At 71.3% G+C, this 40,642-nt stretch carries 36 protein-coding genes; 10 read left to right on the forward strand and 26 right to left on the reverse strand.

Annotated features, from left to right (window positions below; translation table 11 throughout):
* Nucleotides 1-197: 197 nt before the first annotated feature.
* From fxsA to ACZ5XZ_RS34480, 5 genes are all read right to left on the reverse strand, one after another.
* Nucleotides 198-812 (reverse strand): FxsA family membrane protein, encoded by a 615-nt coding sequence (fxsA, locus tag ACZ5XZ_RS34460; protein WP_468985469.1) that lies wholly within the window; start codon nucleotides 810-812, stop codon nucleotides 198-200.
* A gap of 83 nt (nucleotides 813-895) precedes the next feature.
* A complete protein-coding gene (locus ACZ5XZ_RS34465) occupies nucleotides 896-1,651 on the reverse strand; it encodes a polyprenol monophosphomannose synthase (RefSeq protein ID WP_468985479.1) in 756 nt (251 codons plus the stop codon).
* Nucleotides 1,648-3,318, reverse strand: a complete 1,671-nt coding sequence (gene lnt / locus ACZ5XZ_RS34470; protein ID WP_468985480.1) for an apolipoprotein N-acyltransferase — start codon at nucleotides 3,316-3,318, stop codon at nucleotides 1,648-1,650. The genes ACZ5XZ_RS34465 and lnt overlap by 4 nt, the downstream gene beginning before the upstream one ends.
* Nucleotides 3,319-3,836: 518 nt before the next feature.
* Complete coding sequence (locus ACZ5XZ_RS34475; protein WP_468985482.1) at nucleotides 3,837-5,474, reverse strand: amidohydrolase; 1,638 nt, start codon at nucleotides 5,472-5,474, stop codon at nucleotides 3,837-3,839.
* A 56-nt stretch (nucleotides 5,475-5,530) separates the two neighbouring features.
* On the reverse strand, nucleotides 5,531-5,971 hold the full coding sequence (locus tag ACZ5XZ_RS34480; RefSeq protein WP_077194248.1) for an Lrp/AsnC family transcriptional regulator: 441 nt from the start codon (nucleotides 5,969-5,971) through the stop codon (nucleotides 5,531-5,533).
* Between the two features lie 209 nt (nucleotides 5,972-6,180).
* Here ACZ5XZ_RS34480 and ACZ5XZ_RS34485 point away from each other — a divergent pair, with 209 nt between their 5' ends.
* Nucleotides 6,181-6,606: a hypothetical protein gene (locus ACZ5XZ_RS34485; protein ID WP_468985487.1), complete on the forward strand. Its 426-nt coding sequence runs from the start codon at nucleotides 6,181-6,183 to the stop codon at nucleotides 6,604-6,606.
* A 37-nt stretch (nucleotides 6,607-6,643) separates the two neighbouring features.
* Here the strand turns inward: ACZ5XZ_RS34485 and ACZ5XZ_RS34490 are convergent, their stop codons facing one another.
* From ACZ5XZ_RS34490 to ACZ5XZ_RS34500, 3 genes are all read right to left on the reverse strand, one after another.
* Nucleotides 6,644-7,813, reverse strand: coding sequence for a phosphotransferase family protein (locus ACZ5XZ_RS34490; RefSeq protein ID WP_468985489.1), 1,170 nt, complete (start codon nucleotides 7,811-7,813; stop codon nucleotides 6,644-6,646).
* Nucleotides 7,810-8,943 (reverse strand): Rv3169 family protein, encoded by a 1,134-nt coding sequence (locus tag ACZ5XZ_RS34495; RefSeq protein WP_468985492.1) that lies wholly within the window; start codon nucleotides 8,941-8,943, stop codon nucleotides 7,810-7,812. The genes ACZ5XZ_RS34490 and ACZ5XZ_RS34495 overlap by 4 nt, the downstream gene beginning before the upstream one ends.
* Nucleotides 8,944-9,139: 196 nt before the next feature.
* Complete coding sequence (locus ACZ5XZ_RS34500; RefSeq protein ID WP_468985494.1) at nucleotides 9,140-10,315, reverse strand: acyl-CoA dehydrogenase family protein; 1,176 nt, start codon at nucleotides 10,313-10,315, stop codon at nucleotides 9,140-9,142.
* A 368-nt stretch (nucleotides 10,316-10,683) separates the two neighbouring features.
* Here ACZ5XZ_RS34500 and ACZ5XZ_RS34505 point away from each other — a divergent pair, with 368 nt between their 5' ends.
* On the forward strand, nucleotides 10,684-11,973 hold the full coding sequence (locus ACZ5XZ_RS34505) for a glycoside hydrolase family 18 protein (RefSeq protein WP_468985497.1): 1,290 nt from the start codon (nucleotides 10,684-10,686) through the stop codon (nucleotides 11,971-11,973).
* A gap of 80 nt (nucleotides 11,974-12,053) precedes the next feature.
* On the opposite strand, the gene ACZ5XZ_RS34510 is transcribed toward ACZ5XZ_RS34505, so the two are convergent.
* Nucleotides 12,054-12,710 (reverse strand): TetR/AcrR family transcriptional regulator, encoded by a 657-nt coding sequence (locus tag ACZ5XZ_RS34510; RefSeq protein WP_468985499.1) that lies wholly within the window; start codon nucleotides 12,708-12,710, stop codon nucleotides 12,054-12,056.
* Nucleotides 12,711-12,951: 241 nt separating this feature from the next.
* Here ACZ5XZ_RS34510 and ACZ5XZ_RS34515 point away from each other — a divergent pair, with 241 nt between their 5' ends.
* From ACZ5XZ_RS34515 to exaC, 4 genes are all read left to right on the forward strand, one after another.
* On the forward strand, nucleotides 12,952-13,461 hold the full coding sequence (locus tag ACZ5XZ_RS34515) for a DUF6230 family protein (RefSeq protein WP_468985569.1): 510 nt from the start codon (nucleotides 12,952-12,954) through the stop codon (nucleotides 13,459-13,461).
* Nucleotides 13,452-14,465 (forward strand): DUF6114 domain-containing protein, encoded by a 1,014-nt coding sequence (locus ACZ5XZ_RS34520; protein WP_468985502.1) that lies wholly within the window; start codon nucleotides 13,452-13,454, stop codon nucleotides 14,463-14,465. The genes ACZ5XZ_RS34515 and ACZ5XZ_RS34520 overlap by 10 nt, the downstream gene beginning before the upstream one ends.
* 91 nt (nucleotides 14,466-14,556) lie before the next feature.
* Entirely contained in the window at nucleotides 14,557-15,870 is a 1,314-nt protein-coding gene (locus ACZ5XZ_RS34525; protein WP_468985505.1) for a GAF domain-containing protein, read from the forward strand.
* Nucleotides 15,871-15,936: 66 nt separating this feature from the next.
* Nucleotides 15,937-17,460: an acetaldehyde dehydrogenase ExaC gene (gene exaC, locus ACZ5XZ_RS34530; RefSeq protein ID WP_468985508.1), complete on the forward strand. Its 1,524-nt coding sequence runs from the start codon at nucleotides 15,937-15,939 to the stop codon at nucleotides 17,458-17,460.
* 331 nt (nucleotides 17,461-17,791) lie between these two features.
* Here exaC and ACZ5XZ_RS34535 read toward each other — a convergent pair whose 3' ends face one another.
* Both ACZ5XZ_RS34535 and ACZ5XZ_RS34540 read right to left on the reverse strand, forming a co-directional pair.
* Entirely contained in the window at nucleotides 17,792-18,268 is a 477-nt protein-coding gene (locus tag ACZ5XZ_RS34535) for an OsmC family protein (RefSeq protein ID WP_468985511.1), read from the reverse strand.
* Between the two features lie 307 nt (nucleotides 18,269-18,575).
* Complete coding sequence (locus tag ACZ5XZ_RS34540; protein ID WP_468985513.1) at nucleotides 18,576-19,235, reverse strand: TetR/AcrR family transcriptional regulator; 660 nt, start codon at nucleotides 19,233-19,235, stop codon at nucleotides 18,576-18,578.
* A 185-nt stretch (nucleotides 19,236-19,420) separates the two neighbouring features.
* Between ACZ5XZ_RS34540 and ACZ5XZ_RS34545 the strand changes: the two genes are divergently transcribed.
* From ACZ5XZ_RS34545 to ACZ5XZ_RS34555, 3 genes are all read left to right on the forward strand, one after another.
* Nucleotides 19,421-20,539: a serine hydrolase domain-containing protein gene (locus ACZ5XZ_RS34545; RefSeq protein ID WP_468985515.1), complete on the forward strand. Its 1,119-nt coding sequence runs from the start codon at nucleotides 19,421-19,423 to the stop codon at nucleotides 20,537-20,539.
* A 378-nt stretch (nucleotides 20,540-20,917) separates the two neighbouring features.
* Nucleotides 20,918-21,619 carry a hypothetical protein gene (locus ACZ5XZ_RS34550; RefSeq protein ID WP_468985518.1) on the forward strand — a complete coding sequence of 234 codons (702 nt, stop codon included), beginning with the start codon at nucleotides 20,918-20,920 and terminating at the stop codon, nucleotides 21,617-21,619.
* A 730-nt stretch (nucleotides 21,620-22,349) separates the two neighbouring features.
* Nucleotides 22,350-22,559: a hypothetical protein gene (locus ACZ5XZ_RS34555; RefSeq protein WP_468985520.1), complete on the forward strand. Its 210-nt coding sequence runs from the start codon at nucleotides 22,350-22,352 to the stop codon at nucleotides 22,557-22,559.
* A 521-nt stretch (nucleotides 22,560-23,080) separates the two neighbouring features.
* Here the strand turns inward: ACZ5XZ_RS34555 and ACZ5XZ_RS34560 are convergent.
* The 4 genes from ACZ5XZ_RS34560 to ACZ5XZ_RS34575 form a co-directional block, all read right to left on the reverse strand.
* Entirely contained in the window at nucleotides 23,081-23,773 is a 693-nt protein-coding gene (locus ACZ5XZ_RS34560; RefSeq protein WP_468985523.1) for a zinc metalloprotease, read from the reverse strand.
* A gap of 128 nt (nucleotides 23,774-23,901) precedes the next feature.
* Entirely contained in the window at nucleotides 23,902-24,036 is a 135-nt protein-coding gene (locus ACZ5XZ_RS34565) for a hypothetical protein (RefSeq protein ID WP_468985525.1), read from the reverse strand.
* Between the two features lie 82 nt (nucleotides 24,037-24,118).
* Nucleotides 24,119-24,295 (reverse strand): hypothetical protein, encoded by a 177-nt coding sequence (locus ACZ5XZ_RS34570; RefSeq protein ID WP_468985528.1) that lies wholly within the window; start codon nucleotides 24,293-24,295, stop codon nucleotides 24,119-24,121.
* Nucleotides 24,296-24,540: 245 nt separating this feature from the next.
* Nucleotides 24,541-24,921 (reverse strand): hypothetical protein, encoded by a 381-nt coding sequence (locus ACZ5XZ_RS34575; protein ID WP_468985531.1) that lies wholly within the window; start codon nucleotides 24,919-24,921, stop codon nucleotides 24,541-24,543.
* 461 nt (nucleotides 24,922-25,382) lie between these two features.
* Here ACZ5XZ_RS34575 and ACZ5XZ_RS34580 point away from each other — a divergent pair, with 461 nt between their 5' ends.
* Complete coding sequence (locus ACZ5XZ_RS34580; protein ID WP_468985535.1) at nucleotides 25,383-26,126, forward strand: VOC family protein; 744 nt, start codon at nucleotides 25,383-25,385, stop codon at nucleotides 26,124-26,126.
* Between the two features lie 581 nt (nucleotides 26,127-26,707).
* On the opposite strand, the gene ACZ5XZ_RS34585 is transcribed toward ACZ5XZ_RS34580, so the two are convergent.
* From ACZ5XZ_RS34585 to ACZ5XZ_RS34635, 11 genes are all read right to left on the reverse strand, one after another.
* Nucleotides 26,708-28,438, reverse strand: coding sequence for a mycolysin (locus tag ACZ5XZ_RS34585; protein WP_468985538.1), 1,731 nt, complete (start codon nucleotides 28,436-28,438; stop codon nucleotides 26,708-26,710).
* Nucleotides 28,439-28,848: 410 nt separating this feature from the next.
* Nucleotides 28,849-29,871 carry a hypothetical protein gene (locus ACZ5XZ_RS34590; RefSeq protein WP_468985540.1) on the reverse strand — a complete coding sequence of 341 codons (1,023 nt, stop codon included), beginning with the start codon at nucleotides 29,869-29,871 and terminating at the stop codon, nucleotides 28,849-28,851.
* A gap of 207 nt (nucleotides 29,872-30,078) precedes the next feature.
* A complete protein-coding gene (locus tag ACZ5XZ_RS34595; RefSeq protein ID WP_468985543.1) occupies nucleotides 30,079-31,434 on the reverse strand; it encodes a M6 family metalloprotease domain-containing protein in 1,356 nt (451 codons plus the stop codon).
* Between the two features lie 52 nt (nucleotides 31,435-31,486).
* Nucleotides 31,487-32,752 (reverse strand): alpha/beta fold hydrolase, encoded by a 1,266-nt coding sequence (locus ACZ5XZ_RS34600; protein WP_468985546.1) that lies wholly within the window; start codon nucleotides 32,750-32,752, stop codon nucleotides 31,487-31,489.
* A gap of 176 nt (nucleotides 32,753-32,928) precedes the next feature.
* Nucleotides 32,929-33,651 (reverse strand): GntR family transcriptional regulator, encoded by a 723-nt coding sequence (locus tag ACZ5XZ_RS34605; RefSeq protein WP_468985548.1) that lies wholly within the window; start codon nucleotides 33,649-33,651, stop codon nucleotides 32,929-32,931.
* A 47-nt stretch (nucleotides 33,652-33,698) separates the two neighbouring features.
* A complete protein-coding gene (locus tag ACZ5XZ_RS34610; RefSeq protein WP_468985550.1) occupies nucleotides 33,699-35,081 on the reverse strand; it encodes an aldehyde dehydrogenase family protein in 1,383 nt (460 codons plus the stop codon).
* A complete protein-coding gene (locus ACZ5XZ_RS34615) occupies nucleotides 35,078-36,082 on the reverse strand; it encodes a proline racemase family protein (RefSeq protein ID WP_468985552.1) in 1,005 nt (334 codons plus the stop codon). The genes ACZ5XZ_RS34610 and ACZ5XZ_RS34615 overlap by 4 nt, the downstream gene beginning before the upstream one ends.
* Before the next feature lie 30 nt (nucleotides 36,083-36,112).
* A complete protein-coding gene (locus ACZ5XZ_RS34620; RefSeq protein ID WP_468985555.1) occupies nucleotides 36,113-37,021 on the reverse strand; it encodes a dihydrodipicolinate synthase family protein in 909 nt (302 codons plus the stop codon).
* Nucleotides 37,022-37,093: 72 nt separating this feature from the next.
* Entirely contained in the window at nucleotides 37,094-38,602 is a 1,509-nt protein-coding gene (locus ACZ5XZ_RS34625) for an FAD/NAD(P)-dependent oxidoreductase (protein WP_468985558.1), read from the reverse strand.
* Nucleotides 38,583-38,897, reverse strand: a complete 315-nt coding sequence (locus tag ACZ5XZ_RS34630) for a (2Fe-2S)-binding protein (protein ID WP_468985560.1) — start codon at nucleotides 38,895-38,897, stop codon at nucleotides 38,583-38,585. Before ACZ5XZ_RS34630 ends, ACZ5XZ_RS34625 begins: the two co-directional genes overlap by 20 nt.
* Before the next feature lie 54 nt (nucleotides 38,898-38,951).
* Complete coding sequence (locus tag ACZ5XZ_RS34635) at nucleotides 38,952-40,100, reverse strand: NAD(P)/FAD-dependent oxidoreductase (protein ID WP_468985562.1); 1,149 nt, start codon at nucleotides 40,098-40,100, stop codon at nucleotides 38,952-38,954.
* Nucleotides 40,101-40,642: the final 542 nt, after the last annotated feature.

A 40,642-nucleotide genomic window follows, 5' to 3' on the forward strand; every position in this document is an offset into this window, starting at 1 on the left:
TCCCTCCGGAAAAACGAACCTCTCCCCCCCCTCGAACGAAAACACCCACCCTCCCGCCAAACCACGCACCCACGACGAACACCACCCCCCCCCCCCCCCCCCCCCCCTCCCCCTCCCCCCCGGCCCTTGCGTATGCGTCCGCGGCCATGCGGCCCGGAACCTGCCGTGAACAGCCGGTGAGCGGCGGGTCGCCGTGATCAGCCGGTCAGCGGCGGGTCCTGGCGCTGCGGGGTGCCTGGGTGGCGCTCCGGCCCCTCGGGCCGTGCGGCGTCGTCCTCCCGGATGACCTCGCCCTGGACGACCTTGCCGTCCGGCCGGTGCATCCGGGCCTGCTGGAAGGCGTCACCGAACGAGCCCGGCGCGTAGGCCGCCCGACGGTCCAGCAGCTTCTGCACCCGGCGCTGGATCGGCTTCGCGGTCGGCGGGAAGAGGCAGAGCAGCCCCAGCGCGTCCGACACCAGCCCCGGCACCATCAGCAGCAGTCCCCCGGCCATCGGGAGCGTGCTGCCGGTGCCGGACCGGGTGCTGCCGGCCGCGGCGGGCTTCGGGGGCGCCGCCGGGTCTCCGGGCTGAAGGCTCTCGGTGAGGTTCTTCCAGGCGCGTCGGCCGGCCCGCTTGATCACATAGCCGCCGACGAGCACGCCCGCGACCAGCAGCAGAAAGACGGTCAGGCCGTTGGTGGCCCCGGCGACCACGGTCAGCAGCCAGATCTCCAGCACCATGAAGGCGGCGATGCCCAACGGCACGAACCGGCGGGCGCGCGAGCGCCGGGGCGGGCGGGGACCGGTCGATGCGGTGGCTCCGAACGTCATGCCTCAAGTGTGCCTGGCGCCTCCCCCGGCACCCCCCGGGGGTTACGCGAGGAACCACGTACGGCAGGCGCGGGCCCGGCTTCTCAGCGGCCGCGGAGCTTGTCCACCCGGGAGCCGACCCCCCAGGCCGTGACCCGCCACAGCGCCTCCACGACGATGTCGCGGCTCATCTTGCTGTCGCCGTGCTCCCGCTCGACGAAGGTGATCGGGACCTCGACGACATGGAAGCCGGCCTGCACGGCGCGGCGGGCGAGGTCGACCTGGAAGCAGTAGCCCTGGGAGGCCACCTCCTCCAGCCCCAGGCCCTGCAGGGTCTCCGCGCGAAAGGCCCGGTAGCCGCCGGTGATGTCGCGCAGCGGCAGGTCCAGCACCAGCCGGGAGTAGGTACTGCCGCCGCGGGAGATGAACTGGCGGTACTTGGGCCAGTTCACGGTGCGCCCGCCGGGCACCCATCGCGAGCCGAGCACCAGGTCGGCCCCCTTGAGGGCGGTGAGCAGCCGCGGCAGCTCCTCGGGCTGGTGCGAACCGTCGGCGTCCATCTCGACGAGCACGCCGTAGCCGTTGTCGATGCCCCACCGGAAGCCGGCGAGGTAGGCGGCGCCGAGGCCCTCCTTGCCCTTGCGGTGCAGGACATGGACCTGTTCGTCGTCGGCGGCCAGCTCGTCGGCGAGCTTGCCGGTGCCGTCGGGGCTGTTGTCGTCCGCGACGAGAACATGTGCGTCGGGGACGGCGGACCGCACCCGCGCGACGACCGGCTTGATGTTCTCCGCCTCGTTGTACGTCGGGATGATCACCAACGTGGTACCGAGCGGTCCGTACTGCCGCTGACCATCTGTCACTGCTGCCCCTTCTCGTCCTTCGTACGCCCGCGCCGGCCGACGGCTACCGCGGCGGCACAGGACAGAAGCCCCACGATAGCGATCGCCCACTCAGGCGCCGCACCGACGCGGTCGGCGAGCGTCGTTTCGTCCCGCAGCGGGATGCGCGCGGAGACCACGCCCTGGGTGAACTCCGGAATACGGTGGGTGATGGCGCCGTCCGGGGCGACCACGGCGCTGATCCCGCTAGTGGCCGCGGTGACCACGGCTCGGCCGTGCTCGACGGCGCGCAGCCGGGACATCGCCAGCTGCTGTTCGGGCTGGCCGGTGCGGCCGTAGGTGGCGTTGTTGGTCTGGATGACCAGGGCGCGGGCGCCGGCCTCGACGGTGTCGTGCACGATCTCGTCGTAGGCGACCTCGAAGCAGATGACGTCGCCGAGCCTGGCGGGGCCGACCTTGAGCACGCCGGTGTGGTCGCCGGGGTAGAAGTCGCGGGGCACCCGCTGGAACCGCGTGATGATCTTGCTGAGCTGCTCCCGGAAGGGGACGTACTCGCCGAACGGCACGGGGTGCTGCTTGGTGTACGAGGCCCCCGGCCCCTTCTTCGGGTCCCAGACGATGCCCTCGTTGTAGACGTAGCCCTCCTTGGAGGGGTGGTCGACGAGCGCGCCCACCAGGACGGGCACGCCGACGGCCTTCACGGCCTCGTCGATCCGGTCGTAGGCCTGCGGGTACTGGAACGGATCGAGGTCGGAGGAGTTCTCCGGCCAGATGACCAGGTCGGGCTTCTTCGCCCGGCCGGCCTTGATGTCGGCGGCGAGCTTCTCGGTGGCCGTGGCGTGGTTGTCGAGGATCTTCATCGGGCGGCCCAGGAAGTCCATGCCGGGCTGCTGGACGTTGCCCTGGACGACGGCGATGTCGACGGTGTCGTCGGCCTTCGTGGGGACGGGGACCAGGAGACCGGCCAGGGCCACCGCGCCGGCCAGCCCGAACGCCTCCAGGGCGGGCACCGCCCGGCGCGCCGCGCCCTTGCCGCGCAGCGCCCACAGGCCGGCGGCGCAGGCGGCCAGCAGGGCGCCGGTCAGCGCGACGGCGAAGGTCACCAGCGGGGCCCCGCCGAGCGCGGCGAGCGGGGTGAACGGCGAAGCGGTGTTCGCGAACGCCAGCCGGCCCCAGGGGAAGCCGCCGAACGGCAGCCGGTCGCGGGCCCACTCCTGGGTGACCCACAGACAGGCGGCCCACAGCGGCCAGGCGGGCAGCCGGGACGTCACGGCGAGCGCCGCGCCCAGCAGCGTCATGAAGAGCGCCTCGGCGACCGAGAGGCCCACCACCGCGTCCCAGCCGACGACGTGGAGCCACTTCAGCAGGATCAAGAAGAACGGCAGCCCGAAGACCAGGCCCGTCCAGGCGCCCTGGCGGGCGGTCCGGCCCCGGGTCAGCAAGGAGAGCGCGGCCACCGCCAGCAGCGACAGCGGCCACAGGTCGTACGGCGGGAAGGCGAGGCCGAGCGCGACACCGAAGACCACCGCGAGGCCGGTGCGCGGCGCCTCCCGCCGGGCCAGCGCGGCGCACCGCCGGACCCGTCCGGGGCGCGTGGCCGCGGCGGTGGCGGCCTCGGCGGACGGCACCGGGTCGCCGGGCATGGCGCCGCTGGCGGCTTCTTCGGTGGTATCGGAACCCGATGGCACGGTCGCGGGCCTCCTGCAAGACGGTCGTGCGGTGTGAGCTGACCGTACATCGGGTGGCCGGGTATGCGGATGCGGGGTGCACAAAAGGTGAATGCCGCGCGCAGGGCCGCGGCGGGTGCGGAGCGGGGCCCGGCGCCCTTCGGGCCGACCTGGGACCCGCTGGCTGCGGGTCGACCGAGAGCCGTTGTCTACTGAGCGTCCGGGCCCCATCCGGGTCGCACCTGCCGACCTGCCAAGACTTTCCGTCGCCCCGTGTCGCTGGTCCTGGACCTGGCTCCCAGTGGCGGTGCCGAAGTGGCGCACCGCCCCATGGCCCAGTTGCGTTCGACGACTGCGCGGAGGTCTCCCGGTCGGACGTCCTGAGGTGGACTCGGCCGAACCTACCGGCCGCCGACCGCCTGCTGTCAACAGGTCCTGCGCCTGCGTCGATTTCGCGTCGTCCCAGGTCAGCCGCGAACGCCCCTTGGTGGGGCGGGCAGCGGCAAGCGCGGGCCGCTACGGCACGAGCCCGTGCGATGTCACTCGTTCGGCCGCTCGAAGACCGTTCGGCCGGCGACGACGGTGCGCAGACACACCGGAAGGTCGCCGCCGGGGGTGAGATCGGGCAGGCCGGGGGTGCCGGAGCGGGGGTCGGTGGACCAGCGCTCCACCCGCTCGTCCGGCGCCTGGACGAGCAGCTCGCCGGTGCGCCAGACCGCGTAGTCGGCGGGCGCGCCGGGCACCAGGACTCCGGCGTCGTCCCGGCCGACGGCCCGCCAGCCGCCGCGGGTGTGCGCGGTGAACGCGGCGCGGGCGGAGATGCCGTGGGCGCGGGTGCGGTGGAAGACCGCGGCGCGCACGGTGCCCCAGGGGTCGAGCGGGGTGACCGGGCTGTCGGATCCGAGGGCGAGCGGCACACCGGCCTTGAGCAGCGCGGCGTACGGGTTGAGGGTGCCGGCCCGCTCGGCGCCCAGACGGGCGGCGTACATGCCGTCCGCCCCGCCCCAGGCCGCGTCGAAGGCGGGCTGGACGGACGCGGTCAGGGCCAGGTCGGCGAAGCCGGCGATGGTGGCTTCGGTGAGCATCTCGGCGTGCTCGACGCGGTGCCGGGCGGCTCGGATCCGCGCCGTGCCGACCCGCTCGGCGGCGGCGCGTACTCCCTCGACGACGCTGGTCAGGGCGGCGTCGCCGATGGCGTGGAAGCCGGCCTGCAGCCCGGCCTCGGTGCAGGCGGCGACATGGGCGGCGACCGCGTCCGCGTCGAGCCGGGCGGCGCCGGTGTGGGCGGCGTCGGCGTACGGGGCGTGCAGATGGGCGGTGTGGGAGCCGAGCGAGCCGTCGACGAAGAGGTCGCCGGCGGCGCCGACCGCCCCGAGCTCACGGATCCGCTGGGCGTCCTTTGCAGATGCGACGAGTTCGGCCCAGTAGCCGACGACGCGCGGGCCGCCGCCCTCCCGGGCGAGGGCGAGCAGCGCGCGGAAGTCGTCCTCACCGGAGATGTCCGGGCCCGCGCACTCGTGGACGCTGCCGATGCCGAGCGAGGCGGCGCGGGCCAGCGCCGCGGCCTGGGCCTCGGCGCGCTGGGCCGGGGTGACGGTGGCGTACGCGGCCCGGCGCACCGCGTGGTGCGCGTCGCCGGTCAGCGGGGCGTCGGCGTCGAAGCCGGACTGCCCGCGGACGCCGGGGACCAGGTCGAGCAGCGCCGTCGTCACGACCGCGGAGTGCACATCGACGCGGGTGAGGTAGAGGGGACGGCCGCCGGTGGCCGCGTCCAGCTCCGCGCGGGACGGCGCGCGCCCCTCCGGCCAGGCGCTGGCGTCCCAGCCGTGCCCCAGCAGGATCCGGTCCGCCGGTCGGGCGTCTGCGTACCCGCGGATCCGGTCCAGCGCGTCGGCCAGTGTGCCCGCACCGGCCAGATCGAGTCCGGTGAGCGCGAGCCCGGTCGCCGTGGTGTGCACATGCGCGTCCGTGAACGCCGGGGTGACCAGCGCGCCGTCGAGGTGGACGACCTCGTCCACGCCCTCGGCGAAGGAGTCGGCGGCGCCCTCCTCGCCGACCCAGGCGATGCTGCCGCCCTCCACGACCATGGCGGTGGCGAAGGGGTCCGCGGGGCTGTGCACCTCACCCCCGCGCAGCAGGACGGTACGGGACGGTGCGTCGGGGATGCGCTCGCTCATACCGGACAGTTTGGCCCCTGTCCGCGGCCGCTCCGCGCGCGGGGGGCGATTGCCGGTCAGATGCGCGGCGGGCGGGCCTCGTAGGGGGTCGACAGCACGACCGTGGTGCGGGTCGAGACGCCGGCCAGCGTGCGGATGCGGGTGAGCAGATGCTCCAGTTCCAGCGGAGTGGAGACCCGGACCTTGAGGATGTAGTTCTCGTCGCCGGCCACGCTGTGGCAGGCCTCCAGCTCGGGGACCTCCGCGAGGCGGTCGGAGATGTCGTCCGGCGCGCTGGGGTCGAAGGGTTTGACCGAGATGAAGGCGGTGAGCGGCAGGCCCACGGCTTCGGGGTCCACGATGGCGGCGTAGCCCCGGATGACACCGCGCTGCTCCAGGCGGCGCACCCGCTGGTGCACCGCCGAGGTGGACAGGCCGGTGGCCTTGCCCAGGTCGGTGTAGCTCATCCGCCCGTCCTTGACGAGCAGATCCACGATTTGTCGGTCCAACTCCTCCACCCGTTCAACCTACTGTGCGCGGGTGCGTATGCGCACCGCGCGCCGGATCGTGGACACCTCCGCGCCGGCCTGTGTGACCAATGCCACACGGGTGAACCGGTGTCGACGGGGCGCCGGCGATTATGCGCCCGGCATGAAGGGAATTGCTGCTGGTGGCCAGGACCGCCCGTCACAGGAAGCCGGCGGTCCGATCGGCCCACCCGAGGGGGATGGACATCATGCGACGCCTTAAGCAGGACTCCGCTGCCGCGAGCATCAGCGCCCAGGAGGGCGACAGTCTCGGCTTCTCCGGCGACGACGGCGCGTACGACGCATTCGACACCTTTGAGATCTTCCGCGTGACCTGCCCCGACTGCCTGCAGCCGATCGCGCTGCTGGCGGACGAGGACACCCTTCCCGAGCACGCCCTGTGCCCCACCCCCTGGAACCCGTTCGGCCTGACGGTGTGCCAGGGCTCCGGCCGTCCGGCGTCCGAGGCACCGGAGACCGACGACACCCTCGACGCCCAGGAGCAGGACGCGGCGATGCTGCTGACGCTCCCCGAGGGCCTGGACTGGCGCCGTCAGCCGTTCTCGCACATCGGCGGTCCCGGTACGCAGCCGCTCCGGGTGCCGCGGATGCGCCGCGGCGCCTGAGCGCGCCACCTCACTCGCCCGGCGGCCGCCGCGGCGCTCACCAGTAGCGGCCCTCGACCATCGCCTCCAGGGTGTCCCGGTGGAGGATCAGCGCATCGGCGTCGGCCGGTACCGGAACCTCGCCGAAGTGCACCTGCCGGTAGGCCACCCGCAGCATGACGATGGCGTGCCGCAGGGCCGCGTAGAGGGTGTGGAAGTCCATGTCGCGGGGCGGGTGGCCGGTGAGCCGGGCGTAGCGGCTCTCGACGCGGTCGCGGCGCAGGAAGTCGGGCAGCCCCCGCTGTCCGCTGCCCTCGGTGAGGTCCTGGAAGAAGCGGTGGAGATAGATCATCCACCCCAGGTCGAGTTCGCGCGGGCCGAGGGCCGCCATCTCCCAGTCGAGGATGGCGGTCGGCTCGAAGCCGTCGTAGACGATATTGCCGATCCGGGCGTCGCCCCAGGTCAGGACGGTTTCGCCGGGGTCCTTCGGCCAGTGCCGGGGGTCGGTGAGCCAGTCGAAGGCCCGCTCGATGAGCGGTGAGTGCGGGCGCCCGTCAACCACCCATGCGTAGTAGGCGCGTTGGGCTTCGACGTGCCGGCGCAAGGCGCTGCCCGTCCCCTTGGTGTCGAGGAAGTCGGCGGCGCCCACCGGGACTTGGTCGTGCAGCCGGGCAAGGACCGACACACTCGCGGCCTCCAGCCCGTCGCGTTGCGCGTCGGTGGCGTCATGCAGCCAATTGCCCTCGTACGTATAGGGCATGACGTCCGGCGGGACGCGTCCGTCGGCGCGGGCCATGACGAAGAACGGGGCGCCGAGGTGTGCCGGGTCCTCCTCCAGCCAGAGGGTGCGGGGCACCGGCAGGTCGGTGTGCTCGGCGACCAGGCGCATGGTGCGGTACTGCCGGACCATGTCGTAGCGGGGGAAGACGGTGTAGGCGGCCGGGTCGGCGGCGAGCCGCAGCGCGCAGGAGCGCGGGATCCCGGGCGGGGCCGACGGCCCGGGAGGCGGCGGACCGGGGTGGTCGATGTCGAAGAGCAGCGTCTCACTGGACATGCCGTTGGAGTCGGGGACGGTCGCGGCGGTGGCGCGGGCCCCGGGCAGCCGGGTGCCGAGCCAGGCGGTGAGCCGGCAGGTGAGGTCCTCGGGGTCCCGGGTCGTGGTGCGCGGGCGGCGGTCCGCGGGTACGCCCGCTGCGGGCGGCTCCGGGGGCGACGGGTGGTCGGTCATTCTCCCGCCTCCTGGGCGACGGAGTCATAGCCGGTGAATCCGCTGGGGTCGTGCCGGCCGAAGCTGCCGTGCTCGAAGATGCCGTGGCCGGTGCGGCCGTCGAGGGTGAAGCGGGCCGCGTGGTCGGTGACGCCGTACGCGGCGAGCGGGTGCGCCGAGGGGTCGGACAGGTCGTAGCTGCGGCGGTCGGTCCAGCCGCGGCCGCGCCAGGTGCCGTGCTGCCAGTCGTCGGCGGGCGGGTAGCCGGCGCCGACGGCCAGGGGCGAGGAGGTGAGGATCTCGGCGGTCAGCTCCATCGGCTTGCGGGTGGGGTCGGTGAGGTGGATGACGGCGCGCTCGGGGTGGCGGGTGCCGGGGCGGTAGCCGATGTCGGTGTGGGGCCAGCCGAGCTGGACGTCGGGGCGGCCGTCGCGGACCAACCGGGCCTCGTTCAGCGTGCGATGGCCGTCGGCGTCCTCCTGGACGATGACCATGACGAAGCGGTCGTCGAAGCGCACCGGGCACCAGATCCAGTGGAAGCCCTCGGGCCGCAGCTCCTCTCCCGCCCGGCCGGCGTCCTCCCCGGGGATCGGGCGTACTCCCCAGCTGCGGTCGCGGGTTCCGGTCCACTCCCCCGCCGTGACGGCGAGCTCCTGGCCCGCGACGCGGATGCGGCCGGTGCAGGTGCCCGCCTGGACGAACCGCCGGCCCTCCAGCGTCAGCCGGTCACCGCGGTACTGGGTGTGGTGCGGCTCCCAGGTGGCGGGAAACGCCGCGGTCCAGGTCAGGTCGTACGCCAGGCCGTCGGGGTCGGCGGGGTCCGGGGCGCAGGTCAGCCGCAGGCGGGCGAGCGGTTCCTCGACGGTGATGGTGAGCGGGCCGACGGTGAGCGCCAGCCGGTCGTCGGTGAGCGCGTCGGAGGCCCGTACGGCGTGCAGGCGGTCGCCGAGGCGGAGCGTGGCGTAGGCGTCGATGACGCCGGTGTTGGGGTAGACGCCGAGCCCGGCGATCAGCAGCGCACGTCCGGAGTGGTCCATGACGTGGAAGATGCACCGGTCGTAGGCGTTGCGGTCGCCGGTGGCGACATGCCGCATGGACAGCGGGGCCTGGTGGATCGGGTACTCGTCGAGTGCGATGGGGCGGTCGGGCACGGTCTCCTCCTGGGCGCACGGTCGGCAGGGGGTCGCCCGGTGTGCGGTGCCGCGGCGGGGAGTTGACGGTACGTCAGGTGAGAACGGACGGCCAGCCCCCGGGAGGAGGTACCGCGCCCGACGGCCGCATCCGGCCGTCCACGCGCGGGACGGGGCCGGGGCGGGGAAGGTCGCCCTCCCCCGCCCCGGCCCGGTCTCAGCGGGTCTCGGGTCCCGCCAGATGGCGGGCGATGACCATGCGCTGGATCTGGTTGGTGCCCTCGACGATCTGGAGGACCTTGGCCTCGCGCATATAGCGCTCGGCCGGGAAGTCGAGGGTGTAGCCGTAGCCGCCGAGGAGCTGGACGGCGTCGGTGGTCACCCGCATCGCGGTGTCCGTGCAGAAGAGCTTGGCCATCGCCGCCTCCTTGGAGAACGGCAGTCCGGCGTCGCGCAGCCGGGCGGCCGTGAGGTAGAGGGCGCGGCCGGCCTCGACCTGGGTGGCCATGTCGGCGAGCATGAAGCGCAGGCCCTGGAAGTCGGCGATCGGGCGGCCGAACTGCTGCCGCTCGGCGGTGTAGGCGAGCGCTTCGTCGAGCGCGGCTTGGGCGACGCCGATGGCGCAGGCGGCGATGCCCAGGCGCCCCGAGTCGAGGGCGGACAGGGCGATGGCGAAGCCCTGGCCCTCCTCACCGAGCCGGTGGGAGTCGGGGATGCGGACGCCGTCGAAGTGCAGCTGGGCCGTCGGGGAGCCCTTCATGCCCATCTTGCGCTCGGGCGCCGCTGCGCTGAGGCCCTCGGCGTCGCCGGGGACCAGGAAGGCGGTGATGCCATGGGCCCCGTCGCCGCCGGTGCGGGCCAGGACGGTGTAGAAGTCGGCCACGCCGCCGTGGGTGGTCCAGGCCTTGGTGCCGTTCAGGATCCAGGTTCCCCCGCTCTCGCGCGTGGCGCGCGTGGTCAGGGAGGCGGCGTCGGAGCCCGAGGAGGGCTCGGAGAGGCAGTAGGCGCCCAGCAGACCGCCGCCGAGCATGTCGGGGAGGTGTTCGGCGCGCTGCTCCTTGGTGCCGAAACCGGCCAGGGCGTGGCAGGCGAGGGTGTGCACGCTGACGCCGAGGCCGACGGTCAGTCGCGCGGCCGCGAGCTCCTCCAGGACCTGGAGGTAGACCTCGTAGGGCTGGCCGCCGCCACCGAACTCCTCGTCGTAGGGCAAGGAGAGCAGGCCGGACTCCGACAGCAGGCGGAAGAGCTCGCGGGGGAAGCGGCCGGCGTCCTCCTCCTCGGCGGCCGCGGGCCTGACCTCGCGCTCGGCGAGCTCGCGTACGAGGGTCAACAGATCGCGGGCTTCCTCCGTGGGCAGCCTGCGGTCCACCGGCCGGGGGCCGTACTCGGTCATGGCGGCGCTCTCCTCCCTGTCGGGCGCTGCGGCGACGCGCGCGGGGATGGGCGGCGGCGCCGGTTTCCGTCGTGCCAGGCCGATGATCGCGTTCCGGGTCTCGGAAGGCGATGACCTGCGGCGGTGGCGCTAGGAGTATGCCCGATCGGAGGCCCGGCGTCACGGGTTGATCATCACCGGCTGCGCGGACCCGGCAGGCCGCCTCCCACCGTCGGCCGGAGAAGTCTTTACCCGCTGGTCATGAGATTGGTCCGAACCATTGACGCAGTGGTCTAGTCCTTCTAACTTTTCCTCCAACGTTCAACGCGTTCATGCCAATTCGGAACGCAGGTCAGGCTCCACCCCTCGCCCCCCTCCGAGGAGACGACATGCTCAGACCGCACCGGATACGATCACCGCGCGCGGTGATCGCCGCCGCCACCGCGCTGTGTACGGCGGCGCTGGCCGGCACCCTGCTCGCCGGACCGGCCTCGGCCCACCCCTCCGGCACCCCCGCCGCACAGGGCCGATCCGCGGCCCACCCGGCCGGCACGACGGCGACGCCGGCCGCAGCGGGCGACAAGGTCGTCGGATACTTCACCAACTGGGGTGTCTACGACCGGAACTACCACGTCAAGAACATCGAGACGTCGGGCTCGGCGGCCAAGCTGACGCACATCAACTACGCCTTCGGCAACGTCCAGGGCGGCAAGTGCACCATCGGCGACTCCTACGCCGACTACGACAAGGCCTACACCGCCGACCAGAGCGTCGACGGCAAGGCGGACACCTGGGACGACGGCGCGCTGCGCGGCAACTTCAACCAGCTGCGGAAGCTCAAGAAGCTGCACCCCAACCTCAAGGTGATCTGGTCGTTCGGCGGCTGGACCTGGTCGGGCGGCTTCACCGAGGCCGCCAAGAACCCGGACGGCTTCGCGCAGTCCTGCTACGACCTGGTCGAGGACAAGCGCTGGGCGGATGTCTTCGACGGCATCGACGTCGACTGGGAGTACCCCAACGCCTGCGGCCTGAGCTGCGACAGCAGCGGCAAGGACGCCTTCACCAAGGTCATGAGGGCGCTGCGGTCGAAGTTCGGCCAGAACAACCTGGTCACCGCGGCGATCACCGCGGACGCCTCGAACGGCGGCAAGATCGACGCCGCCGACTACGCGGGCGCGGCCCAGTACGTCGACTGGTACAACCCGATGACGTACGACTACTTCGGCGCCTGGGACGCGAAGGGACCGACGGCCCCGCACTCCCCGCTCTCGTCGTACAGCGGCATCCCGAAGGCCGGCTTCAACACCACCGACACCACCGCCAAGCTCAAGGGCCTCGGCATTCCGGCGAACAAGCTGCTGCTGGGCGTCGGGTTCTACGGCCGGGGCTGGACGGGCGTCACCCAGGACGCGCCGGGCGGCACGGCGACCGGCGCGGCGCCGGGCAGGTACGAGGCCGGCATCGACGACTACAAGGTGCTCAAGAGCCGCTGCCCGGCCACCGGGAAGGTGGGCGGCACCGCCTACGCCAAGTGCGGTGACCAGTGGTGGAGCTATGACACCCCGGAGACCATCGGCACGAAGATGGCCTTCAAGAACGCCCAGGGCATGGGCGGCACGTTCTTCTGGGAACTCAGCGGCGACACGGCCAACGGCGAGCTGATCAAGGCGATCAAGTAGCGCCGACGGCAGCAGCACCGGCGGGCGGGGAGGCGGCGGCCTCCCCGCCCGTTCGTCGTGCGGCGGCGCGCCGGAGGGGGTCAGGCGGGTGGCCTGGGTGGGGCCGGGCAGCTCGGTTCGTACTCCTCGATCAGCCGGAGGGTGTCGCCCAGGCCGCGCACCAGCAGCGAGACCACCGTCTCGCGGGGCAGCTGCTGCTCGGCGATCCAGTCGAGGGTGACGCCCTCGACGCTGGAGAGCCAGCCGGTCAGCGCGGTGCGGGCGAGCGGCGGGAGGTCCTCGCGGCCCCAGGCGCCGCGGGCGATGGTGCCGAGCAGCCGGGCGCGTACGGTGTCGCGGATCGCCAGCACCTCGGCGTCGAAACCCACACCGCCCGTGACGATGGCGCGATAGGCGGCCTGGTGGTGCTGGGCGTAGCGCAGATAGCCTTCGACGGTGCGCTCGACGCGTTCGACGGGCGGAAGGTCATGGGTGCTGCCGGCCCGCTCGACCAGTTCGGCGACCGCGTCTTCGATGATCGCGAGGTAGTAGCCGCGCTTGTTGGTGAAGTAGTAGTAGATCAATCCCTTGGCGACCCCGGCCTGACGTGCGATGTCGTCCATGGACAGCGCGTCGTAGGAGGTGTCGGCGAACAACTTCCGTCCGGTGGCTATCAGTTCGGCGCGGCGCGCCTGTGAGCGTCCGGTCCCGCGGGCGGCCGGCGAGCCGCCCCCTCCCCGCTGTTGACTCTTATTCAAAATCCGCCCTAGTCTCCAACTGCCAAGAGTTTTGCGCAGTATGACAGAGCGTCATGATCCGCGGACCTGGCTGCTCCGCAGGGCGCCTGGAAGCACTTTCCCTCGTGCATTCGACCACTGCCCCGGGGAGGACGCAGTGAGCTCAAGGACGGACACCTCGCCCGAGGGGCGAACCTCCTGGAAGAAGACCGCGGTGGTGGCGCTGCCCGCCCTACTCGCCGTGGGCGCGCTGGCCACGGCGATGGCGCAGGGCGTGCTGGCCTCGTCGTTCGCCGTCTCCGGCACCCACTTCCAGGTGTCGTCGGGGAAGCTGACCAGCCACGGTCTCGCCTCGTACGTGCACACCGACCGCGACGCCGACGGCGGCGGCCATCCGGTGGCGCTGCTCGGCATCGGCAAGGCGTCGCTCGCCGACATCTGCCAGTCGGCGCAGGTGAAGACGCCGGTGGGCACGGTGGTGTTCAAGCTGACCGCGGGCGGCAAGGCCGGTCCGGTGAGCGCCGACAGCCTGGTCATCGACGGTGAGGACCTGGTCGGCGACGCCCGCTTCGGCACCGCCCAGATCGGCCGGGACGCCGGCTCCCTGGACGCCGTGCCGGGCGTGCACGGGCGAAAGGGCGCGTTCGGGCTGCAGGCCGGGGACATCGAGGTCGCCGGCGTGAAGTCGCACGCCTGGTCGGCCACCGGCGGGAACTTCCGCCTCAAGGGGATGCGGGTGAGCGTGAGCCTGGACGGCGCGAAGTGCTTCTGACCGCACGGCGCGCCCGGTGCGGCGCCTGGCTGGAGCGGACGCTGCCCTGGCCCGGGCGGCGGGCCGTGCTGCGGCGCTGGCGGCGGACCCGGCCGTTCTGGGCCGGGCTGCTGCTGGTGTCCGGCGGGGCGGAGCTGCTGCTGGTGCCGCTGTCGCCACTGACCGTGCTGGTCAGCCTGGGGCTCGGCGGGCTGGCGGCGCTGGGCATCGGGCTGGCGCTGATCGTGGCGGGAGTGTTCCTGTGGTGCGCACCGTCCGCCCACCACTACGTCAGCATCCATGCGCTGATCCTTTCGGTGCTCTCCTTCGCCGCGACCAATCTCGGCGGGTTTCTGCTCGGCATGGGGCTGGGCATCGCGGGCAGCGCGATGGGGTTCGGGTGGACGCCCGGGCAGGCCCCGCCGCCGGAGCGGACGCCCGGGCAGGCCCCACCGCCGGAGCCTGCGCCGTCCGACTGCCGGGACCCGGCGGCGCCGCGCGGCGGCACCGGCGGCAGGGCACTCGCCGTCGGACTGCCCCTCGCCCTGCTGCTGACCGTCGGCGGCCCGGCGCGGCCCGCCCGCGCTGCCGTCGGCATCCCGGCGCCGCCGCATCCGCCGACCGTGACCACCACGATGTTCGCGCCACAGGGCTTCACCCTGGCCGGGGTCGAGGAGGTACCGACGGCGAACGGCCCGATCAGGGCGATCGTGCTGCGCATGAAGGCGGCCTCGCTCACCGACTACCGGCTCACCACCCGCGACGGCGGAGACGAACTCGGCCTGAGCGCCGACTCGTTGAGCCTCAAGGGCGAGGTCACGCTCTACCTCACCAAGTTCAGCGGCTGCCTGGAGGGCCTGGTCTGCCTCACCTTCACCCCGGACACCCTCCCGGTGCCGCCGGTCGTGCCGCCCTTCGTCTTCATGACGGACGTGCGTGCCGAACAGGCGCTGGTCACCTCGGATCTGGTCGTCGCGGACGGGCTGCGGCTGCGCGCGGGTGTCCGGAGTGACGCCCGTGGCTGAGGCGGCGCGCACCACGCGGGGTTTACGGCCCGGGCCGGTACGAGCACCATCGGCCGTACGGGGGCAGGAGCCGCTTCTGGAGAGGTGACGCGTGGTCAACCCTTGGCTGGCGATGGAGGCCGGTGCCGATCCGGTGGAGCGGAGCCGTACGGTGCGGCGGGCCCATGCGGCGTTCCTGGCCGACCCGACCGTCGCACCGCCGGTCCGCCAGGTGGTCGCCGACTCCTGGCGCCGTTCGGCCGACGCCCGGGCCGCGTACGACGGGCCCGCGCCCATCGAGCTGGACGAGAGCGCACTGCGGACCTACCGGGAAGGGCATCCGCTGGCCCGGGCGATGCCCGTCTTCCGGGAGCTGCTGGGCAGCTTCGCACAGGACGGGGCGCATCTGCTGGCCGTCTGCGATCCGCAGGGGCGGCTGCTGTGGGTGGAGGGGCACCGCGGGGTGCGGCGCAGCGCCGAGCGGATGAACTTCGTCGTCGGCGCCCGCTGGGACGAGCGGCACGCCGGCACCAACGCCCCGGGCACCGCGCTCGCCGCCGATCACGCCGTACAGATCTTCGCGGCCGAGCACTACAACCGGCAGGTGCAGCGCTGGACCTGCGCCGCGGCCCCGCTGCACGATCCGCGGACCGGACGGCTGCTGGGCGCGGTCGACATCACCGGCGGCGACCATCTGGCGAGCCCGCACAGCCTGGCCCTGGTGCAGGCCACGGCACGCGCCGCGGAAGCCCATCTCGCCTCCGGCGCGCCGGAGTGCGGGGTCTTCCTGACCGCGCTGGGCCGGGACGAGGCGCTGCTGGTCGTGGACGGTGAGCGGCTGCGGCTCGGGCGCCGGCACAGCGAGATCCTGTTCCTGCTGGCCCGGCACCCGGAGGGCCTGACCGGAGATCAGCTCACCCTGCTGCTGTACGGGGAGCGCGAGATGCGCCCGGTGACGCTGCGGGCCGAGCTGTCCCGGCTGCGGCAGCTCGTCGGTGCGCTGCTGCACTCCCGCCCGTACCGTCTGAGCCGGCCCGTGGAGACCGATCTCGGCACGGTTGAGGAGCAGTTGGCGGCCGGCGACCCGCGCGCCGCGCTGGGCGCCTATCCCGGTCCGCTGCTGCCGCTGTCGGAGGCGCCCGGCGTACGACGGCTGCGCGACGCGCTGGCGGACCGGATGCGGTGCGCCCTGCTCGCCGCGGGCGAACCCGAACTGCTGCGCGAGTGGTCCCGTACGCCCTGGGGCGAGGACGACCTGGAGATCTTCGAGGCCCTCGTGGGCGCCCTCCCCGAGCGCTCCCCGGCCCGGGCCGCCCCTCGGGCCACCGCCGACCGGCTGCGCGCCGCGTACGGCCTGACCGGCGGCGGGAGCCCGACGCCACCCGCCGTGCGCGTCGCAACGTCCGCGCAACCTCGTCCGCTCTAGCCTGCGCACAACGCCCGCCGCACGGGAACGGTGGGCTTGGTGCCGAGAGCGATTTGGGAGGCCGCCATGGCCCGTTACGCCAGCCCGGGTTCCGCCGATGCCGTCATGAGCTATCTGCCGCGCTACGACCACTGGATCGGCGGGGAGTTCGTGGCGCCCGCGCGGGGCCGGTACTTCGAGAATCCGACACCGGTCAACGGGCAGCCGTTCACCGAGGTGGCGCGCGGCACCGCCGAGGACGTCGAGCGCGCGCTGGACGCCGCGCACGCCGCCGCGCCCGGCTGGGTCCGTACCGCCGCCGCCGACCGCGCCACCGTCCTGAACAAGATCGCGGACCGGATGGAGCAACATCAAGAGGCCCTGGCGGTCGCCGAGAGCTGGGAGAACGGCAAGCCCGTGCGGGAGACCCTGGCGGCCGACATCCCCCTCGCCGTCGACCACTTCCGCTACTTCGCGGGCGCCCTGCGCGCCCAGGAGGGCTCCCTGTCGGAGATCGACCAGGACACCGTCGCCTACCACTTCCACGAACCGCTGGGGGTGGTCGCCCAGATCATCCCCTGGAACTTCCCCATCCTGATGGCCACCTGGAAGCTCGCCCCGGCGCTGGCCGCCGGCAACGCGGTGGTCCTGAAGCCGGCCGAACAGACCCCCGCCTCCGTGCACTTCTGGATGAGCCTGATCGCGGATCTGCTGCCGCCGGGCGTGGTGAACATCGTCAACGGCTTCGGCGTCGAGGCCGGCAAGCCGCTCGCCTCCAGTCCGCGGGTCGCCAAGGTCGCCTTCACCGGGGAGACCACGACCGGCCGCCTGATCATGCAGTACGCCTCGGAGAACCTGCGGCCGGTGACGCTCGAACTGGGCGGCAAGAGCCCCAACATCTTCTTCGACGACGTCTCGGCGGCGGCGGACGACTTCCAGGACAAGGCGCTGGAGGGCTTCACCATGTTCGCCCTCAACCAGGGCGAGGTGTGCACCTGCCCGTCGCGGGCGCTGATCCAGCGCGGGCACTACGACACCTTCCTGGCGGCCGGCGTGGCCCGTACGGAGAAGATCGTCCAGGGGCATCCACTGGACACCGACACCATGATCGGCGCACAGGCCTCCAACGACCAGCTGGAGAAGATCCTCTCCTACCTGGACATCGGCCAGAAGGAGGGCGCCCGCATCCTGACCGGTGGCTCCCGGGCCGAGCTGGGCGGCGAGTTGGAGGGCGGCTACTACGTGCAGCCGACGATCCTCGAGGGCAACAACAGCATGCGGGTCTTCCAGGAGGAGATCTTCGGCCCCGTGGTGGCGGTGGCGCCGTTCACCGACTTCGACGACGCGATCGACATCGCCAACGACACGCTGTACGGCCTGGGCGCGGGCGTCTGGACCCGGGACGGCTCCACCGCCTACCGCGCCGGCCGCGCCATCCAGGCCGGCCGGGTATGGACCAACTGCTACCACGCCTACCCCGCACACGCGGCCTTCGGCGGCTACAAGCAGTCGGGCATCGGCCGCGAGAACCACAAGATGATGCTGGAGCACTATCAGCAGACGAAGAATCTGTTGGTGAGCTACTCGCCGAAGAAGCTGGGGTTCTTCTAGAGCCCCACGTCGGGTTGCCTGGAGGCCGTGTCGCGCTCCAGGCAACCCGACACGGGATTTGCCCTCCGCCATCAACAAGGCGCCTCACACCACCACCCGGCCATGGCGTACGTCCCTCCCGGATCAGCTGAGGACCAAACGGCCTCTTTTTAGGCCGTGACCTCACGCTGTCCGCATCCGCGATGTCCAGGTGCCAGCAGCCGAGACGGCAATCCGGCCTGGGGCTTGTGGACGTTCGCCGACTCCGCCTGGTCGAAACCCCGTGCTGCTCCGTGGAAGTTCGTGGAGGAGTACTGGTCAGTTCGCGAGCCGGGGGCTGCCGGAAGTCCGCTCAGTTCTCCTGGACACGAATGACGGGTGTATGAGTGATGGGGAAGTTCACCGAGCGGGCGATGAAGCACACTGCAGGTACGTCGCCATGCAGTGAGCGAGCCTTCTCCACCATCGACGCGTCGGCGACTGTCACCTCGGGGCACAGGACAACCCTGGTGATCTGGCCTCCTCCGCTCTCATCCATGGTCATGACGCCATGGGCGTTGTCCTCGTAGTCGGTGACGGTTACCCCGCCGACCGCACAGAGATGGAGGTACCAGAGCATGTGGCACTGAGCGACGGAGGCGACGAGCAACTCCTCGGGGTTCCAGCGCGCCGGGTCGCCGCGGAACGCGGGATCTGAGGAGGCGGCGATCCCGGCCTTGCCGTCCGCCAATACCTCGTGATCTCGGCTGAAGGACCGATAGCCGTCCGTGCCCGACCCGAGGTTGCCCGTCCACTCGACCGTAACGTCGTAGGTATGCGTTGTCGTCATAGGGCCAGAGCTTAGAAGGCACTGGGGGCGGTGCTGCTACGCATTTGCATCCTCCGGGCTTCGGCTCCCCCGGCGCCGTGGTCGTCGCGCGGAGTGGTCATAGGGCGAGGTGCCCAGCAGTTTTGCGATCGAGGGGACGGTGTTCTCCGCCCGGGTGGGCACGTCGCGGGCGTGGCACGTCGCAGGCGTGGCGGATATGTTCCTCGGTCACGGCGGGCGGGCGGTGGGCCCGAGGGGCACCAGGTGCAGGACGGAGCGGGAGAGCCGGTCGAGCCGGGGTTATTGCCGAAACTCCCGAGGCAGTCGGCTAGCTCGGGCGGATTGCGGCCTCGATGTGGGCGAGTTGGGCAGCGAGGATCTCTTCGAACGCGGCGCGGCGGTCCACCCCGAGGGGGCGAACGTCGCGGGCGAAGTGGGCCAGGGCCGGGAAGCGTTCGGGGTCGGCGCCGAGTACCGCGACGCGAAACAGCTCCATGCCCTGTTCGTGCTCTCCGGGCGTGACGGTACTGACCCCAGCCTCGGAGGCGATCAACGCGGCGATGAGGACCGCGATCCGGTGGTAGCGCGCCGGGATCTCCTCGTCGGGCAGTCCCGACGCGCGCAGAGCCTGCAGCACCTCTTCCATGACCAGCCGGGAACCGGTGCCGCTTGACGCGTAGCGTCCCCAGACCGCGGCGAGCTGGGGCTGCTGACCGAAGGCCTCTCTCACCCGCAGGGCAAGGGCCGTGATGCGCTGCTTCCAGTCGCCCTCGGGGCGGTGGCCGTCCATGGCCGCCAGGAGGATCCGGTCGGCGACCGCACGCAGCAGTTCGGTCTTGCTGCGGAAGTGCCGGTAGAGGCTGGAGGAATCGGTCCCGAGCACCGCGGCGAGCTTGCGCACGCTGAACGAATCGGCGTCGCCCGTGCGCAGCAACTCCGCCGCCGCATCCAGGATCTCCTCGGTCGTCCAGCGCCTTCTGCCTGCCATCTCGCCCCTCTCGCCGGGGCTCAGTCTACCTATGCACTTGGTGTTGCACGCACCGCGTGCATAATGAGGTCATGAGAGTGCCGAACGACCCGGCAGCAGGCGGGCCGGCGGGCTACTCGTGCCCTGATACCCGGGTCAGGCGGCCGGCGTGCAGCTCGCCCCGGGACTACGAAAGGACGCATGTCGTGAGGAAACCGCTGGATCCCGCGGAGCTGAACGCCGCCATGGAAAACGTCCACCGCGCCGGGATGCCGGGCCTGTTCGCCGAGGTGCGTGACGGCGACCAGGTCTGGCGCGGCGCCGCCGGGGTCGCCGATGTCGCCACCGGTCGCCCCGTCACCGCCGACATGCGGCACCGCGTCGGCAGCATCACCAAGACCTTCACCGCCGCCGCGGTGATGCAGCTGGTCGAGAGTGGGCAGGTCGGCCTCGACACGCCGGTCGGCCGGTACCTTCCGCGGCTGGTTCCCGGAGAGCGCGGTGACGCGATCACGGTCCGGATGCTGATCAACCACACCAGCGGCTTCCCCGAGTACCTCCCGTACGCCTACGCCTCCCTCAGGGCGTACCCCGTCATCGCGGACACCCGGCCCCAGAGCCTGGACGACCACCGGTTCACGCGGTTCGACCCCACCGAACTGATCGAGATGGGGGTCACCGCACCCGCCGTCGGCGCCCCGGGCGGTACGCCGGGGGTGTACTCCAACACCAACTACCTGCTCCTCGGCCAACTCCTGGAGGTGGTGACCGGCACCACGGCCGAGCAGTACATCACCCGGAACGTCATCGAACGTGCCGGTCTCCGGGACACCGGCTTTCCCGCCGGACTGTGCGTCGACGGCCCGCACTCGCAGATCTACGAGGCGTGGTTCGGCATGATCGACCCGCCACGCGACTACAGCGTCTACGACATGTCATGGGTGGGGCCGACCGCCTCGTTGATATCAACCGTCACGGACCTCAACCGCTTCTTCCGCATGCTGCTGGCCGGCGAGATCGTCAGCCCGGCGTCGCTGGCGCAGATGCAACGCACCGTCCCCGTCGTCTCCCAAGAGGGAAAGACGATCGACTACGGCCTCGGCCTGCACCCGATGGAGGCTCCCGGGCAGGGCACCTTCTGGGGCCACGGCGGCACGGTCTGGGGCGCTGGAGCACTGGCCATGACCCGTGCCGACGGCAAGCGGCAGATGGCCGTCGCGGTGAACCTGCAGAGGTGGAACAGGCTCGACTCCTCGGGCAGGCCGCAGCCCCATCCCATCGACGACGCGCTTGCGGCTCTCTATCGCGTGGCGATGTACGGCTGACCGGACCGGAAAGAACCGCTTCCGCCAAACCGGCAAGTATGCCGCGACGGGAGAGTCGAGAGGGCAGCAGGAGTGACCGCGGCACATTCGGCACGGCGACGCCGCAGGCTCCGGGCGGTGAGGGGGGTCGGGCTCACCCTGACCGCCGTCTACCGGTTCGTCGACCGTAGGTGTTGTGCATGGTGCTCTCCCACCGCGGGATCGTGGCCATGCCTCGCGCACGGCCAAGTTGAAGGGGCCGGCTGAGGGCCTGCGGTCAGACGCTCCAGCCCATGTAGCCGTAGCCGCGGAGCAGCTCGATCGCCTCATCACGCGACCCAGCCTCCCCGGCGGTCTGTCCGTGATCCCCAGAGGGGGTCCTGCCACGTCCCTGGCCGATTGAGCGGTATCGCACCGTTACCGCAGGCGCTTCAGCTTGCCAGTGAGGCCGCTCTGGTGAAGCCTGGAGTTGTGGTATCTATCCGCTGGCCATGCCGTTCTTTGCCGCAGCGCCTGCTGATGTACGGCTCCTCGGTAGCCCTGGCTGCAGGAGGTGTACTGATTCCCGGCGGCGCATTGACTGCCGCAGCGATGCCACACCGCGCCGCAGCGCCCGCGGTTGCCGCCGGAATTGACATCCCCGGCGTGGAATGGGCGGAGGTTACTGACCCCCCGAGTGGTGTCACAGCCCGGCTTCCCGGAAAGGTCGAGGTCACTGAATCCAGTGACCCGCACTGCCGGATGTACTCGGCCCTAACGGCCGACACGCACGTGGTCTTCGGTGTCTGCGATCTCCCAGAAACCCCGACGATGGAAAACCTCCACGAAACCGCCAAGGGAGGGGCTGATTCATTCCGCAGGAATTCTGGCAACGCGGCGATCAAGTCCAGCACACGAGAGACCAAATTCGATGGCCACCCAACTCTCGACCTCCGCCTGTCCACCAAGGAGGGCGGGCCTGACAGCCCCGTCGGCGCCTTTCGCTACATCGCCGACGACTCCCGCGTCATCATTGCCGAGACCGTTGCCTATGCACAGAACGAGAAATCACTGAACTCGACACACAAGCGACTCATCACCGGCATCCGCATTCCAGACTGAGCCGTTCGTTCAGCGCCGCGAGGTAGGGGTAGGTGGGTTCATCTTTCACCGGTTCCATCCTCCGGGTTGGTGTTGTGGGGTCTCGCTGCTGTGGCGGGGGCCGCAGAGTCCGCGGCCGTGGCGCGGTCATCGGGGTCGAGGCCACGCTCGACCAGCTCGCGCCTGCTGAGCGGGTAATGGTCGGCGTGCTTGCTCGGCGCCTTGTGGCACAGGACGCACATGCGGTCGCGGGCGAGGACCACGGCCGGAAACGCTGCTGGCGCTCGCGGCCGTAGGCGCATTGCCGTGAACTGCCGTGCCGCTGCTCGGCCTCTTGCCTGCAGCCGTCGCACCCTCCGTCCGTACGCTGTGCCCACCGATGTGGGGGTGGGGTATGCGGACTGAGGCCGCGGGTGGTGGGGCTGTGGCTGCGCTGATCATGCTGCTTGTGAGCATCGCGCAGGACTGGACGGCGCTTGCCGTGGTGGCTGGCGCGGTGATGGTGGGGACGGCCGTGGTCGCGGTGGGCCAACGGCGGCCGGGCCCACCTCGGGGCGGGGCCCAGCCGCCGGAGCCGGGGAGCCGGCCATGGCGCGACCGCTGACTACGGAACGAGCCAGCGGCCCTCGCCGTCATCGGCCATGGTCGTTCCGCAGCGCGAGCACAAGGCCTGGCGCGCGCTCGCGCGGTCCGGCGGTATGAGGGTGCTGCGTTGGCGCCGGCGCCTGGGTCTGCGGAGTGGGTTGCAGATGTGGCTGCGGCGCGGGCGGATGTCGAGGTGGCGCAGGCGGAGATGACGCACCAGGGAACGATCTTTCGGATCTCGGTGACATCGCCGGAGGCGGATTCGGCGGAGAGCCTGGTGTCCGTGGTGAACGGGGTCATCTCTGACTTCGACGTGTGGGTGGCCGCGCTCGGCGACGGGCACGAGCACGCACGGGAGTTGCGGCGGCTGCGTTGAGTCACCTTGGTGGGGCTGCCGCGGTCCTTGGAGCACTTCATGGAGTGCTCCAAGGGCCATCTGCAGCACATTCCGTGGGTGAAGGATCGCGGCCTGACCCTCGGGGAGCGGTGGCAGTCGTGGCTGCTTGAACGGAGGCTCAGGGCGATGGACGATTGATCAAGGAACGAGGCCAGTGGTCATGTCCAGGCCTCTCAAGTACGGCGGAGGCCCCACCGCGCAGGGTTCGCGGTGGGGCCGGCCGGCGTGGCGGCGCGGTCAGTCGAAACCGCGTCCTTAGAGGTTGTCCATCGAATGGTTCAGGTCGTCGAGGTCGGGGTGGTCAGCGATCCGGAATCGATCCAAATCCCTGATCCCCTCCCGAGCCTCCTCCCCGGTGCTCTCGACGATGGTCCTCAACGAACGCACCCTCTCCGTCATCTCCTGGATGTTCGTATCCCTCGGGCTTGTGGCTCATGTGCTGGCCCTCGCTCCTGAGTGGGGCCTCAGCAAGTGCGGCAGGCGACGCGTCCCGCCAGCGGCTACTTGATGCCTTGCGCCCGCGCATTGGCGAGCAAGGCTCTGATCCCGTTGATGTCGTAGCCGGTGAGGTGGCCCATGCCTGAGCTGGTCTTGTAGCCGCCGTTCGGCGAGCACATGACCGGGCTATTGCCGTACGACGTGGTCACGCAGCCGTACGGGACTTCCTTCCCGCCCGCATCGAGGGCGTTGGGGTGATCGAGGCCGAGTGCGTGTAGGGGCTCGTGGACGATCGTGTTGCGGAGCTTGTACAGCTCGATCCGATACCCGGTCCAGTATTCGCTGTCGTAGGCGACCATGCCGCCGATACTGACGCCCTGGGGCGGGTTGGGGCAGGGCATGCCCTGGCTGAAGCCGGCGCGGCCCATGGGTCGGTACATCTCGGTGATCTGGATGTGGCCGACGGGCCCGCACTTCGCCGGGTTGACGGTCTCCACTCCACCGATCGTGATCTTCACTCCCGCGGCCTGGATCTGGGTGACTGCTGGTGCGAGTAGCGGGGTGTAGCGGGTCTTCATGGTGGCGGTGGCGAACGTGATCACGTATTGGCGGGACGGACTGAGGCTGGTCACGCCGAGTTGGCTGGTGAGCTTCCACCCGGTGCCGTGGGTGGTGATCATCGCTGCGTGAGTGGGGGTTGTGGTGAGCGCGCAGGCTGCGAGGGCTGCGGCGGCGCAGGCGAAGGTCTTGCGCATTCGGAATCTCCTTATGAAGTTGTGGGGGATATGTGGCGGCTCTTCACAGGAGACGTACGGGCTGTGGCATTAGTTGCGCATTGGACTAGATCAACTTCGCCTGAATCACAGGGAGTTGATCGCGCTAACTACTCGGGTCGCTGTCCGGCAGCTGGCTTCGGCTCCGGCGGGTACCAGCCGCCGCGGCTGGCCTGGTACTCGTCGGGTTCGCGGTCGTCGCGGGGTTCCTGGCCTCCGAGGGGCAGGCCGGTGGGCAGTGCCATGATGGGCGCCCTGTCTCTGCGATGGGAATGGGGCCGGGGCGGCCGTGTGCTGGCAGGCGGTCGGCCGCCCCGAGGTCGTGCTTCAGCGCCGTACGGAGGGCCCGGTCAGTGAACTGACCCGCTCACAGCCGTACTTGGCGATGGCCTTCCGCTCCTCGGGGCGCACGACTTCGCTGTCAAAGGGGTCTTTGGTGTCTACGTCGACCTCGATGTCAACGCTCGTCGAGCGCCCCAAGCGGCGGGTGATCTCGGCCTTCACTGTGTAGCGGGGCAGGGTGGTCTCCTCCGTGTGTGGTGGGGCCGGCTGGTCCGGCTCCCTGCCCGTCCCGGACGTGGGGGCCCGAGACGGACAGGCAGCCGTCAGCGGCGCTCCCCAATCAGGGCGGCGGACACGGGCGGCCGCGAGTGCAGGTGTCGGGGCATGGGAGACCTCCGGGAGATGCCCCCGGTAGACGGGGGTAGATGACTGGGAGATTGAGGGAGATGGGGCGGTAGACGTACAGGTCAGGCGGCGGTAGACGCCTCGGGAGACGCGGCCTGGCCTGTGGCCGGGGAGGGGGCCAGGAGATCGGCCTTACGAACCCCGCGGGTGGGCACACCGGCCAACTTCAACTTGAGGTCGACGGGGATGCCCAGCGCCTCCAGACGAGCGCGCAAATCGCTCACTCTCCAGCCCACCCCGTGCCCGTGCTGCTGGAGGTGAGCGAGGACGGTGGCGAGGTGCACCCCGCTGGCGTCCACGATGAGTTCGAGGAGGAGCGTCCGCACAGCCTCGGCGGACAGCTCCCCCGGGGGCTCGGCGGAGGACTCGTCGGCGTCCTCGGCGGGCGACGCCGGGGCGAGGTTCCGGCCGGCCCGGTAGGCGCCAGTGTGCAGGCGGTTCACAGGATGCCCGCGCTCTCGATGACTGCCCGGCCCTGAAGCCCGATCATGTTGATCGCCTCGGGCAGAAATGAGGTCGTGGCCAGCCTTCCACCAGGGCCAGAGGTTCGCGTAGGCGACGGCGAGAGAGGGCGAGGCCGCCGAGGGAGAGCGAGTTGGCGGTGTTCACGGGCGGAATCCCGTGAGAAGGGTGACGGGGTCGAATCACAACTCATCTGCCGGGCGCGACGCTCCCCACCCTCCGACCGCGGCCAGGGCCTGAAGCGTTCGCCCGGCGGAGACCGGTTGGCCACGGCAATGTTCGGCGGCGAAACTGCCCCCATGACCTTGGCGAGTGAGCAGTTGACCTGGCGGGGCTGAGCGCTCTCGTCGGCGAGCTGAGCATTATGGGCTGGTGAGCGGGTTGATCTCTGTTTGGCGACGACACCTGTGGATGCCGTAGCGGGGTGCATAGGGTTGCCGGCATGGCACTTCGACCTGTGAATGTGAACATCAAGGCGCTCGACGACGCGGCGGTCGGCCGTTTCTGGGCGGAGGCGCTCGGCTGGGGCATCTCCAGCGAGGCACCTGGCGTGACCAACGTCGAGCCCGGCGACGGTTTCGTCTGGCCGGACGCCACCGCCGTCTGCATCGACATCGTCACCGTCCCGGAACCCAAGACGACGACAAAGAACCGTGTGCACCTCGATCTCGCCACCACCTCCGAGGCCCATCAGTCGGAGTTGATCGCGCGACTCCGGGCGCTCGGCGCCAGGCCCGTCGACGTGGGCCAGGGCGATGTGCCGTGGACGGTCCTCGCCGACCCGGAGGGCAACGAGTTCTGCGTCCTCGAACCCCGGGAGATCTACCGGGACACCGGGCCGATCGCCGCGGTGGTGGTCGACTGCCTGGATCCGCGAGCCATGGCTCGGTTCTGGGGCGAGGCGACGGACTGGGCCCTGCACGAAGTGACCGATGAGCGCGCGGTGTTGCGCTCCGCCAAGGGCGTCGGCCCGTACCTGGAGTTCCTCCGCAAGCCCGACGCGAAGACCGTGCCGGACCGCGTGCACGTCGACCTGCTGCCGTACCCCGGTGACGACAAGGCGGCGGAGGTGGCCCGGCTGCGGACCCTCGGCGCCACCGATCTCGACCTCGGCCAGGGCGACGTCTCGTGGACGTGCCTGGCCGACCCGGAAGGCCACGAGTTCTGCGTCCTCGCCCAGTCCTGACGCGGAGTCGTGACGACGCCCGGACATGTGAACGCTGACTGCTTGTCAGGCTGCAAGCCTGCGGCGGCGATGTTCTGCAGCTGCTGCTCGCTTCGGTGGAGCCCTTGTGCTGCGGAGACCGAGGTCGGGGAAATCGGGCGGCCGCCTCTAGCGTGTGCATCGTGAAAGCCCACGGTTCTGCGTGGTCCGGCGCTGAGAACGGCTCGCCAGATCGGTCGCTTCCGCAGGAGGTCACGTTCGTGCGGACCCCGGCCGTGGCGCCGGTTCACCGGTCGGCGGGTCTCCGGTTGGGGCTGGGCCAGGCCGGAGGCGCACCACGGAGTGCGCGGGACCAGGCCGGCCTCGTGCGCGGCGATGGCGGCCTCCACCCGGTTGCGCGCCCCTGGTTTGCCGGGTCGCGCAGAAGAGCCGGTACGACCTCGACAGTGGTCTCCCCGCGGCGCCGCCCTCCTTTCCCCTCGATGGCCACCTGCACGTACGGCACGCGAGCGCCTGAGATCCCGTGGCTGGGACACACATGGAGGGACCGGGCCGAACGGTCGGCCCGGTCCAGGGGTTCATGCGGCTGACAGAAGTCGGTGTCAGTACTGGATGGTGTGGTTGTAGAGGATGTTCCGGGCCGTTGTGCCGCTGTCCAGGCCGTAATCGGGCCGGTCGTCGACGAAGTACTCGCGGAAGCTGGACTGCCAGGTCCGGGACATCATGGTGTTGCTCTTCGTCCAGCCGCCGTCGACCCGGGACCACAGGTCGACGAGCGCGGTGGCGACGCGGGCCTCGCAGGCGTCGCCCGAGTCGATGCCGGTCGTGGAGCGGTCATTGGCGAGGTTCAGGGAGCTGCCGTTGCCCCAGTAGTACGTGGTGTCGTTGAAGGTGTGGAACGCCACCGCGTTGGCGAAGCCCTCGGTCCAGCCGCAGCTGGTGGAGGAGGTGCGGTTGACGTAGTGGGGCGAGCAGTTGCTCACGTTCGGCCACCAGCCGTTGTAGAGCTTGCCCATGAGCGCGTGGCCCGCTTCGTGGACGGTGGTGTGCTCGGAGTCGGGGTCGTTGTCCGCGAGGTGGATCTTGTCGTCGTTGGTGGTCCAGTACGTGCCGTCGGTGGAGCCGGGGTACCACTGGACGGTGATCGGGGTGCAGTGGCCGTCCTGCTGGCGGCTTGCCCAGCAGTTGGTCGTGGAACCACGGTTCCACCACAGCTTGTTGAGGGTGTCGAGGGCGTGCCAGGCACGGCTCTGTCCGTCGTTGGCGTACACGTTGCCCAGGCTGGTGCTGCCCGAGATGTTGTTCAGCGAGTACGTGGCGGTGGAGTAGAGGCGGCCGCTGCCGTCGACCACCGACCACATCTGACCGGCCTGCGTCCGGAACTCCACCCATGCCTGGGAGGTGACGGAGGCGCTCGGGGTGTAGCAGAGGTTGAACTTGCCGTCGCCGTTGCCGGTCATGCCCGTGGCGAGCTTCTGCGTGGCGCTGTTGGCGGTGGGCTTGCCCCACAGGGTGATGTTGGCGTTGCTGACGGGCTCGTCCCGGTTGGCCTTGCCGTTCCAACTGCCGCCCTCGGCCGACTGGAAGCGGTTGCGGAAGGTGCCGCCGACACAGGTCCGGGAGGCAGACCTCGCCGAGGCGGTGGCGCGGGCGGAGCCCGGGGCCGAGGCAGCAGAGGCACGGGCAGGGATACGGGCAGGGGCGGGGGCCTTGGGGGTGACCGGGCGTGCCTTGCGGGCGCCGGAACCGGGCCGGTGGGCCGGGGCCGCGTCGCCCTTGGTGACCGAGAAGCCCTTGTCGGAGGAGCCGTTGGAGGTGCCGACGGTGAGTTCCACCGAGTCGTGCGCGGCGCGCCGCGGGTCGGGGCGGTCGATGTCGCTGATGTCCGCCTGGATCTGGGCGGGTCCGGCGGCGACGGCCTTGACCTTGAGCTTGACGGTGTGGGTACCGGGGGTGAGGGCGAGTTCCTGGCTGGTGCGCTGTCCGAAGGTGTCCGTGGTGGGTGTCGCGAGGCCGGATTCCTCGCCGGTCGTCCGGAGTGCGGGCGGCAGTTGGACGGACAGGCCGGCGCGCGTGACGTCGGCTTGCGCCTGGACGTCCACGGTGAGGGTGGCCTGCTCGCCGACAGCAGGCAGATGGTCGAGAGAGGCAGTGACGCCGAGACAGCTGAGGGGCGCCTCGGAGCTCTTCGCCGCGGGGCGGATCGTGCAGGTGCCGCCGGCCGGAGTGGTCGTGCCCGCGAACGCGGACGGTACGACGACGATTGCCAGACAGGCGCCTACGCCTGCCAGTGCGGTCAGAGCGGCGGGTTTCGTGACCCGTATTCGGGACATGGGCATGCCTTTCTGCGGCGTGCGCCGGGCCCGGTCTGGCACGACCGGATCAGGTGCACGCGGGCAGATCTGTGAGGGGGGTAGGGCACTGCGCCCCGGGCACTGCAGCGATCCACCACCGGCTCAACCGTTGGCCAGAGCTGCACCCTGAGTGACAGTGGCCGAAACCATATACCTCTGGCCTGCGCATGTCATCGTCCAGTGCAGAAAATGTGGATGAGGTGCGAACAAGGCGGAGTTCCGGCGCACGCTCACCGGCGCCGACGAAGGAACCTGGAGGCCTTCAACGGCGCCGTCCGCACGGAGCATTGGGCATTGGGCATGGGGCATGGAGCAGAAGCCGAGGATCTGCGACGAGTCGCCGAAGGGCAGGGTCGACGTACGTCGGCCCTGCCCTCGGTGCCGGCCTGTTACGCGGCGGTGAGTCGCTTGACCCAAGTCACCGAACTGCTGCTGCCAGGCGCCTGGATGAAGACCCGTGCCGGAATGGCCACGACGTGCTCCTGGTTGCTGCTGTCAAGGTCGCGGACGACGATGTAGCCGGTGTAGGTGGCGCCGTTGGCCCGGCCCTCCAGATAGCCCTTCCTGCCCTGCGGCACGTTGATCTCGACGTCCGACTCCCGGGTGTTCTGCACCTTGGTGGTGGAGGTGGAGCTGTAGCTGTAGGTGAAGCCGGCCTCGCCGCCGACCGATCCGCCGTCGCCGCTGATGGTGGGCGTGATCTTGCCCCCCACCTGCCAACCTTCGGTCGTGCTCTGCTCGTCGGCGACGGACGCCGTGACCTTGTAGGTGAGCTTGCCCTCGCCGGTGAGGCCGTCACTGGCGCCCCGCTGCGGGTACTTCTCGTCGACCTTCCCGACGAACATGCAGGGCGCCGCCTGACCGTAGTACGGACTCTGCGAGTCGGTGTTGGTCATGTGGCAGTACTGCTCGGCACTCTGGCCGCCGGACAGCGCGTTGTCCTTGGTGTTCTGACGGATCTCGGTGCCGCCGGGCTTGGCCGCGTCGGCCCATCCGTCGGCCAGGTGCTTGGCGCTCTCCCGCAGCGGCGCGGAGTGCTTGTCGTCGGCCGCGTACTGCGTCGCCGCCGCCTGGGCGTCCTTGACGGCCTGTTCGGGGTCGTACTTGCTCTGCACGTCCGCCAGGGTGAACGCCTTGACGTTGCCGTCCTTGTCCTTGTCCAGCCCGGCCGGGTAACCCATGGAGGATTCCGCGGAGTTGACCGGATCCGTCTTCTCCATCGCGGCGAGGACATCCTGATCGGACTCGTAGGTGCCGTCGGCGACCTTCGCGGCCTGGCCGTCGTCGGCGAAAGCGGGTGTCTGGGTGCCGACCAGGGATATGCCGGTGAGGAACGCGGTGGCCAGTGCCCCGGCCACCACACCGCTCTTGCGCCGGCCCGGAGTGAGCTCGGACTGCGGTTGCGTTGACACACGGTCTCCTATCAGTCGGGCATCGGCCGCTCGGGGCCGTGCCGATTCGTGGGGGGGAGTGCGGCGCACCGGGTTGGTCGCACCTCGCCAGGCCGTGATCCCCGAAGAGGAAAGCGTCGGTATGGCAGGGTCTGTCGAGGTGTGCGACGGAACAACGGAGTTGGCGTTCCGAGTGGAGGTGGCTGCGACAGAAAATCTAGGAAGTTACTATTGCGTTGATCCGTAACATTTGTAACGGATGTGACTCAGTCGCACCGTGCGTCGAACCTGCCGGCTGCGCAGTGCGCCGCGTCGGCCGTTGGTGATACGGGTGTTGACCTGGCGGCACTTCGTGATGCCGCCGGGTGACAGTTGCCGACCCTGCCCAGCCCGCCCCATGCCGAGCCGCACCGTGTCCCCCGTCCTGCCGCCCGCGAGGACGTCGATGCGGATGCCGCTGGCCGGGTCCGTGAAGGTCTGGCCGGGTGTGTAGGCCGCCCGGTCGAGCCCGGTGCAACCGGTGGGTGGGACGGCGGCCGGGTTGCCGTTCATGACCCGGACCGGTCCCTCGCCGGTCGGGACCGCGGAGTCGACCTTGTAGATGAGGACGCCGGCCGAGCACAGGTCCCGGTCGTTGCCCTCGGCCCGGCGGGACTCCGCGACGTACGCCGTCGTGTCACCGGTGCGCAGTACGGCGATCTTGGTGCCGCCGCGCCGTTCCACCGGGGTCAGGCGCACGGTGCGCCGGCCGGGTGCGGCCAGGCAGGCGACCTGGGCGTCCCGGGTCCAACCGAGTTTCCAGGAGTGCCAGCCCAGGTACTGGGGTGCGTGACCGGCGATATCGCCCATGACATCCCAGCCACCGACGTACTGATGGGTGGCGCCGGTGAAGGAGTACAGGTCGGGCAGGCCGAAGGTGTGACCGGTCTCGTGGGCAGCGACCTTGGGGCCCCAGTGCCACAGGTCCTGGCCGAAGGTCACGGCCCACTTGATGCGGGTGCCGTCGGCGGTCACACCGGACGTGGTCGGGTCGTAGAGGTAGGTCGGGGAGAAGGAGACGGCGGTCGCCGCTCTGGTGGGGACGACATAGACCATGTCGTAGCGGGAGAAGTCGGCGTACGGGTCGGCGGCGGCGATCGCGTCCCGTACGTACTTCTCGTGAGCCTCGAAGGTCAGGCCCCGCTCGAAGCCGTAGGAGTCCGCATTCGCCGGCATGCGGATCCAGCGGTGCAGTGAGGTGAGGGCCAGGCGTGTGCGGCCGTAGCCGGCCGTGCGCAACCAGTCCGCGGCGGGGGCGAGTTGCGCGGCGTACTCGTCGGTGGGGCCGGTGGCCCGGGCATCGGGGAAGTCCACGAACAGCGTCAGGACGCGCCGGGCTCCGGTGGCGGGCTGGAACCGGACGCGGTCGATGCCGTGGCCTTCGTCGGTCCAGCCGGTTCTGCCGGGCAGCGCGCAGGCGGCGGGAGGCGAAGACCGGTCGGCCGGAGGGGCGGGGGCCGCGTTCGCCGTCGTGGGGGCGGCGAGGCAGGAGGCGAGGGTGAGGGCCGCGGCACAAGAGCGCAGGCGGGTCGGCAGGGCAGGCATGTCACTCCCGTCGGAGGCGATGGCCAGGGGCGGATACGTGGGAGCGGTCGGCTCAGGCGCGGCCCGCGGCCAGGTCCATCAAGCGGGCGAGGACGCTGCCGCCCGAAGCGGTGATGCCGTCGTGCTCCCATTCGTTGGTGACCCAGACGCGACTGGCGCCGACTTGGCGCGCCGTGCGCAGGGAGAGGCCCGCGTCGACGTACATGTCGTCGTGGTAGACGGCCGCGGCGAGGGGGACCTGGTTGGCGGCCAGGCGGTCCGGGTCGTAGAGCGGGGGCCAGTCGCTACGCCGGGCCAGGAGGTCCGCGGCCGCCTCGAAGGGGCGCAGGCCCTTGATCTCCCGGAACATCCAGGGATAGATCATTTCCCCGGTGAGCAGGAGCGGGTCCGCCTCCTCCGCGAACTCGGGGAAGCCGGCAAGCGCCCGGGAGGCCGCCCAGCCGGTCGGGCCGGAGGCCTGCCCGTACAGCGTCTCCTGCATGACGGCGAACAGCGGGTTGTCGGTGAAGCCGGTCAGGGCCTCCACCTGGTGTCGGAAGGTGTCGGTCAACTCGCCGTCCGCATCGAGGGATTCATCCAGCAGCCAGTGGATCCGCTCGAAGCCGTCGCCCATGCCCAGAGCGAGGCCGAGGGTGCGGAGGCGGCGGGTCGTGAGGCGGTCGCCTCCGGGCAGCCGGGTATCACCGGCCGCGAGGAGGTCAGCGATCTTGCGGAGCCGTGGGGCGTCGTCCGGGTAGCGGGCGTAGAAGTCGAGGACCCGGTCCCGCACCCGCGGATAGGTGCGGGCGTACACGTCGTCGGCGGTCGCGGTGAGTCCGGGCAGGCCACCGGTGACGTAGCAGGCCCGCAGGCCCTCGGGGGCCCGGGAGAGATAGGTGAGGGTGATGAAGCCGCCGTAGCTCTGGCCGAGCGTCTCCCAGGGTTCCCCGCCGCACAGTTGACGGCGCATCAGTTCCGCGTCGGCCACGATCGCGTCGGCGCGGAAGTGGCCCAGATGAGCGGCCAGTTGCGGCGCGGAGGCGAACCGTGCGGCCATCCGCGCGGTGACCGCAGTAGAGCGACCGGTGCCGCGCTGGTCCAGGAGCAGCACCCGATGGGTCTTCAGCGCCTGGGGCAGCCAGCCCGGCGAACCTGCCGAAGGGCGGGGCGCCTTGCCGCCGGGGCCACCCTGCAGATAGAGCAGCCAGGGCAGTCGTTCACCGGTACGGGCGGGGTCGACGACCTCGCGCGCGAACACCCGGATGGTCGGGCCGTCCGGAAGGGAGTGGTCCAGCGGGACGGTGAAGAAGTGATCGGTGGTGGCGTACGCAGGATTCATGAGCCCTTTCCCGGCGCGGCGAGAGGAGTGAGAGTGAGGCATGACAGGTGAGGTGTGACATTGCATAGCCGGCAAGCATGAATCGGCCGCCCCCCTTCGAGGAGCACCCACTTGGGCATGACTCCGCGTCATGGGGAGCCGGCCTCACCCCCGCGAGCCGGCCTCGCCCCCGCGCCTCAGGCGGAGCGCTTGCGCGGACGCCGCGCGGCCCCCTTGGCTTCGGCCGACGAAGGGCTGCCGCCGCCGGCCCACAGAGAGCGGACATGGCCCAGGTGCTCGGCCATGCACTTCTCCGCCCCCTTCGCGTCCCCCGCGAGCATCAGGTCGAGGAGCTCCAGGTGCTCCTCGGCCGAGGGGATCAGTTCACCGCGCTCGTCCAGGGCGGTGAGCCCGTAGAGGCGGGAACGCTTGCGCAGGTCGCTGACGGTCTCGACGAGGCGGTCGTTGCCGCAGAGGGCGAGGAGCGAGAGATGGAACTGCCGGTCGGCCTCCAGGTAGCCGATGAGGTCGTGATCACGGGCGGCCCGGACGATCTCCTCGGCGACCGGGCGCAGCGCCTCCAGGTCCTCTCGCGCCACGCTTCGGGTGACCCGGCCGATCATGGGGATCTCGATCAGCGCGCGGATCTCGGTGTACTGATCGAGGTCGCGCTCGCTGACCTCGGTGATCCTGAAGCCCTTGTTCCGGACGGGCTCGACCAGGCCCTCGCGGGCCAGGTCGAGCATCGCCTCACGTACCGGGGTGGCGGAGATACCGAAGTCCTCGGCGAGCGTGGGCGCCGAATACACCACACCCGGACGCAGCTCGCCGGAGATCAGGGCCGCTCGCAGGGCGTTGCTGACCTGGTCGCGCAGCCGCTCCCGGCCGACGTTGAGGTCGCGGTGCTTCAGGTGCCCCATGGCGGTGGTGGTCCCTTCGCTCTGGTATGGACCACCACCGTACAATGTCACGTTGCTCCGGTGGGCGACAGGGTGTAGGTCCGGCTGGAGGTGTAAAACTCCAGCGCTGCCCGGCCCTGTTCACGCGGCCCGTGACTGGACGCCTTGACGCCGCCGAACGGCAGGTGGAAGTCGACTCCGGTGGACGGTGCGTTGATCCGGATCATCCCGGTGTCGAGCCGGTCGAGTCCGCACAGCGCGGCGTCCAGATCCGCGGTGTGGACCGAGGTGACCAGGCCGTACGGCACGGAGTTGGCGATCCGCACCGCATGGGCCAGGTCGCCGGCGGGCAGCAGGGCCGCGAGGGGCCCGAAGACCTCGTCGCGCAGCAGGCGGTGCCCGGCGGGGACCTTCTCGACCAGTGTCGGCGCCGCGTACCAGCCGGGCCCGTCGGGCACGGTGCCGCCGGCCAGCACGCCCAGGCCGTGCCAGGCGTCACGGACCCGGTCGCGGGCGTGCTGGTTGATGAGCGGCCCGCTCACCGTGGCCCCGTCGGCCGGATCGCCGACCGGAACGGTGCGCAGCGCTTCACAGAGCGCTTCGCGCAGCGGATCGAGGGCCGCGCCGACCGCGATGACACGGCGGGTGGCGGTGCACTTCTGACCCGCATACCCGGCGATGGCAGCGGCCAGGTGGGCGGCGGCCCGCTCGATGTCGGCGTCGGGGAGGACGATCGCCGCGTTCAGGCCGCCCATCTCGGCCTGGACCGGAACACCGCGTTCCGTGGCAGCGCGGGCGACGGCCCGGCCCACGGTGGTCGAGCCGGTGAAGGAGACCACGTCGGCGGCGGAGACGAGCGCGTTGCCCTCCGTCGCCCCGCCGGGCAGGACGGTGAACACCCCGGCAGGCAGGGCCTGTTGGACGATCTCGGCCAGACGCTGCGCGCAGGCGGTGGCCTCGGGTGCGGGCTTGAGGACGGCCACGTTGCCGGCCGCGAGCGCCGGGGCGGCCTTCCAGCTCGGAATGGCGAAGGGGAAGTTCCACGGCGTGATCAGTCCGGCCACCCCGTACGGGCGGCGGCGGGTGAGCAGCAGGCCGGGGCCCGCGGCGGTCTCGTGGACGTCGCCGACGGGTGCGTACGGGGCCTGGGCGTAGTAGCGCCAGATCGCGACGGTGCGGGCGACTTCGGCCCGGGCTTCGGCGACCGGCTTGCCCACCTCGCGGACCGCGAGTGCGGTCAGCTCGGCCGCGGCGGCGTCGATCGCGGCGGCGACCGCACCAAGGGCGCCCGAGCGGGCGGCCGCCCCGCCGAGCAGCCAGTCGGGCTGGGCGGCGCGGGCCCGCTCCACCGCGTCGGCCACCGCGAAGGCGCCGGGCGCCGGAACCTGAACGAGCACGTCGGACGGGTCGGTCGGATTGCACGAGGTGATGAGGGGTACGGCGTCGGTCACAGGAGGAAGCCTCCGGGGAAGGGGTCGTCCGGGTCGAGGAAGTACTGGGCGGTGCCGGTGATCCAGGCGCGTCCGGTGACGGTCGGCACGACGGCGGGCAGCGCGCCCACGGTGGTCTTCTCGATCAGACGGCCGGTGAAGCGGGTGCCGATGAAGGACTCGTTGACGAAGTCCTGGCCGAGGGGCAGTTGGCCGCGGGCGTACAGCTGGGCCATCCGGGCCGAGGTGCCCGTGCCGCACGGGGAGCGGTCGAACCAGCCGGGATGGATGGCCATGGCGTGCCGCGAGTGGCGGGCGCCGGAGCCGGGAGCGGCGAGGTAGACGTGCTTGACTCCGGCGATCTCCGGTCGCTCGGGGTGGACGGGCCGCTCCGGTGAGGCGTTGATCGCGTCCATGATGGCGAGCCCCGCGGCCAGCAGGTCGTCCTTGCGCGCACGGTCGAACGGCAGGCCCAGTGCGTCGAGTTCGACGAAGGCGTAGAAGTTCCCGCCGAACGCCAGGTCGTAGGTGACCGTGCCGTAACCGGGCACGGCGACCTTGCTGTCCAGCGCGGCGCAGAACGCCGGCACGTTGGTGAGCGTGACCGCTGTGGCCGCGCCGTCGGCCACCTGGACCTCGACGGTCACCAGCCCCGCCGGGGTGTCGAGCCGGACCGTGGTGACCGGTTCGGTGACCGGCACCATGCCGGTCTCGACCAGGACGGTGGCGACCCCGATCGTTCCGTGCCCGCACATCGGGAGCAGCCCGGAGACCTCGATGTAGAGGACTCCGTAGTCGGCGTCGGGACGGGTGGGTGGCTGGAGGATGGCGCCGCTCATGGCGGCATGGCCGCGCGGCTCGTACATCAGGAGCGTCCGGAGATGGTCCATGTGCTCGATGAAGTACGTCCGCCGCTCGGCCATGGTGGCGCCGGGGACCACCCCGACGCCGCCGGTGATCACTCGCGTGGGCATGCCCTCGGTGTGCGAGTCGACGGCGTGGAAGACATTGCGGGTGCGCACGGGCTTCCTTTCGACGATCCGGTGGTGTGGTCAGCGGTGGCCGTCGGCAACGGCCTTCTCGGTGGCGGCCCGCACTGCCGCCTCGATCTCCGCTGTGAGCGGGGAACGCGGCGGACGGGTGGGCCCGCCCCGCCGCCCGACGACGTCCATGGACAGCTTGATGGACTGGACGAACTCCGTCTTGGAGTCCCACCGCAGCAAGGAGTGCAGGGACTTGTAGAGCGGCAGGGCCGTGGCCAGGTCGCCGGCGACAGCGGCGTGGTACAGCGCGGCGCAGCCGGCGGGGAAGGCGTTGGGGTATCCGGCGATCCAGCCGACGGCACCGGCGGTGGCGAGTTCGAGCAGCACGTCGTCGGCGCCGATCAGCAGATCGAGCTCCGGGGCGAGTTCGGCGAGCTCGTACGCCCTGCGGACGTCACCGGTGAACTCCTTCACGGCGACGATGCTGCCGTCCTGGTGCAGCCGGGCGAGCATGCCGGGAGTGAGATCGACCTTGGTGTCGATGGGGTTGTTGTACGCGACGACCGGCACCCCGACCCGGGCGACCTCGGTGTAGTGGGCGCGCACGCCCGGCTCGTCGGCCCGGTAGGCGTTCGGGGGCAGCAGGAGCACCGAGCCGCAGCCTGCTTCGGCCGCCTGCTCCGCCCAGTGCCGGGCTTCGGCACTGCCGTAGGCGGAGACGCCGGGCATGACGCGCGCCCCGTCGCCCGCGGCCTCGACGGCGGTCCGCACCACGCGGGCCCGCTCCTCGTCGGTGAGGGTCTGGTACTCGCCGAGCGAGCCGTTGGGCACGACTCCGTCGCAGCCGTTCGCGATGAGCCAGCGGACGTGCTCGGCGTAGGCGTCGTAGTCGACGGACAGGTCGTCACGCAGGGGCAGGGCGGTGGCGACCATGATGCCGCGCCAGGGGCGGGCGTTGTTCCAGGTGGTGGCGGTCATGCCGCGAAACCTCTCTAGGATGTGTGACATGTTGCTGAGCCGTGCCCCATCCGAGGGCGGCTCGGCTCGCGGTCAGGCGTCGCCGCCGGGGGCGGCGTCGGGATCGGATGCGGTCTCGGTGTGGTCCCCGGGCTCATGCCTGAGGGGGTCGTCCAGCGCGGCGAGCGCCGAGAGCGGGACGGGCGCGGCGAAAGGGCGGCGCTCGGCCGGGGGTTCGGCGGCTTGGTCGCGGGCAGCCAGGCAGGCCACTCCCGGGCCGCACATCCGGCCCTGGCACCAGCCCATGCCGGCCCGGGTCAGCAGTTTGACGGTGCGCGCGTCGCGGGCTCCGAGGTCCTCGACCGCCTCGCGGATCCGCCCGGCGGTGACCTCCTCGCAGCGGCACACCTCGGTGTCGTCCGTGAGCCAGCGGGGCCACCCCGGACCGGGCGCGTGGGCGGCGGCCATCGCCTCGGCGAAGGCGCGCATCCGGCCGATCCGGCGCTGGAGTTCCCGGACCCGTCCGGGATGGGCGGGGCGGTCGAGGATCCGGGCAGCCACCGACACTCCGGCCAACTCCCCTTCTGTTCGTGCGAGTTGGGCACCGCCCACTCCCCCGGTCTCGCCCGCCGCCCACAGACCGCGTACTGATGTCTCCTGAAGGCCGTCCAGGGTCAGGGCCCTGGTGCCGTCGGACAGCGGGCGGGTGACGCAGCCGAGCGCCGTGGCCAGTTCGATCTGGGGAACGAGGCCGTGCCCGACCGCCAGCGCGTCGCAGTCGATCCGTCGCCCCGTCCCCCGTACGGGACGCCAGTCGCCATCGAGACGAGTGACGGTGACGGCCTCCACCCGATCGGTGCCGTGCACCTCGGTGACCGCGCTGCGCATCCGCACCCGCACCCGGTGCCACAGCAGCGCGGCGCCGTGGACCAGCGCCTCGGCCGCCTTGTGCGGATTGCCGACGAGCGCCCGGGGGTGCCGGGCGTACCGCAGGTAGCCGGACGCCTCGACGACGGCCGGCACCCTCGCGCCGGCGGCGGCCAGCGAGGAGGCGACCGCGAGCAGCAGGGGGCCGCTGCCCGCCACCACGATCCGCCGTCCGGGCAGCACCAGGCCGGACTTGAGCATGGCCTGCGCTCCCCCGGCACCCACGACGCCGGGCAACGTCCAGCCGGGGAAAGGGAGTTGACGCTCACAGGCGCCGGTCGCCAGGAGCACCGCACGGGCCGCTACGCGCACGGGGCGCTCGCCGCCGCCGTCGACCCCGGTGACGGCGTGCACCGCCCACGCCCCGCCGGCGGCCCCAGCCCCCTCCTCCTGCGTCACACTCCACACATGATGGCCGGGAAGATGACGGACCTCGCTCCGTGCCAGCCGGCGGCGCAGGTCGGCGTAGGCGGACCAGTCATGGTGCAGTGCCTCGGGCCGGACGGCCCCCATGACGGGCGCCGGGGTGCGGTAGAACTGTCCGCCCGTCTGCGTGGAGGTGTCCAGCAGGGCGACGGACAGACCGAGTTCACCGGCCGCGACGGCTCCGGCGAGACCGGCGGCGCCCGCGCCGATCACCACCAGGTCGTACGGTTCAGACTCCGAGCGAGGCACGGCCGTGTCCTTCCTGAGTGGTGATGGTGTCCCCCGGCCGGGCCGGAACCAGGCAGGCCCGCCGATTGGGCTCTCCGTTGATGGTGGCGAGGCAGTCGTAGCACTGGCCGATGCCGCAGAACGCGCCCCGCGGGCGCCCGCCACCGCGTGTGGTGCGCCAGGCGAGGATTCCGGCACCCCACAGTGCGGCGGCAACGGACTGGCCGGGCAGTGCGGTCACGGCGCGCCCGTCGAACGTGATCCGGAACGGCGGACCGGGCTGAGCGCCGACCAGCTCGGCGGGGGTACGGGCCACGGATCCCCCTTTCATGGCAGTCGTGGCAGACATGGGCAGACACGGCAAACGGTCTCAGGCGCTGGACGCGAAGCGATCCGGCCTGAACGGAGAGACATCAAGGGGCGGTTCGCCGCCGGTCAGCGATCGCGCGACGACCAGCCCGGTGGCGGGAGCCAGGCCGATCCCCGCACCCTCGTGACCGCAGGCGTGCAGCAGTCCGGGGACGCGCGGGTCGGGGCCGAGGGCGGGCAGGTGGTCGGGAAGATACGGGCGGAAGCCGACGTAGGTGCGCATCGCCCGGACCCCGGCGAGGACCGGGAAGAGCGCGGTGGCCTGGGCCGCCAGGCGTCGCAGCACCTCGACCGACAGCGTGCGGTCGAAGCCGACCCGCTCCCGGCTGGCGCCGATCAGGACCGGCCCCGCCGGGGTGCCCTCCACCACCGCCGAACTCTGCAGTCCGGCGGAGCCGCTGGCCACATCGGCGACGTAGTCGGCCGCGTACACCTTGCGGCGGACGACGCGCGGCAGCGGCTCGGTGACCAGGACGAAGCCCCGGCGGGGCCGTACGGGAAGCTCGACACCCGCGAGACGGGCGAGGTCGCCGCTCCAGGTCCCGGCGGCGTTCACCACATACGGGGCGTGGAGCTCCCCGGCCGCCGTACGCACCCCCCGGATCTCGCCGCTCGCCCCCGTGAGCAGGCCGGTGACCTCCTCGCCGAGGCGCAACCGGACCCGGTCGCCGCCCGCGCGCAGCAGATGCGCGGCGGCGAGCGCCGGCATGACCTGCGCGTCCTGGGGGTAGTGGAAGCCGCCCGCCAGGCCGCCGGCGAGATGGGGTTCCAGGTCGTGCAGGCGGTCGGCCGGGACCTCGTCCGCCGTGACACCTGACGTGCGCTGCCGGGCTGCGAAGCCCCGCAGCGCGGCCATCCCGGCCTCATCGGAGGCGACGACCAGTCCGCCTTTGGGTTCGTACTCGACTTCCGGCGGGAGTTCGCCGGCCAGCTCGCGCCACAACTCGGTGGACAGCAGGGCCAGTTCGAGTTCGGGGCCCGGCTCCTTGTCGGAGACCAGGAGGTTGCCCTCGCCGGCCCCCGTCGTACCGCCCGCCACAGGGCCGCGGTCGAGCACGGTGACGCGGAGGCCGGACCGGGCGGCGTAGTGGGCGCAGGCCGCGCCGATCACACCCGCCCCGACGACGATGACGTCTGCGGAGTTCCTCATGAGCACGGCAGTAATATTTCACATTGCACTACGCGTGCCAAGAGGGTTCGGCCAACTGCCGAGCAGTTCCCCCGCGCACCTGTACCGCCCTGGCCGCCACGGCGCCCGGCCACGACGATGAGAGTCCGGCAGCATCGACGACGACCGAAACCGACCCTCCCCCCACGGGAGGGGGCGGACCGCAGGACGAAGTCCGGAGGGCCGCACCCGCACCCGAAAACGCCCCGCGCAGCGGCAACCAGCCCGCCGCTGGGGGTACCTCCCACGCTCTTAAGGCAGTGGGGGAGCAACGGCGCGAAAGCCAGACAAGTCGGCGGCAGCAAAGCGCAGCGGAGGGGCCAGCCGCAGGCGAACCAAGCGAAACCCCCACGGCGGGAAAGCCGACAACGTGGGACGCAGGCCAAACGGCTTAGGTCTCTGGCCCGTTACGCCCCCGGCTTTCACCGACCTAAGGGCTGTCCCGTAACTGCTGGTCACGGGTGAGATGATCTTGGTGTGGCTGGTGTGATCACGGCGTCGGAGCCGTCCTGGATAGCCCCGTT

Source organism: Streptomyces sp. NPDC033270 (assembly GCF_055576575.1).

Coding starts and splice junctions, on each gene's coding strand:
- fxsA (WP_468985469.1), bottom strand. CDS start 812: ATGACGTTCGGAGCCACCGCATCGACCGGTCCCCGCCCGCCCCGGCGC.
- ACZ5XZ_RS34475 (WP_468985482.1), bottom strand. CDS start 5,474: ATGAGCGAGCGCATCCCCGACGCACCGTCCCGTACCGTCCTGCTGCGC.
- ACZ5XZ_RS34485 (WP_468985487.1), top strand. CDS start 6,181: ATGGACATCATGCGACGCCTTAAGCAGGACTCCGCTGCCGCGAGCATC.
- ACZ5XZ_RS34490 (WP_468985489.1), bottom strand. CDS start 7,813: ATGACCGACCACCCGTCGCCCCCGGAGCCGCCCGCAGCGGGCGTACCC.
- ACZ5XZ_RS34500 (WP_468985494.1), bottom strand. CDS start 10,315: ATGACCGAGTACGGCCCCCGGCCGGTGGACCGCAGGCTGCCCACGGAG.
- ACZ5XZ_RS34505 (WP_468985497.1), top strand. CDS start 10,684: ATGCTCAGACCGCACCGGATACGATCACCGCGCGCGGTGATCGCCGCC.
- ACZ5XZ_RS34515 (WP_468985569.1), top strand. CDS start 12,952: ATGGCGCAGGGCGTGCTGGCCTCGTCGTTCGCCGTCTCCGGCACCCAC.
- exaC (WP_468985508.1), top strand. CDS start 15,937: ATGGCCCGTTACGCCAGCCCGGGTTCCGCCGATGCCGTCATGAGCTAT.
- ACZ5XZ_RS34535 (WP_468985511.1), bottom strand. CDS start 18,268: ATGACGACAACGCATACCTACGACGTTACGGTCGAGTGGACGGGCAAC.
- ACZ5XZ_RS34540 (WP_468985513.1), bottom strand. CDS start 19,235: ATGGCAGGCAGAAGGCGCTGGACGACCGAGGAGATCCTGGATGCGGCG.
- ACZ5XZ_RS34560 (WP_468985523.1), bottom strand. CDS start 23,773: ATGCGCAAGACCTTCGCCTGCGCCGCCGCAGCCCTCGCAGCCTGCGCG.
- ACZ5XZ_RS34565 (WP_468985525.1), bottom strand. CDS start 24,036: ATGGCACTGCCCACCGGCCTGCCCCTCGGAGGCCAGGAACCCCGCGAC.
- ACZ5XZ_RS34580 (WP_468985535.1), top strand. CDS start 25,383: ATGGCACTTCGACCTGTGAATGTGAACATCAAGGCGCTCGACGACGCG.
- ACZ5XZ_RS34585 (WP_468985538.1), bottom strand. CDS start 28,438: ATGTCCCGAATACGGGTCACGAAACCCGCCGCTCTGACCGCACTGGCA.
- ACZ5XZ_RS34595 (WP_468985543.1), bottom strand. CDS start 31,434: ATGCCTGCCCTGCCGACCCGCCTGCGCTCTTGTGCCGCGGCCCTCACC.
- ACZ5XZ_RS34600 (WP_468985546.1), bottom strand. CDS start 32,752: ATGAATCCTGCGTACGCCACCACCGATCACTTCTTCACCGTCCCGCTG.
- ACZ5XZ_RS34605 (WP_468985548.1), bottom strand. CDS start 33,651: ATGGGGCACCTGAAGCACCGCGACCTCAACGTCGGCCGGGAGCGGCTG.
- ACZ5XZ_RS34620 (WP_468985555.1), bottom strand. CDS start 37,021: ATGACCGCCACCACCTGGAACAACGCCCGCCCCTGGCGCGGCATCATG.
- ACZ5XZ_RS34635 (WP_468985562.1), bottom strand. CDS start 40,100: ATGAGGAACTCCGCAGACGTCATCGTCGTCGGGGCGGGTGTGATCGGC.